Raw genomic sequence first — 57,671 nt, 5'->3', positions numbered from 1 at the left:
GGTCATTGAGACCTGTGTCATAAGTTCCTCCCATTTCGTGTTTTTGCTTGCCCCGAGTTAAACACGGGAATTTTCGTTTGAGAACAGAAAATTTTGTTTGTTTTTCTTAAGGTTCACGCAACCAACCCCGACCATGTAGCGTACCAAGGCGTTACGGCAATTTGTTGGTGGATTACTTCCTTCTTTGGGCCCGAGGCTGCGGTCTGGTCGGTATCTCCTTTAGCAAACCACCCACGCCCATGCCCGCGATATCGATGGCGGTCGTTTCGATTCCGCACGCGACACGGGACAAAACCCAATCCGCGCCGTTCAAAGCCGGAGACCGCGCGCAGCCCGGCAAACCGATCACAGGGCGATCCGCAAGCTGGCCCAGAAACAACAGGTTCCCCGGGTCAACCGGCATGCCGAACCGATCCACGCGACCTCCGGCCAGACGGACCGCAGCGGGCGCGACATCGTTGACATCCGATGTTGCAGAGCCGGTTAAGATCATCGTCAGATCGCCGCTTGTGTCCGCGACAGCAGCCGACAGTGCATCGGTTCTGTGCGGTACGATTTTGACGTCGCTCAGCTCCATACCCAGCGCCTCTACCCGGCCCCGAATGGCGGCGATTCCCTTTTCATTGGGCGGCCCGCCGGGAATGTCGGTCACGATCAGACCGGCAGTCTGGTAGACCGGGCGGACAAGGCGAACTGAATCGCGGGCAAGCTCTGCGGCGCGCTGAACGTCGTCCTTTGGGACGGCATAGGAGATCACCTTGATCGTCGCGACCATACCCCCAGCACTCATCTGTTGGTACTGGGGGACCGTCGCGACCGTGATCATCGGGTTCACCTGATTGAACCGCTCGATTGCATCCACGTCGAAAACCGAGACGCCCGGCCCGTCGGCCAGCAGGTTTACCCTGCCTGTGAACGCTTCGGTCACGCGCAGATTGGCTGATGCGGCGTCGGGTGTCAGTGCTTCGGCCAGCAGGCGCGCGGCCTCATCCTCATGGCAATCGCCGGGTTCCAGCCGCGCCACTGTGACCTCGGCAATACCGGCATCTGAAAGATGCGCCACATGTTCAGGCGAAAGAGTCAGCCCCTTGCGCAGTTTCTTCCCACCCGCCGTCACCGAATGCGCGAGGATCGCGCCACCGGCATCTGCGACCGGCACCGGACCGAACTTCATGCCTTACCCCGCAGCACTGCCGTCATCTGCGCCAGAATGGCCACTGCAATCTCGGACGGGTCAGCGGCCCCGATGTCCAACCCGATGGGACCATGAATGCGCGCGATTTGGGCGTCACTGAACCCGGCGGATTTCATCCGATCCACACGCTTGGCATGGGTTCGGGTCGACCCCAGCGCGCCGATGTAGAACACGCCTGCCCCCAAAGCCGCCTGCAACGCAGGGTCGTCGAGCTTGGGATCGTGGGTCAGCAAGACCAGCGCCGTTCGCGTGTCCAAACCCAGGCGGGCAACGGCCTCATCCGGCCAGTCGGTCAGGATTTTCTCACCCGGAAACCGGTCATCCGACGCGAATGCTTCGCGCGGGTCCACGATGGCGGGATCATATCCGGCGATCCGCGCCATGGGCACCAAGGCTTGCGCGATATGAACCGCGCCGACGACGATCAGTCGCAGCGGAGGGTTATGTACGGCGACAAAGGTCTGCCCATCCTCTTCAAAACCGGACCGATCCATGCGCAGCCGGTCCTTGTAGGCGTTGCGCCGCAAAGCGCGATGGCCGGTTTCGATATTTACCTCATAGGCCAGAGGCTCGCGCGCCGCCCGCGCTTTGACGAGTTCAGCCAGCATCGGTTCGGGCAGAACCATTCCCACGGGCTCAACAAGCACGCGGATCGTCCCGCCACAGGCCAAACCCACGGCAAACGCGTCTTCGTCGCTGACGCCAAACTCCAACAAGCGCGCCTCACCCTCGTCGATGGCTTCCAGCGCCTCGACAATCACCGCGCCTTCGACGCATCCGCCCGAGACGGACCCTTCGATCCGGCCATCTCCGCCAATCACCAGTTGCGCGCCCACACGCCGTGGCGCACTGCCCCAGGTTTCAACCACGGTGGCAAGGGCAGCATCGCGCCCGGCGCGATACCAGTTCAACGCCGTTTCCGGACTGTTATCGAATCGTTCCATTGAACTCTCCCCGAGTCTTCCGATCCAACATAGGCAGGATTAACGCAATGAAAAGCGGACCAAGGTCCAGGCCGGGCAAACAAGGCCAGTGAATTCGGCGGCAAACGGCCCTTTTCACATTCACATACGCAAAGGATTGATTGTCACCTCACCCGGTTCTAGCCTGCGCTGGCAGCCGGATGATTACCGGACGCGCGCAAAGATCCCCCTTAATCGGAGACAAGACATTGAAACGCATTCTGACACTGGGAACGGCGATTGGCCTTGTGGCCTCGACCACCGCATGGGCTGACACATTCGAACGTTATGGTGAGGTCGAAGGCTGGAAAGTGTTCATCGACAACGAAAAGAAATCCTGCCTTATCGAGGCGGTGGACGATTCTGAAAACGTGGTGCAGATGGGCCTGACCGAAGATCGCGGCGTTGGCTATGTCGGCGTGTTCACCAAGGCCGAAACCAACATCAAGCGCGGCGAGAAAGAGGCCGTGGCGATCCTGCTGGGCGACAACATCTACGTCGGTGAGGCAACGGGGATGAAGGGCAACATAACCAAGGGCTATTCCGGCGGCTATGTGCTGTCAGATGACCCTCAGTTCGCGGATGACATTGCCAACAAGAAGGTGATGATCGTGTTTCCCGAGAAAGAGTTTGCGTTCACCGTTGATCTGACGGGTACCAAGAAAGCCATGGCCATGGCGCGTGAGTGCAACGAAAAGCAGCTTGGCTGAAGTTCAGGCAGAAAGCGCGGAGATCAGCCGCGCTTTCTCGCCCACGTCGTCGGTCCGCGAGATTACGGTCGCGAGATCTTCGAGCGATGCGATCGAGTGACCGGCGCGGAAGCTATCCACATGGGGCAGCATCGCCATCACGCCCTGCGCCTTTGGCGCGAAACCGTCCCAGCGCAGCAAGGGGTTGAGCCAGATCAGTCGGCGAGACGACAGGTGCAGGCGCTCCATTGCCTTCGCCAGCGCCTCCGGCTCGCCCCGGTCCAGACCGTCTGAGATCAACAAGACGACCGCGCCCTGCCCCATGACGCGCCGCGACCAGTCGCGGTTGAAGGCGTGCAGGCATTCGCCGATGCGGGTGCCGCCTTCCCAATCCTGCGCCTCGGCCCCGGCGGCGGCCAGCGCGGCATCCACGTCGCGCTGTTGCAGGTGGCGGGTGATGTTTGTCAGGCGGGTGCCGAAGGTAAAGGCGTGCACCTTGGCCCAGCCCGCGCCCTTGGCATTCGAGACCGTATGCAGGAAATGCAGGATCAGGCGGCTGTACTGGCTCATCGACCCCGAGATGTCGCAGAGCACAACCAGATTGGGCCAGCGCGGTTTCGGCTTTTGCCGGGCGATGCCCCGCAATTCCCCGCCCTGTCGCATGGCGGATCGCAGGGTGCGGTCACGGTCAATGCGATGGCCCAGATGGCTAGCTTGTCCCCGGCGCGAGTCGATGGGTTTCACCGGCAGGCTCAGACGCGCCAGCAGGCGCTTGGCCTGGGCGATTTCTGCTGTGCTCATTTGTTCGAAATCCAGACTGCGCAACCGTTCTTCCGACGAGGCGGTTTGCGAGGCGTCGATGTCCAGTTCGGTGCCGCCTTCGTCTTCCGAGGCTTCGGGCAAGTCGCGCTCGACCCCGTCGAGCAGCGCCTCGGCGGCACGTTTCTCGCCCGCGTCGGCTTTGCGTTCCTCCTGCACGCCGCGGATGGCGGGCAGCATCATGGACATCATGTGTTCCAGATAACGCGGATCGCGCCAATACAGGCGAAAGACTTGCGCGAATACCGTGCGATGTTCGGGGCGGTTCACGAAACAGGCGTGCAGCGTCCAGTAGAAATCGCGCTTTTTGGTGAAGCCTGCGGCCTGAACGGCACGGATGGCGTCGACAACACGGCCCGTGCCGATGGGCAGTCCGGCCTTGCGCAGGGCCCGTGCGAAATGGGTGATGTTCTGCGCCAGTTTGGGGTTGTCGGGGATATCGAGCGGGAGTTGTTCTGCCATCACCCGTCATGGGGGCTCTGCCCCCATACCCCCGAAGTATTTTTGAACAGAAGAAGCATCAGGCGGGTTCAAGGTCGGCTTTGGCCTGATCGAGAATGCGTTTGGCCTCGGAGCCTTGCAGTTTCTGGATGTCGTCCTGGTATTTCAGGATTGCGCCCAGCGTGTCGCCGATCACCTCGGGGCTGAGGTTGATCACGTCGAGCGCCAGAAGGCATTTGGCCCAGTCGATGGTTTCGGCGACGCCGGGTTTTTTGAACAGGTCCTCGGTGCGCAGGCGCTGGACGAAGGCCACAACCTCGCGGCTGAGCGCTTCAGCGGCTTCGGGGGCGCGGGCGTGGAGGATTTCGATCTCGCGGTCGAAATCGGGGTAGTCGACCCAATGGTAAAGGCAGCGGCGTTTGAGGGCGTCGTGCACCTCGCGCGTGCGGTTGGAGGTGACGATGACGACGGGCGGTTTCGGGGCTTTGACGGTACCCAGTTCGGGGATTGTGACCTGAAAATCGCTGAGGGCTTCGAGCAGGAAGGCCTCGAACGGTTCGTCGGTGCGGTCCAGTTCGTCGATCAGCAGCACAGGCGCGCCGTTTTCGTCGGGGCGCATGGCCTGTAGCAGCGGGCGTTCGATAAGGTAGTCGTCCGAGAAGAGTTCGGATTGCAGCGCCCCCCGGTCTGCCCCGCCTGACGCTTCGGCGGTGCGGATGGCCACCATCTGCGCCGGGAAGTTCCATTCATAGACCGCCGAGGATGCATCCAACCCCTCATAACATTGCAGGCGGATCAGGCGGCGGTTCAGGCCGGCGGCCAATGCCTTGGCGATCTCGGTCTTGCCAACGCCTGCCTCGCCTTCCAGAAACAGCGGCCGACCGAGTTTGAGCGACAGGAACACGACCGTCGCCAGCGCCCGCCCGCAGACATAGCCCTGCGTGCCCAGCATGGTTTGAACGGCGTCGATGGTGTTTGGTTGCGTCATAGTGCTCTCCTTCGGCACAACAGGTCACGATGGCACGTGCGCGTCAAGACCGGGGCCTTTGCGGGGACTTACGACGTTCCGACTGGTTGACAAGGGATGGCGGAGGATTCAGGGCCTTTCGTCACTGACCGCGCTGTGCTAGCCGGAGGCCATGACCGATACCCTCACGATCCGCCGCCCCGACGACTGGCACCTGCATCTGCGCGACGGCGCGATGTTGCAGGCCGTCCTGCCCGAAACCGCGCGCCATTTTGCCCGCGCGATCATCATGCCGAACCTTGTGCCCCCCGTCGTGACGGGCGCGCAGGCCGCGGCCTATCGCGAGCGTATCTTGGCCGCGCTGCCCGACGGAATGACGTTCGAGCCGCTGATGACCCTGTATCTGACTGAAGACACCGGCCCCGGTGACATGGCCGCCACCCATGCCAGCGGTCTGGTCAAGGCGGTCAAGCTGTATCCGGCTGGGGCCACCACGAACTCGGCCTCGGGCGTGCGGGATTTCGAAAAGGTGCGGCCGGTGCTTGAGAAGATGGCTGAGATCGGATTGCCGCTATGTGTACATGGTGAGGTCACGGATGCGGATATCGACATTTTCGACCGCGAGGCGGTGTTCATCGACCGCGTGCTGGACCCGATCCGCAAGGCCACGCCGGGACTACGGGTGGTGATGGAGCACATCACGACCCGCGACGGCGTTGATTACGTCAAGGCAAACGAAACCGATTTGGGTGCGACGATCACGGCGCATCACCTGATCATCAACCGCAACCACATTCTGGTCGGCGGGATCAAACCGCACTACTACTGCCTGCCGGTCGCCAAGCGGGAAGAGCATCGGCTTGCGCTGCTGGCCGCTGCGACCTCGGGCGATGCGCGCTATTTCCTTGGCACCGACAGCGCGCCGCACACGGATGACAATAAGGAAATGGCTTGTGGGTGTGCCGGGTGTTTTACGGCGACCAACACCATGTCACTGCTGGCCGAGATGTTCGACCGTGAGGGCGCGCTGGACAAGTTGGAAGGCTTTTCCTCGCTGAACGGTCCGGCGTTTTATCGCCTGCCGGTGAATGAAGGCACACTGACCCTGACCAAGGGCGATCCGGTCGCATATCCGGCCAAGATCGAGACCAAGGACGGGCCGGTCACAGTATTTGATCCGGGCTTCCCGCTGCACTGGCGTGTGTCTTAACCCGACAGCATTTTGGCCAGATCGCGGGCGCGGCCTCCGGTGCGGAGCATCGACCAGATCGCGTCAGCTTCATTGCCTCCGATCAGCTTGGCGGCCTTGCCACGCACGCGATCCTCGCGATCCGCAAGCGACATGGGGGCCAGCAGGTCATGGGTCGCCTCAAGGCGCGCGCCGTCGCGGCGTAGCAGGGACACGTGCGCCTGCGTCTCAGACAGGCTTTCGTCCGCCTCAACCGTTATGCGGTCCCGCAGGGACTGAATGCGCGGGTTGGCGCAGTTTTTTTCCGAATAGCTGCTTGGTAAGGCGGTATCGAACCCCAAAGCCTGCATGGCGATCACCGTGCGGTACGAGAATTTGGCCCCCAGCCCGGTGGTCGGAGACATCTGATTGCAGACGCTCATCCAGCGCGGATGGGTTTTGATCTTGATCTCGGCCACTTCGGGTTCTGCGATATCCAGTTCCCGCGCGGCCTCCAGCGCCGCATGCAATCCGTGGCAGCAGGCGTGGAATTTATGGCTAACGGATTCGAACAGCCAGTCCTCGCCCAGCCCATCCAGCGCGGCATCTACATCTTGGGCCCCCTTATGGGTGGCCCCAAAGCCATACTGCCCCTCAAGCGCATCGGCGTTTGGTTCGAAACCGCGCTGAATCAACGCGGCGGCCTCGACCCCGGCGGATGCGGCGAGACCGGCGTTGTAGGGTTTTCCCATCGTGCCGAATTGGGCCTTCAAACCCGCCGCGCGCGTAGCGGTTAGGCCCAGAACCTGCCGCATCTGATCAGCGTTGAACCCAAGTATTCGCCCCACGGCAACCGCCGAGCCAAAAGCCCCTGCGGTGGCAGTCTGGTGAAAACCGGCCTGATAGTGGCCACGTCCGAGCCACAGACCGATGCGGATCGAGACCTCCATCCCGACCAAAGCCGCCTCAAGGAAATCGACGAGGATCCGGTCGTCCCATTCGCTGACGGCCAGCGTGGCGGGTAAAACGGCGACCGACGGGTGGCCGATATGGGCAAAGTGGGTGTCGTCATAATCCAGCGCGTGCGATACTGTGCCATTCACCAGCGCCGCCGTGCGCAAAGGCGCGGCCCCGTGCCCGAACAGATGCGCCTGCGGGGTTCCGCCTTCGTCCAGTACCATCTGACGCACGGTGATTGAGACGGGTTCAGCTTCCCCGGCCCGCCCCACGGCGATCCAGTCCAGCGCGGACAGGGATGTCACGACCCGCGCCTGAGCAGAGGTCGAAACAGGACCCGCAGCAAAGGCGGCCAAAGATGTGGTCAAATCACTCATAAGGCGCAGTCTAGCGCGCGCCAAAAGCTGGTAAAGACTTAGCTGTAAAGATCGGCGGCCCGGGCTTCGAACGCGCGGACGATCCGTTGCATGGCCTCGTTGAAGACAACGCCGATGATGCCCTGCAGAATGGCGTTTTTAAATTCGAAATCCACGTGGAACGAGATGTTGCAACCGCCATCCGGCGCGTCCTCGAACTGCCAGTCGGATTTCATGTATTTGAACGGGCCGTCCAGATACTCGGTGTCGATTTTCTTTTGGCCGGGGAACAGAGTCACCCGGCTGCCGAAGCGCTCGCGGAAGACTTTGAAGGAAATGACCAGATCGGCCTCCATCACCTGCGCGTCGCCCGCGTCATAAGTTCGGCGAATGCGGGCAGCCGCGCACCAGGGCAGGAACTGTGGGTATTTCGCCACGTCGGCCACCAATTCATACATCTGCTGGGCGGTGTATGGCAGGTGGCGTGTTTCCGAATGGATAGGCATGGCGATCAGGCATTTACAGGTGACAATGGCGCGTCATGTCGTATGTTGCGCGCCAAAGATCAAGGGGGCTGTGATGAGTGACCGCGCATATGTGATAGATGAGATGATCTCGGCCAAGGCTATCGCCGCCCGGATCGAGGAGTTGTGCCGGGAAATCACGGGTGAGTTCGGCGGCACCGACAAGCTGGTTGTCGTCGGTCTGTTGCGGGGCAGCTTTGTCTTTATCGCCGATCTGGTGCGCGAGTTGGACCTGCCGATCGAGGTGGATTTTCTTGAGGCGTCCTCTTACGGCGATTCGATGGAGAGCAGCCGGGAAGTGCGTATTCTCAAGGACTTGCGCGGCGCAATTGAAGGGCGAGATGTGCTGGTTGTCGAGGATATTGTCGATACTGGCCACACGCTGAACCACGTCACGAACCTGCTGCGCAGCCGCAAACCGGCCCGTCTGAAATCCATCGCTCTGCTGGATAAACCCAGCCGTCGCGAGGTCGATTTCCGCTCGGACTGGATCGGGTTTGAGATTCCGGATGAATTTGTCGTGGGGTACGGCATCGACTACGCGCAGCGCAATCGCAACCTGCCCTTCATCGGCAAGGTCAGGTTTACCGAGGCGTAAATGGACCTGCGCCACCTGCTCCGCATGTCCCGATGGGCCCGGAACCCGCCCTCGGAAAGACGGGTGCTGTTGGTGATTTGCGCGATAGTGATCTGCCTGATGATCGCCGGGGTCGAATACATGGGATGGTGGCCGGACTGGGCGACCGGAGAAGAAATCCGCGCACCGCGCTGATTTTGCTAACCTAAAACCTGTCGGATGGCGGACAGAAACACCCCGGTCCCGATGGGAATAAGCGCGTCGGGGAAGTCGTAATCCGGGTTGTGCAATTGCGGATGGTCGCGCCCCGCCCCTAGCCAGAACATCGCCGTTTTGGCGCCCTTGCCGAATTGCCCGAAATCCTCAGAGAACCTTTGCGGGTCCGAGGTCAGGATGCAGGGAACGTCTCGGTCGGCGCAGGCGTCAGCCAGAATGCTCACAGCGTCGGGGTGATTGGTGCAGGCCTCGAACACATCGTCATAGGTGATGTCGAAAGTCAGCGCCTCGTCCCTGGTCACCTTGGCTACCAGCGCTTCGGCATCGGCAATCAGTGCGGTCATGCGGGCGTCCGACACGGTGCGCAGCGTGACCCAGAGTTCGGCATGTCCAGGAGCGATGCCAAAGGTCCGCTCGCCCAAACCGGCATGGGTCACGGTGGTCAGGGCATAGTCTTCATCCAGCGGCCCGCCTTGCCCCAAATCGCCAAGAGCGAGAATGAGTTGCGACAGCGCCCCCGCCGGAGACACCCCATCCTGCGGCGCCGCCGCGTGGGAGGTCTTGCCCGTTAACCCAATCCGCATCCCGCGCGACGCGCAGTTGGTTGCCCCTTGGCACAGTTCCACCGTACCCAGTTCCGACCCCGGCAAATTGTGCAGCGAGAACACGTAGTCCGGGGCAATCTGGATAAATTTCGGATCGGCGCGAAAGGCGATGGCCCCTTTCCCGGTTTCTTCAGCAGGTTGAAAGATCAGGACTACGCGCCCGGTTTTGGGGCGGGCCTTGCTCAAGGCCTCGGCCACGCCCAGCACGATCGTCATATGGCCGTCATGGCCGCATAGATGCCCTTTGCCGGGATCACGGGACACATAAGGCGCGTCCGAAATCTCCTGAATCGGCAACCCGTCCAATTCACACCGAATAGCCACGCTCGGGCCGCTTTGCCCGCTGTCGAAAACCGCAGCTACGCCATGCCCGCCGATTCCGGTCAGAACCAGATCGGCACCGGCGCGCTGCAAAAGACCGGCAACACGCGCGGCGGTTTGTTCTTCAAAACCAGAAAGTTCGGGCTGCTGGTGCAGTTCGTGGCGCAGGCCGGTCAGTCGAGCAATCGCGTTAGGCGTCACGCCTGCCCCAGCTTCTCTTGCCGTGCAGCGCGCAGCCGGGCGAAGTCATCGCCTGCATGGTAAGACGACCGCGTCAGAGGCGTGGCCGAAACCATCAGGAAGCCTTTGCCATAAGCGGCCTTTTCGTACGACGCAAACTCTTCGGGCGTCACGAAACGGTCAACGCCATGGTGCTTGGGCGTCGGCTGCAGGTATTGGCCGATCGTCAAAAAGTCGATATCGGCGGCGCGCATGTCGTCCATCACCTGGCGGACCTGCTGTTCATCCTCTCCCAGACCGACCATGATCCCGGATTTGGTGAAGATCGACGGGTCCTGTTCCTTGACCCGCTGCAACAGGCGCAGCGAGTGGAAATACCGCGCGCCGGGGCGAACTTGGGGGTACAGGCCCGGGATGGTTTCAAGGTTGTGGTTGAACACGTCCGGCTTCGCCTCGACCACCGTTTCCAGAACTGAAGGATCGCATTTCAGGAAATCCGGCGTGAGGATTTCGATTGTCGTTTTGGGTGAACGGTGCCGGATCGCGCGGATGGTCTGGGCGAAGTGATCCGCGCCGCCATCCTCAAGATCGTCGCGATCGACCGAGGTGATCACCACATGGTTAAGGCCCAGCTTCTCAACCGCATGGGCAACCCGGCCCGGTTCGAACACATCCAGCGCATCGGGGCGGCCTGTGGCGATGTTGCAGAAGGTGCAGCCGCGCGTACAGATCTCACCCATGATCATCATGGTGGCGTGGCCCTGGCTCCAACACTCGCCCACATTGGGGCATCCCGCCTCTTCGCAGACCGTCACCAGATTGTTGTCTCGCATGATCCGGCGCGTGTCGGCATAACCTTTGCCGCCGGGGGCCTTGACCCGAATCCAGTTCGGCTTTTTCGGCTGCGCATTGTCCGGGCGATGCGCTTTTTCCGGGTGGCGTTGCTCGGGAATCTTGAGGTCTCGCACGGGCAATTTTCCTGACTTTGGGTCAACTTTGGGTTCCCTTAACATAAACACATCGCTCCACGTACACCAGTGACGCATAGCCGCTATGCAGAGAGACCGTGCAGGCGCGGCGTAATCATCGCAAAAAATTTTAATTTTAATAATTTTCTTAATTGCTTGAGTAAAAGAAAAGAAATTGTGCGGGTGCAGCATATCTGCGATTGAAGGCGTTTTATTGCTGTTTTAAGTCACGTCCAAACACCACTGAATCACAGGAGCTTTTACATGAAATCCGGCACCAAACTGCCTGACGTGACCTTCCACACCCGCGTGCGCGATAACGCGATCGAGGGGCCCAACCCCTTCCGCTGGGAAGACAAGACAACCGCCGATTATTTTGCCGGCAAGCGCGTGATCCTGTTCTCGCTGCCGGGTGCGTTCACGCCCACATGCTCGACCTACCAACTGCCGGGATTTGAAAATGGGTATGCCGATTTCACCGCCAAGGGCATTGATGAGATCTACTGCATGTCCGTCAATGACAGCTTCGTCATGAACAAATGGGCGCAGGATCAGGGCCTGAAGAACGTCAAGGTGATCCCCGATGGGTCGGGAGAGTTCACCCGGAAGATGGGTATGCTGGTCGACAAGGACAATCTGGGTTTCGGCATGCGTTCCTGGCGGTATGCGGCCATCGTCAACAACGGCGTTGTCGAGGCGTGGTTCGAAGAGCTCGGCCTGATGGATAACTGCCCGGAGGACCCCTATGGCGTGTCCTCGCCGGAGACCCTGATGAAGCATCTGGAACAGGCGGTTGAGCCTGAACTGGCCTGAGCCTTATCGACCAAAGGCCCGCGTTCAGCGGGCCTTTTTCATGTGCGGGTGGCGGCTACGATCTCTTCGCCGACATCCCGGATCACCTGCGCCAACCGATCTGTCCATTCGTCGTCCCCAGTTGACGCCCGACGCACAAGACCAACCGTCCGCGCGGGCTGAGGCGCACCGAACCGCAGCAGCTTCAAGCCCGAAACAGCCTCGGATTCCGACCGCGCCGCCAGTTCGGGCATCAGGGTCAGGCCGAACCCCTCGGCGACAAGGCGAGACAAGGTGGCCAGCGAGGATGCGCCCATATTGATCTGCCCGCTGCTGCGATCTTGCCCGCAGACCTCAAGCGCCTGATCGGTCAGGCAGTGGCCGTCTTCCAGTAGCATCAGTTGCGCTGATTTCAGGTCTAAGGGCCGCAAAACATCCGGGCTGCTGGTCAGTTTCTTCAGACGCGCTGCGCTGCCCGCGATCAGGAAGTGGTCCTGAAACAGCGGGATTTCGCGAAACTCTGACCCACCGGCAGGCAGAGCCAATACGGCGGCATCAATCTCACCGGCCTGCAGCAGCGACAGCAGGGTTTCAGTCCGCGCTTCGCGGATTTGGACCCGCAGTGACACGTCCCCTGCCCGCAATCCGGCAAGAACGCCGGGCAGCAGGTAAGGCGCGATTGTCGGTATGATCCCGATCGACAGGGATCGGTGACCGCCGGAATGATCCCGCGCGAACTGATCCAGCCGGTCGGCGGCCCCCAGCACATTCCGCGCATGATCTAGAACATCGCGCCCCAGCGGGGTCAGCAGGATGTCCCGGGCCTGGCGTTCGAACAGAACGCCGCCCAGAACTTCTTCCAACGTTTTGATCTGAACTGACAGAGCCGGTTGTGAGACATGGCAGGCCTGCGCCGCGCGTCCAAAGTTGCGGTGTTCGGCAACGGCTCGGAAATACTGCAATTGGCGGAGTGTGAAATTCATAACCGTTGATTATCACTTCCAGCGCCAATCGCAAGTTAACGTAATCGCCGGATCAACCGATCATGCGATCCATCTCAGTCTGTTCCTGATAGTGGCGCTTGAGGCGCTGCAAGGCGATGCGCAACACAATCTTGCCCGACCGCGCTGACCATCCCATGCGTTTTTCCGCAAGCTCCAGCCCCTCGAGGTAGCAACAACACCGCAGGGCCACATCGCTCAACCCCGGTCCGAGGTCGGATAAGGCGCGCGACACCCGATCCCGCGCGTTCGAGGACCCGCGCCCGCCATGCGATTCACTGTCGAAATGGCCGCGCCCACCCGCGGTCAGAAACCTGTCCCAGTTCTGCGCGACCTGCGGGCCAATCTGCGCAAGCTCAAAATCTTCGCGCAGGCGCTCACCGGCGCTGACCAAAGTTTCATCCAGAAACGGCCTCCCATCCCGATCCCGCCTGCGCGCCAAAGCGATCAGAGGGCTTTCCGCTGCGCTATACCGAATACGCCGCGCGCGATCGTTCTGGGGCGCTGACCCTTGCGGCTGGAACGGCGTCTGGGCGTCCGCCATGCCGAATTCGTTCCGGTTGCGCGCTTTGTTTTCCGCCTTGGCCACCAACTGGCTCAGCGCCGTCCGGCCCGAAGATGAAATCCTGTACCGGGAAATGCGCCCCGGATTGTCGCAGGAAATCCAGTCCTGCAGCGCCAAAGCCTGCGCGATGTGACAATCGACAACGGCGGTTTTTGTGGCCCAGGCCTTGCCCGTGTCGCGCACGACTACGGCCTTGTCCATATCCTCGGCCACAGCCAGAACCGACCCGGTCTCGCACAGACGGCGCAGAACCCGCAGCGCTTCGCGGTCAAATTGTTCCTCTACGTCCTCGGGCTGGCAGGAATAGTCCGCCTGCTTTTCTGCCAGCGAAAAATGCGTTTCGGCCAGCGATTGCAAAGCGGCATCCACAAGCGGGTCGTCACGCCGCATTTCGATACGACGAATTTGTCTGAGGATGGTGGATGCATGGCACCCCGCCGATCTTGCGATATCGCGGATCGACCGACCGGCCTCGGTATGCGCGAGATACCTTTGCGCGCCTTCTGGAACCCACGCCGGAATGGTGAAAGCCATGTTATTTTCCATATTTATTTGCCCTCGTCGACAAAACAGACTGCCTCTTTTCGCCCTCGGAATTTGGGTTAACCAAATCTAACTAGAGTTGCTTTCGTTACTCGTTCGTTAACCCCGAAGCGCTGAAGCCAGATTTGATTCAAAAAGATAAACAGTCATGAAACCATCGTTCGGCACGAAGCATAATGGCGCAACACCCGCTTAGGTTGTGCAACAAGCAGGCTGTCAATCAAACGAATACAGGACACCTGAAATGCAAGACCTGATGACCATGCTCACAACGCTCCGCCGCCCCCGTCTGTTGGCACGCGCGGCAAAATTCGGAGCGCAAGACTATAATCGGGATCGGCATTTGCAGCGTATTCTAGGATACGGCGCGCTACCCGGTACCGGGGCAGCATTGGTCCAGTTGCTAGAGCTTGAGCGAGAGGTGAATGACCTGAGAAAAGAAGAAGATGCCGCCTATTCACTGGTGCGGCATCTGGATTTGCTGATCGCATTGTTGGGCGAGGCGCAATTGTATCAGGCCAGCCGCGCCGCGCAGTATCAATAGTTAGGTAAACGCATCCGGCATCGAGGCCTTCTTCTCGGCGATATACGCCTCGAGCGCGGCGTTGATTTCGGGGTCGAGCTGGGGCTGCTGGTAGTTGGCCAGCAGATGCTCGACCCGCGAGGATGCCAGCGCACGCGTATCGCGCGAGCCTTCCTCCTGCCAGGTTTCGAACGGTTTGTAGTCCAGCAAGTCGGTTTTCCAGAACGCTTCCTTGAAGTTCGCCTGCGTATGGGCGCAGCCAAGATAGTGACCACCCGGCCCGACCTCGCGGATCGCATCCATGGCCTGCGCATTCTCATCATGCGCCACGCCTTTGGCCAGACCGTGCAGAATTCCAAGCTGGTCGGCATCCATGACGAACTTTTCGAAATCGGCCACCAGACCTCCTTCGAGCCAGCCGCAGGAATGCAGCATGAAGTTCACGCCCGCCATCAGGCCCATGTTCAGCGAGTTCGCGGTTTCATAGGCCGCCTGAGCGTCCGGCAGCTTCGAACCGCAGAACGATCCAGCAGATCGGAACGGCAGGTTCAGACGCCGCGCAAGCTGGCCTGCGCCGTAAGTGATATGCGACGCCTCTGGCGTTCCGAATGTCGGTGCCCCTGAGTTCATGTCGATCGAGGTCACAAACGCTCCGAAGATTGCCGGTGCACCCGGGCGAATGATCTGGCTGTACGCCACACCTGCCAGAACCTCGGCCAAAACTTGTGTCAGGGTCCCGGCAACCGAAACCGGTGCCATCGCACCGCCCACAATAAACGGCGAGATGATGCAGGCCTGATTGTTGCGCGCGTATACCTCAAGCGAGCCCATCATTACGTCGTCGAAGGTCAGCGGCGAGTTGATGTTAGTGAGCGAGGTCATCACCGTATTGTTCTGAACGAACTCTTTGCCAAACAGAATCTCGCACATCTCAACCGAATCCTGCGCCCGGCTGGGATCGGTGACCGAGCCCATGAACGGCTTGTCCGACAGCGTCATATGCGCCTTTAGCATATCCAGATGGCGCTTGTTCACCGGAATATCGGTCGGTTCACATACGGTCCCACCCGAATGGTGCAGCCATTTCGACATGTAGGCCAGTTTCACGAACTTGTTGAAATCGTCCATGGTCGCGTAGCGGCGTCCACCTTGCGCATCGCGCACGAACGGAGGGCCGTAGACAGGGGCCAGAACCAGATTGCGCCCACCGATTTCAACCGATTTCTCGGGGTTGCGCGCATGTTGCGTAAACTGGCTGGGGGCCGTTTTGATCAGCTCTCGCGCCAGACCGCGCGGGATGCGCACACGCTCACCATCGATGTCCGCGCCCGCGTCGCGCCAACGTTCCAGCGCGGCCGGATTGTCAACGAAGTTGACGCCGATCTCTTCCAGAACGGTTTCCGCGTTGTGTTCGATGATCTCTAGCGCTTCTTCGTTGAGGATCTCGAAGTTCGGAATATTCCGCTGAATGTACTTTGCGGTTTCGATGCGGACTGCCGTGCGCTCGGCCCGGCGGGCGGCGCCACCGCCGCCTCTCGCCCTGCGCCGGGTGTTTGCCTCTGCCATGAGAAAATCCCGTCTGAGTGTTTAGGTTGAGCGTTGTGTTACAAGATTGCGCAATCCTAACGCATCTGGATTACGGCGCTCTAGTGGTAAAAGCGACACGAGGCCAACGTATCGGCGCTTATTTTTCCTTTCCGCAGAAATCGGTCCTTTTCGGCGTAACGACATCTGCGTGGCGCTTAATGTAAATCTCTTTTCCGGCCCGCGCATGGCCTCGGCAAACCGGCGCCATCCACTTATCGTAGTCCGTTCGCCCGTCTGTGGATCGCATAGCAACCGCAAGGCTTGCACTTTTCCCACATTCCATCGCGACGCATCTTTGACGACCGCTGCCGCTGACATTTCTGTAGTGCTGAAAAAAACTTGGACACCCGCATTTGGGTTTGCCCGACAGTGCGATCACCTTCATCCGAAAATAATTTTGACGGTTCAGCCGGTATGTCGCAGTCTTGCATTCCTCGCGCGCTTTGTCGTCAACAGCCCAACGATCCTTGGCAATGAAAAACGCCGCCTTGAACCGGGGGTTGTTGTGTTTTTCGCACATCGGAATGATGAAGGACTGCCCGTAGGGTTTGGGAATGAACTCTCCCTTCTTATTCTTCTTCGCCTCGTCGATTTTCACGAACCGAACGTGGGCCCCATGCTTTCCCGGCTTAGAGCAGCCCATGTAAAAGCAGGCCGGGTCGCGCTTTTCATTTCCAGTGTAGATTTTCCAGTGGTTCAGCCATGATCCGCAGCCGCATTTGGGTCGCTTTGACGACCCTTCGTGGTTCTGCACAGGATGCCGGTCTTTGTAGACCTTCTGAGTTCCGCCAAGGCCATAGCCGGTATGTTCGGGCATAACGCGCTACCTAAATATCAACTAAACACTGCCCACAGTGTAACAAATTCTACAGGTCTATGCATCTTCGGCAAAACCCTTGCGCTGGTGTGGCAGGCGTCTTAAAGCGACCGCATGACCCAAGACACCCACGACCGCCTTCTGATCATCGACTTCGGCAGCCAGGTGACGCAGCTAATCGCACGCCGCCTGCGCGAACTGAACGTCTATTGCGAAATTCACCCCTATCAGAATGTCACGATGGATTTCGTGCGAGAGATGTCTCCGCGCGCCGTGATCTTCTCGGGTGGTCCCGACAGCGTGACGCGCGAGGGTTCGCCGCGCGCGCCGCAAGGAATTTTCGACCTCGGCATACCGATCCTGGGCATCTGTTATGGCCAGCAGGTGATGATGCACCAACTGGGCGGCAAGGTCGAAAGTGGCCACGGCACCGCCGAGTTCGGACGCGCCTTTGTTACCCCGAACGGCAAACTAGATATTCTGGACGGCTGGTTCGCAGAGGGCGACGAACAGGTCTGGATGAGCCACGGCGATCACGTCAGTAAAATCGCTCCGGGCTTTGAGGTGTACGGCACCTCACCCAACGCGCCCTATGCGATCACGGCGGACCCGAACCGGCATTTCTATGCGGTGCAGTTTCACCCAGAGGTGCATCACACCCCCAAGGGCGCGAAACTGTATGAAAACTTCGTAAAGCTCGCAGGGTTCAGCGGCGACTGGACCATGGGTGCCTATCGCGAAGAGATGATCCGCAAGATCCGCGAACAGGTCGGCGACAAAAAGGTGATCTGCGGGTTGTCCGGCGGTGTCGACAGCTCGGTCGCCGCGATCCTGATTCACGAGGCCATCGGCGATCAGTTGACCTGCGTCTTTGTCGATCACGGTCTGCTGCGCAAGAACGAAGCCACCGAAGTCGTTGGCATGTTCCGCGACAACTACAACATCCAACTGATCCACGCGGATGAAAGCGAACTGTTCCTCGGCGAGTTGGACGGCCAAAGCGATCCCGAGACCAAGCGAAAGATCATCGGCAAGCTGTTCATTGACGTGTTCCAGAAACACGCCGACACCATCGAAGGGGCCGAGTTCCTGGCGCAGGGCACGCTCTACCCCGATGTGATCGAGTCGGTTTCCTTCTCAGGCGGTCCTTCGGTGACGATCAAATCGCACCACAATGTCGGTGGCCTACCGGAAAAGATGGGCCTGAAACTCGTCGAACCCCTGCGCGAGTTGTTCAAGGATGAGGTCCGCGCACTGGGCCGCGAACTGGGTCTGCCCCAAAGCTTCATCGGCCGCCACCCCTTCCCCGGCCCCGGTCTGGCGATCCGCTGCCCCGGCGAAATCACCCGCGAAAAGCTGGAAATTCTGCGCGAGGCAGACGCGATCTATATCGACCAGATTCGCAAACACGGCCTCTATGACGATATCTGGCAGGCTTTTGTGGCGATTCTGCCGGTCCGAACTGTCGGTGTGATGGGCGATGGGCGGACTTACGACTATGCCTGCGCCCTGCGTGCCGTGACGTCAGTTGATGGCATGACCGCCGACTATTACCCGTTCAGCCATGAATTCCTTGGCGAAACGTCCACCCGGATCATTAACGAGGTCAAAGGCATCAACCGATGCACCTATGACATCACCTCAAAACCACCGGGCACGATTGAGTGGGAATGACAGGAAAGCCGGTTCACGACCGGCTTTTTATATTTATCAATGAGATAAACCAACCCACGAGGCGCACTTGAACGGCAACCAGTCTCATGTCTTCAAGGCAGCCGTTTGGATGACCGGCGCGATTGCGTCGTTTTCATCCATGGCAGTCGCAGGGCGAGAACTGAGCCTGAATCACGACACGTTCGAGATCATGATGTACCGCAGTTTTGTGGGCGTTCTGATTGTGTCTCTGGTGCTCACCGCATCCGGAAAATGGCATCAGGTTTCCACCGAACGGATGGGCTTGCACGTGGTTCGAAACGTGGTGCATTTCGCCGGGCAGAACCTGTGGTTCTACGCCGTTGCCGTCATCCCGCTTGCGCAGGTCTTTGCGCTGGAATTCACCAACCCGATCTGGGTGATCCTGCTTTCTCCGCTGTTTCTGAAAGAACGCCTGACGGCCCTACGCGTTACGGCTGCCCTGATCGGTTTCCTCGGCATCCTGATCGTCACCCGTCCAGGGACCGTGCCCCTGAACCTTGGCGTCGCAACCGCTGCGGCATCCGCGATTTTCTTCGCATTAACAACAATTACGACGAAGCAACTCACCCAAACCGCAAGCACCGGCTGCATCCTTTTCTGGCTGACGGTGATCCAGGCTATTCTCGGCGTCGCCGCAGCCGGAATTGACGGCCGGATCGCCTTGCCGAGCCCTCAGACCGCGCCCTACTTGCTGCTTGTCGGGCTGGCGGGGCTGCTGGCGCACTACTGTATCACCAACGCGCTGGCGATCGCGCCTGCCACCGTTGTTGTCCCATTCGATTTCGCGAGGCTACCAACAATCGCGGTTGTCGGCATGCTGCTGTACGGTGAACCAATCGACAACTGGACGCTTCTTGGGGCCGCCGTGATCTTTGCAGGTATCTTTTTGAACGTCTGGTCCGAAAATCGTAACAGTTTGGCAACAGTCCCCCGCGATACTCATCACAAGTAACGCACGGTCACTGGTTGACGATAAAGTAAACGCGAAGAAAGTATCGAGCACCACAATTCAGCAGGGCAACGCGGACACACTCAATCCACCACCATCCGCACCTGCGAAGGACAACGAGGGAGGAATAAATGAAAAGAGCGCTACTTTCAGCGTGCGCACTTTGTGTGGGGTCAACTGCGGCGCAGGCAGGCGGCCTGGATCGAACAGGTCAGCCCATCACTCTGATCTTTGAAGAGGGTAACTACGCCGAGTTTTCGATATCGCGGACAAACCCGGACGTCACAGGCGATGACCTGACGAATCAGAACCCGTTCGGCACACCCTCGGGCAACATTGCTGGCGACTTCAACCAGGTTGGGGCTGGCGTGAAGTACGATATCAATGAGCAGCTTTCCGTGTCGTTCCTCTATGATCAGCCTTTTGGATCGGACATCCGTTACCCGCTTCCATCCGGCAATCCGACGCAACCCGGCTCGCTTCTTCTGGGCGGGACCGAGGCGTTTGCGGATTCAGACAGTTACACCGGCATCCTCCGCTACAAATTCAACGACAACTGGAGCGTTCACGGCGGACTTCGCTATCAGCGCCTTGACGGTAATATCCGGCTGCAAGGCTTGGCCTATGGACCCTTTGACAGCTATGAAATCGACGTGGCACGCGATGGAGCTTTCGGCTGGGTCGTCGGTGCTGCCTACGAGATTCCCGACATCGCATTGCGTGTGGCGCTAACCTATCAGTCGGAAATCGAACACGACTTCTCCACGACGGAAAACTCGCCCCTGTTCCCGGCAACCATTAATGGCACGCAGGAGGTAAAAACTCCTGAGTCGGTCAATCTGGATTTCCAATCCGGCGTTGCAAAGAACACACTTCTGTTCGGTAATATCCGCTGGGCCAATCATAGCGTCACTCAGCTGAGCACCACTGCTGTTGGACCACTTCCCAGCGTTGAGCTGATCGATCTGACCAACACCATCACCTTCAACCTTGGTGTTGCGCACCGGCTGAACGAAAACTGGGCTGCTTCTGTCGCTTTGGGCTATGAACAGGAAGACGGAGACGACCTTGTTTCGCCACTGGCCCCGACCAACGGTTTCAAGAGCATTAGCGTTGGCCTGCAATACACCCACGAAAACATCAGAATCAGTGGCGGCGTTCGTTACACTGATCTGGGTGATGCGTTTGCCGAAACCGGCACACCAGATGTTGCGCGAGCCGACTTCCGGGACAACGACGCTGTAAGTTTTGGCCTTCGGGTTGGCTTCAGCTTCTGAACAAAAACAATAACCTGATCTGGAAATCTAAGCCCGCCGGCTCTCGGCGGGTTTTTTTTGAATTCGCACGATCCGGGTCGCGTATGACCCGCAAAATGCGTCAATTGGGTTCATGACAGTTCAAAAAACACTCTCCCCCCGCGCATGGTCCGAGCTTTTGCTGCTTGGCCTGATCTGGGGTGCCTCGTTTGTGGCGATCCGGATCGCGCTTGATAGCATTCCGGTCATGACATCCGTTTTGCACCGCACCTTTTGGGCGATGCTGGCTCTTTGGCTGGTCGTTTGGGCGAGACGGTTGGAAATTCCACGAGACCCACGAATTTGGGCTGCTTTCCTAGTGATGGGACTTTTGAACAACGTCATCCCGTTCTCACTGATGGCATGGGGTCAGTTGTACATCGATACAGGGCTGACTGCGATCCTGAACGCTGCGACGGCTGTGTTTGGCGTTCTGGTGGCCGCCCTGTTTTTCAAAGACGAACGCCTGACCAAACCGCGTCTTTTTGGGGTCGCCTTGGGGTTTCTGGGGGTCTCCATTGCAATTGGCCTCGGAAACTTCGCCAGTTTCAACCTGCAAAGCACCGCTCAACTAGCCATTTTAGCCGGTACGATCTCTTACGCCTTCGCAGCCGCCTGGGCGCGGGCCACCTTGTCCGAACTTCCCCCGCAGGTTGCTGCCGCTGGCATGCTGACCGGGTCCACACTTTTGACCCTCCCCATAGCCCTGATGGTGGACGGAGTGCCCAGCTTTAACCTGCCAGTCGAGACGTGGCTCGCAATTGGCTACTATGCAATCGTCGCAACCGCCGGGGCCTATCTGCTGTACTACCGGGTGTTGGCGATGGCTGGCAGCGGCAACTTGATGCTGGTGACGCTTGTTATCCCGCCCATTGCCATCGTTCTTGGCGCCCTTCTGCGGGATGAAGCGCTGAAACCCAGCGCCTATCTCGGATTTGCCGTCCTCGCGATTGGCCTGCTGATCCTGAACCGATCCGGCAGACGCGATTGACGCCGCCCCCTGCCCGATTTAGCAAAGGCAAAAAAGGGACAGCGGACCATGATCTACAGCTCAGCTCAGGACTGGCGCGATGCGGCGCGGAAGAAGGTGCTGTTTTTCGGCATGTCGGGTCTGGGCAAAACCTATGTGTCGAACATCCTGCGGGACTCGGGCAACTGGTTTCACTACTCGATCGACTACCGCATCGGCACCCGCTATATGGGCGAATACATCACCGACAACGCCAAGGCAGAGGCGATGAAGGTTCCGTTTCTGCGCGAGTTGCTGCTGTCGGATTCGATCTATATCGGCTCTAATATCTCGTTCAACAACCTGACACCTGTGGCAGCGTATCTTGGAAAGCCCGGCGACCCTGCGAAGGGCGGTCTTGAGATGCCCGAGTATCGCCGCCGACAGGAACAGTTCCGTCTGGCCGAGATTAACGCCTTGCTGGATACCGGCTATTTCATCGACCGCGCGCAACGCCTGTACCAGTACCCTCATTTCATTTGCGACACCGGCGGTTCGATTTGTGAGTGGGTGGATCCCGACGATCCCAAAGACAAAATCCTGTCCAACCTGTCGGAACAAACGCTTATGATCTGGCTTCAGGGGGACGAGGATCACACCTCGGAATTGATCCGGCGGTTCGACAAGGCTCCTAAGCCGATGTCCTATCAGGCCGAATTCTTGACCCACGTGTGGACAGAATACCTGGACCAGCATGGTTGCGCCGAAGCCGACGTCGACCCTAACGCCTTTATTCGCTGGACCTACGCGCAGGCACTGGCCCATCGCAAACCCAGATACGAGGCGATGGCGCGAAACTGGGGCGTCACGATCACAGCGAAAGACATCGGAAAGGTCCGGGACGCGGGCGATTTCGATGAGTTGATCGAACGCACCCTTGAGACCCGCCGCAATTGCGCCTAACTGTCAGTTTTCCCTGAACTCTTCAAAAGCTTGAACCCATGCCTATCAAGATCCCCTCAGACCTGCCCGCCTTTGACGTCCTGACCAACGAGGGCGTCATGGTCATGGCTGAGGATCAGGCTATGCGGCAGGACATCCGCCCCCTGCGGATCGGGTTGCTGAATCTGATGCCCAAGAAGATTCAGACCGAAAACCAGTTCGCGCGCCTGATCGGAGCGACGCCGCTGCAGATCGATCTGACTCTGATCCGCATGACCGAGCATCGGACGCGCAATACCGCCGCCGAGCATATGGCCGAGTTTTATCGTCCCTTCCAAGAGGTAAAGGACGAAAAGTTTGACGGGCTGATCATCACCGGTGCCCCAATCGAACATCTGGAATTCCCCGATGTCACCTATTGGAACGAAATGACCGAGGTTTTTGACTGGACCCAGACCAACGTTCATTCCACCTTTGGGGTGTGCTGGGGCGGGATGGCGATGATCAACCATTTCCACGGCGTCAAGAAGCACATGCTAGAGGGCAAGGCATTCGGGTGTTTCCGGCATCGGAACCTCAAACCCGCCTCGCCGTTTCTGCGTGGGTTCTCGGACGATTGCGTCATTCCCGTCAGCCGGTGGACCGAGATGAAACAGCATGAGATCGACGCCGCGACCGGCCTGACCACCTTGCTGGGCAGTGACGATGTAGGCCCCTGTCTGGTCGAGGACCAAAGCCACCGCGCGCTCTATATCTTTAATCACTTCGAATATGACAGTGACACGCTGAAACAGGAGTATGACCGGGACGTTGAAAATGGTACTCCGATCAATGTGCCGATGAATTACTACCCTGACGATGATCCGTCTCAGTCGCCACAAAACCGGTGGCGCAGTCACGCGCATCTGCTGTACGGCAACTGGATCAGTGAAATCTATGGAACGACCCCTTACGACATCACCCGAATTGGCATGGATACAACCGACCTGAGGGCCTGACAAAATGATGCGCGCCGGTGTCATACTGCTGATCCTTTTAGTTGTGCTCTGGGGCATATCGCTCTGGCGTGCGGCGCGTCTGGAGGCCCGGGCCGAGGCCGCCTTTCCGCCCGAGGGCCAAATCCTCGACGTGGATGGCATAGCGGTTCATGCCGTTGTCATGGGTGAAGGGCCGGATGTGGTGCTGATCCACGGCTCCAGCGGGAACACTCGCGACATGACCTTCGCGCTTGCGCCGATACTGGCCAAGAACTATCGGGTCATCGTGTTCGACCGGCCCGGCCTTGGATATTCGGCCAGTTTCAACCCGGACGGTGAGACGATCATCGAACAGGCGGACATCCTGCAGCGGGCTGCCGCCCAGTTGGGGGCCGAAAAGCCCATTGTCGCGGGGCAAAGCTATGGCGGCTCGGTGTCGCTGGCCTGGGCGGTCACGCGGCCTGACAACATCTCGGCCCTGGTTCTGATCGCAGCGGCGGCGATCCCGTGGGAGACTCCGCTGGACGGGTTCAACCGGATGGCGTCGACCTCGGCTGGAAATGCGCTCGCCTTGCCGATTGTGGCGTCCTATGTCCCCGATTGGTTTGTCGACAAGGCGCTGGATAACGTGTTTGCCCCGCAAAAAACGCCCGAGGGCTATGCCGAACACTTTGGACCGGAACTGACCATGCGCACAGCATCGATGCACGCGAATGCCAAGCAACGGGCTAACCTGCTGGACGAAGTGGCCGCGTTGCAGCCGCGTTACGGTGAGATTTCGGTTCCGACCGAAATCGTTCATGGCACCGCCGACGACACCGTCAGCCTAGACTGGCATTCAACGCGGCTGATTGAGCAGATCCCCGGCGCGGAACTGATTGAACTGCCGGGCATCGGCCATATGCCGCAGGTCGTTGCCGCGCCCGAGGTTGCTGCCGCCGTCGACCGGGCCGCTAAACGCGCGGGTTTGCGTTAACCTTCCGCTTAATCCATAGTAAATTATGGATTTTATCGCGAGGTAGAACATGGCCCGGTCCGAAAAAGGTTCCATCCAAAAGCACTTTGACAAGGACGCCCCCAAAAGCGTGCGCGAGGAAATCAAAAACGCGAAAAAGGGGGATATCCTGAACCCGACCTACCCATACTCGGAAAAGATGAAGACCAAAGAGTATGAACAACAGATCGAGGCGCTGCAGATCGAACTGGTCAAGATGCAGGCATGGGTCAAGGAAACGGGCCAACGGGTCGCCATCCTGTTCGAAGGCCGCGATGCGGCCGGCAAGGGCGGCACGATCAAGCGGTTCCGGGAAAACCTGAACCCACGCGGCGCGCGGAACGTGGCGCTCAGCAAACCGTCGGACGCAGAGCGCTCGCAATGGTATTTCCAGCGCTACATCCAGTACCTGCCATCGGCGGGCGAGATCGTGTTCTTCGACCGTAGCTGGTACAACCGGGGCGTGGTGGAAAACGTCTTCGGCTTCTGCACAACCGAAGAACGCGAGCGATTTTTCCGACAGGTCATCCCGCTAGAGACCGGTCTGACCAATGACGGCATCCGGCTGTTCAAATTCTGGCTCAATGTCGGGCGTGCAGAACAGCTCAACCGGTTTCTGGCGCGGGAAACGGACCCTTTGAAACAGTGGAAATTAAGCCCCATCGATGTTGCCGGGCTGAACAAATGGGACGAATACACCCAGTCGATTTCCGAGACCTTAACCCGCTCGCACACGGAAAGCTGCCCCTGGACCATCGTGCGCTCCGACGACAAGAAACGCGCCCGTATCGCCGCGATCCGCACCGTTCTGCACGGGTTGGACTACGACGAAAAAGACAAAAAAGCGCTGGGCGACATTGATCAGACCATCTGCGGCGGGCCGGAGATTTGGGATTCCTGACCGCTGCAACGGGTCATTTGACACACCGAAGCCGCATTTCTGCCACCGGGAAGCCCTTGATCTGAACTAAGCCTCATCCTCAAAAAGCAAACATGCAGACAGGTGCTTTTGATGATCGAGGAAGTTATTGCCGCCCTACGGCACCCTTTCGAGTTGTTCTTTGATCCAACGAACCGCTTGTCGTTGCTGCACTTGGCGACCGCACTTGCAGCGGCGATTTTCGTTTTTTACCGCACACGCAAGATGCGCGACGGAAAAAGCCTGCTGAACTGGTTGTTGCCATGGGATGTTCTGTCGCACAAATCCGCCAAGGCAGACTATGTTATGTTCTTCGTGAACAAATCGCTGGTTGCCGCCATCTATGCCTCGATCCTTGTGCAGGTGCCATTCTGGTACAACATGGTCGAAAAGGTCATGGGCCCCGCCCCCGCAGCCCCGGCCGAAACGTCCTGGACCGTTTCCGCGATATACACCATTATCGCCGTTCTGGCCTTTGACGGCGCCTTATGGTTGGGGCACTACATCTTCCACAAAGTCCCGTTTTTGTGGGAGTTCCACAAGGTCCACCACTCAGCCGAGGTCATGACTCCCCTTACCGCGTCCCGCATGCACCCGGTGGAAGAGGTGTTTGCGTCATTGTTGAGCGGGCTTGTGGTCGGCGTTACCGTGGCCCTGCTTGACCAGTATTTCGGGGCTGGTGCCAGTGGCTTTACCCTGTTTGGGCTGAATATCATCGTGTTTGTCTTTTTCATCGCCGCCTTCAACCTGCGGCACAGCCATGTGTGGCTGCAATATCCCAACTGGGTGCAGCACATCTTTGTCAGCCCTGCGCAGCACCAGATCCACCACTCCAAGGCGCGGCGGCACTGGGACAAGAACATGGGTTTCATTTTTGCCTTCTGGGACTGGACCGCTGGCACGCTGTATTCCCCCAAGACCAATGAAAACGTGGAATATGGTCTGGGCAATGGCGAGGATGGTACGTGGAATAGCCCCATGGCCCTGTATTTCCGCCCCTTCAAAAACGCCTATGCGCTTTTCAAGAAGGACCCGCGGGGTGCTTTTATAAGCTCAGCAGAGCAAACCGACGTTGTTTCAGAGGGCACGCCGCCGAAACCAGCGGAAAGCAACTGACCCATCCGTCAGGAAAATACCGCGCAACCGTTGGACGAAGGCGGTCTGATACTCTATCTCTTTGGTCTCAATACTCTTTAGCGCAAAGGTGCCTGAGGCCGGGATGACGAAACGCGGGTATCACCACGGAAACCTGAAACAAGCCCTGATCGAGGCCGCGTTGTCGCTGGTCGAAGAAAAGGGCCCGACCGGCTTCACCCTGTCCGAAGCCGCCAAAACCGCCGGTGTCACCCCCGCTGCCGTCTATCGCCACTATCACGGGCGCGAGGACCTGATCGCCGAGGCCGCCCGTCAGGGGTTCGAGATGTTCGCCGACCTGATGCAATACGCCTATGACAAAGGCCAGCCCTCGGCCCTAGCTGCGTTCGAGGCAACCGGGCGCGCCTATTTGGCCTTCGCGCGCAAGAACCCGGGCCATTACATCGCGATGTTCGAAAGTGGCATCTCACTGAACCGCACCCCCGAACTGTCGATGGCCGCGAACCGTGCCAAAAGCGTGCTGGAAAAGGCCGCCGCCGACCTGTCACAACACATCCCCCCCGAAAAGCGTCCGCCTGCGTCGATGTTCAGCGCGCATATCTGGGCGATGAGCCATGGGGTTGTCGAACTGTTCGCCCGCAATACGGGCGCGACCTCGCCCTTCCCGCCCGAAGACCTGCTGGAAAGCGGAATTGGCATTTACCTTAGAGGGCTGGGTCTGGTTCCGCAGGACGACTGACCGGCGCTAGAGAAACCGGTTGCCCGTCGGAACGCTCAGACCCGAGGTGACGTTGATCAGGTTCATCTCGCCCATGCCCTTGATATCGACTGGGCCAATATCGGACACTTGGAACTCGTCGATCAGAGCATATTTCATCTCTTCCGGGGCGACGATGTGCATCGGGTTGGCAAAGACCTGCAGGCGCGAGGCGATATTCACCGCCGGGCCGAACACGTCGTAGACGTATTTCTGAATTCCAACGACCGACCCTACAGCCGCGCCCATGCCAAGCCCGACCCGGGCCTGCCATTTGTGCGGATGGCTTTCGTTGCGCCGCTCGAGGTAGCGCAGAAACCGCACCGCGCAATGGGCCACCGCCGTAGCGTGGTCCGGTGTGGCATCCGGCATACCCGAGACCGCAAGGTACGCGTCGCCAATGGTCTTGATCCGCTCACATCCGAACTGCTCCACAATACGGTCGAAGGCAGTGAAAATGTCGTTCAACTCGCTCAGCGTAACGGTCGGGTCCGTCTTGGCGGCAAAGTCGGTGAAGCCGACGAAATCCAGCATGACAACGGAAACCTGATCATAGAGCTGCGGAGTGACGACACCGAAGGTCTTGAATTCTTCGTACACCGCCCTCGGCATGAGATTCAGCAGCAGCCGCTCGACCCGTTCCTTTTCGCGCTCCAACTCTCGGGTGTTCCGTTCCACCATGGTCGAGTAGCTGTCGATCATGCTCTCCAACTCGCGGATGCGGGTGATGTTCTGGCATTCGATGATAAGAACCTGCTCGGACAGGCCGTTTGCCAGCGACACGGCAACCGCAAAAACCAGCGTCCGGCGCTTGGGTTTGATCTGCAGCTCCACCGAGTAGCGCAGGCCGGATTGCTTCACATCCTCCAGCTCTCTTGCGTCGAGATCCGGCAGGAGATCCCGTAAAGTCTGTCCCTCGGTCGGGGTTCCGAACCATTCCGCGAACGGACCGTTGTGGAATACAAACTGCAGATCAGACGCCCGCACCACAGCTACGCCGACACCAATCGCGCGCAGCAACTGTTCATTTATGGCGGCAATGCTCATGCGGCGGTCTTTGCAACGATGATCAACCGTTTCGATTCAATCGCACGAAGCGCCAGCTTAACGTCTTCGTCAGACATCCCATGATCGGCCAAAGCTTGACCGAACAATTCGGCCATTTCATCGAAGTGATCGTGCGAGATGTTCAGGTGCCTATGCACGGCTTCGATCCGGTCATCACTGAAAGACGCAGGCCCGCCGACCAGTGAGGACACGAACTTGGTCTGGTGATCGATAAGACGCGGCATATCTATTTCTTCGAAATAGACCCCGATCTCATCAGAATCCAACGCCATTTCGTAGAATGACATCACAACGCGGCTGATCGTTTTGAAGCCGCCATATTTATCGTAAATCGTCTGTGACACACCAAAACCCGGGTATAACCTTTGAATAACACCACAACACTATATCAACTTGATATTTTTGTTAACGCTAATAAGTCCCGGGCGAAAATTTGTGGGAAACAGCAGAAAAACTCAGGCTTTGCCTAGAAAAATGGCACCCTTACACCTGCAAATCATCTGCACAGGGAACGTGGCCCACATACCCGCCCTGCTCTAGCAGCTTGGTCTGACCGCCCATTCGCCAACGCAGCTTTTGCTGCGCCGACTGCAACTCGCGCCGGGCTCGGAACCAAAGCGGACCTTTGTCCAGCCCCGTGTTGGTCGCAACGTCTGTCTCACGCTCGCCGCTTTTGACCAGATCGGCCGCGCCATCCTGTTGCTTGGACAAAACCATCTGCACGCAGACCGCTGGAAAGACCTGATACATGCGCCAATCAGGGCGTGGGATCGTTACAAAATCGTCGATGTGATCCGAGTATTGCCGAGACCAGTCCAGCAGCTTGCGGCAGCCATCCTTGGACAGGATGTAAGCCCCGGCGCTTGGAACCATTTCCAGCACTTCCCGAACCGGAACGCCCGAGATGTCCTGCACGGGGCCAAATCTGCGGGATTTCGGCGCGTAGTCGAGTTTGACATAGTCGTAACCGGACCCGTCCTGGAGCAAAGCCTGAATGACTTCTCCGGCGCGGGCGGACATTTCGGCATCGTCTTCGAAAACCGCAGCGGCTTGCAAATCATTGTCCAGAGCAAGCTGCCAGACGGCGCGATGACTTTCGAAACAGGCAACCTCAGAGGTGACAAGGCCCCAGCGGCTGCCGGTTCCGGGAACATATCGGTTCTGATCAAGGGCACCGGGCTTGCGCCCATCAATGGCGCTGAATCGGGTGGCACCGGACAGGCCGATCTTGGCAAACTCGGCTTCCATGAAGTCCTTTCGTTCCGGAACGCGGTCCAGATTGATGTAGAAGACCCCGGTACCCGGTTTCAGTTCGTGCTGGCCCAAATTCAGTCCTTTCCTGAAGCTCGGCCAGATAGGCGAAGCGGTAGCCCGAAATCAACCCCGTGCGGTTGGCAGATCAGCCAGCCAACCGAGCGCGCCGCCGGGCGATGGATTGGCGAAACGCCCAATCGCTGATCAGCGTCAACGGCAGCAAAACCCGCTCGCCCAACCCGTCGATGACGACTAGACGACCGTCGCGTTCCTGGGCGCGCACAATGTTTTCGAACCCCATGTCGCCAACCACAATCCGACCGCGTTCGAGATCATCCAGAAGCTCAATCACCTCGTCCCGCAAGCGCTTTCTCTTCGCCGGATCATTTGCGGCGGCCTTCATCTCGGCATGAACGGACGGTGCAAGATTGCCGTCCGGACCCGTCATTTTCTCGACGACCAGCGCGGGCCCGAGTGAGGTCGGCTCGTACCCCATGAAGCGGGCCAGTCGTTCGATCTCGGGGCATCCACGGTGAAGGGCCGCCAGATATTCGTTTGCTTCGCGCTGCCACTGACGCAGATTGCCGTAACGCCGCTCGGAATACCGGCGGATGAAATGGTCGCGCTTGGGCTCGTCGCATCGCACTTTCAACAGCGCGCCCTCAAGTTCGGGGTGTTGAAAAATCTTGTAGTTTTGACTTTCACGCAGCGGCGTAAGGCCTTCTAATTCTATCATTTTCCAAATTTTATCCTTGCTGCGGAAGCGCAGAACTTCATATCGGCCTTTAATATAAAGCCGTCATAAGAATGTTACAATGCGATCGGAGCGCGCCGCTTTACACGATAACGACACTTGCTTTCATCGCCCTGTACAAACGAAAAGCCAACAGGACTACGAGCCTGCGGTCACTCGAGACCGCTTTCCAGCACTCGAAAGTCATTCTCAAGCCAGCGGTATCTGGAATTGATTGGATCGCAATAGTTCTGCTTGATCAGCTTGCTCAGCGCCTTGTGAATAAGCCTGGATGTCGAGGCTGGGTAGACGTCGGTCGTAAACAGCGAGAGCGTGCGCACAAAATTGCGCCCCGGAAAGGGTAGCGCTTTGACGCTGTCGTGAAACCTCCGCGCGCGCCCGAAGCTGGCGACAGTGGTGACCGCCCAGCCTCCGCCCTCGGCGACCAGTCCGACGATTGATTGATTGCATTCCAGTTCGAACCGGTTTGGCAGGCTGAACTTGCTGCGGGTCAGTTGGACCTCGATCTGCTTTCCAATCGTATAGTCGCGGGAATACCGCAGGAAAGGCAGATCGGCGTCCGATTTCAGGACGTCCTCGACCGTACCGCTATAGGCTTCAGGCAGGATGACGATAAAGGGGTCGCGCAGCAACGGGTATTCGACCAATCCATCCGTCTTGTCCGCAGGGCGCGTTGCCACCCCGGCATCCAGTTTGTGTTCCTGCAGTTTCGCAATGATCTCGTGGCTGGGGCGTGTGAAATGGCGGAAATTGCAGCGCGGCAGCGCGTGCGCCAGAAAGCGGAACAGCTCGGGCGCCACCTGATTGTCGAAGTCATCGATCAGCGCCAGCCGCAACACCGTTGCGTGCTTCCAGTTGCCGGACCGTATTTCCGCTTCGCCCCGTTTCAAAACGGTCAGGCCCTCGCGTACATAGCGCGAGAACACCTCTCCGGCCGGGGTCAGCCCCATGGGTCTGCGGCCGTGATCCACCAGTTCCACACCCAACGCGGTTTCCAGACTGCGCAGGTGGTTGGACACGGTGCTGATGGACAGACCGGTTTCAGCGGCGACCTTTTGAATGGACCCCGATTTGGCGATCAACTGAAAAACTTCCAGCCAGCGAAGGCTCAGAGATTTCGACACGTGCGCTGTTTCCTCTGCTTCCGTTCTTTCGAAAAAATCGAAACAGAGAATCGCCGTTTCGGCAAGCCTTAGCTGCGCACCCGGGTCATTTGTGGGTCATATGGCGATGCCGCGATCATCGTGGCACCGGTTAGCGCCCCACACATGTCGATCTGCATTTCCGTGCCTGGCTGGGCCAAGTCCGCATCTACAAAGGCATAAGCGAGGTTCATCCCGATTCTGTGCCCCCAATCGCCGGAGGTGACCGTTCCAATCACCTTATCCCCGATCATGACCGACGCGCCGGGATGCGCCGGGGCAGTTTGGTTGTCTACTTGCAGCGTCACCAACCGTTTCCGCGACCCGGTCTGTTGTCTGTCCAGCAGGGCTTGCCGCCCGACAAAGTCGCCTTTGTCCAGCTTCACGAACCTGTCCAGTCCTGTCTCATAGGGGTCGAACTCGGTGATCAGGTCTGCCTTCCAATGCAGATAGCCCTTTTCAATTCTCATCGACTCAACCGCCCGCGCCCCGAACAGTTTCAAATCGGTGGATGCACCTGCCTTCCGAAGGGCAAGATACGCCGCATAGAGCGATGCATTCGGGACATGGATTTCATAGGCCAACTCGCCGGAAAAGCTAACCCCCATGACTGTGGCCGGAGCGATTCCCACAAAACACTCGCGGACACTCAGCCACGGGAATGCCTCAGCCGACCAGTCGCCCCGCGCGCACGCCGTCAGGACGTTCCGCGCGTTGGGGCCTGCGAGAACAAGGATCGTTTGATCATCTGTCAGGCTTCGTAGATGCACGTCTTCGTCAGGCTGTAAGTGCTGCGTCAGCCAGTCCATGTCATGATATTCGCTGGCCGCCGCCGATCCGTACCAAACCCGTTCTGGCCCCCGGTCGCTGGCTGGCAGGTTGGCGATGGTCGCTTCGGCCTTGACCATGCCCTGATGGTTCAGCATGTAGCCCAGTCCGACACGCCCCGCGCGCGTCGAGACGTTTCCGCAAAACATGCGATCCAGAAACTTTTGACGATCCGCGCCGGTGATTTCGATCCGGTTGAACCCGTTGACCTCGGCCAGTCCCACATTGGTCTGCACATTGCGGACCTCAGCCGCCACAAGATCAAAAGCTTCGTCAAAATCGAAACTCAGGGACGGAGTGAAATCTGGGGTGGGCTTGATGTACTCGACCCGCTCCCACCCATTGACCACCGTGAATTCGGCACCTTCGGCTGCCAGAACCGGGGTCAGAGGTGTGGTTTTTGCCGGTCGGCCAGCGGGGCGGTGTTCATGCGGGAAGTGAAACCGGAATTCGTTCCGGTAATCTTCTATAGCCTTCAGCGCCGTCAGTTCCACGTTGGCGTGCCGGGTGAAGCGGCGTGGGTCGAGGCACCAAGTGTCGTAACACGCCTCGCCATGCACGATCTGCTGGGCCAGCAACCATCCATGGCCCCCTCCCTCGCCCAGGCCAGCGCGCAACCCGATGATACAAAACGCGTTTCGCTTGCCCGGGATCGGCCCCACCAAGGGCGCGCCGTCGATTGTGTAGGTGATCGGGCCATTGACGATGGTGTGAATACCGACCTCCATCAGAGCAGGCATCCGCGCGAAGGCCCCTTCCAACACGTCCGTTACGCGATCCAGATCATCCGGGCACAGTGCGTTCACAAAATTCGGGTCAATCCCGTCCATGCCCCAGGTCTTGCAATCCTGTTCATAGAACCCGACCAGCAGCCCGTTCTTTTCCTGACGGCAGTAATAATCGCTGATCGGGCAGCGCAGCAGCGGCATACGGTGACCGGCCTCGCGAATAGCTGGAATCTCTTCGGTCAGGAAATACTGGTGCTCCATCGAGGCAACCGGATGGTGCACGCCCATCATCGCGCCGACCTCATTGACGCGATAACCGCAGGCATTCACGACGATGTCGCAGTCAATGTCGCCATGTTCGGTCTGTACGGTCCACGTGTCATCACCGTGCTGCACCAGACCTGTAACGGGTGTGTTGCGATACACCTCGGCCCCGGCTTTCCGCGCTCGCCGTGCCAGTGACTGACACAGTTGGGCCGGGTCAATGTCCCCATCCAGCGGGTCCCACAAACCGCCGATCAGGTTGTCGGTGGAGATTAACGGATGACGGCGGGCACACTCCTCGGCATCTATCACCTCAAAATGCACGTCCATGCCCCGCGCCATCGAGGCGAAGTGGCGATAACCCTGCATCTGCGCCTCGGTATTCGCCAGACGGATGCCTCCATCACCGTGGTGATAGTTGATGGGGTAATCCGGGTCGTCGGCCAGTTCCTTGTACAGCTGGATTGAATGCGTTTTCAGCCCAACCATCGTCTGGTTCATGCCGAAATTCGTGACCTGTGCTGCTGAATGCCACGTCGTACCAGACGTCAGTTCGTTCCGCTCCACCAGAACAACGTCAGACCAGCCCTCCTGCGTCAGATGGTACAGGGTCGAACACCCGGCGATACCCCCACCGATGACAACGACCTTGGTACGTGATTTCATCAGCCCGGCTCCTTTATCCCTATTCAATTCTTGAAAAAAAAAGGGCCGCCCCAGCAACGCGGGTTTTGCGGGTTTGGAAAAATCGAATCTCTGGTTTCAGAAATCGAAAACCGTATTTGCGCTTTTGCCCGTTTGGATTGTTGACATTTAACATCGCACAAAACCCATGCCGGAGAGCCCGAAGATGTCATCAGAAGGCAGCAGAAGAAGCGGCCGCCGCGCCCGTATCGCGCAGCGCGCGGCCAAGCCGGAATTTGATCCCTGCCCTCCGGGCCAGCGCGGAGGGGCCTTCCGCCCTTTGGCCGAAGCTGAGATCGCCCTGATCCACGACACCGCGCTGAGGCTGCTGGAAACGCTGGGCATGGGAAACGTGCCAGAGCGCTTGCGCCGAGACCTGCTGGCGGGTGGAGCGCACGCAGGCGAACAGGACCGACTGCTGTTCCCGCGCGACATGGTCGAAAGCGCCATTGCGTCAGCGGCCAAGAGCTTTGTGTTTCATGGACGGGATGAAAGCCGTTCGATCGAAGTGGGCGGGGATCGCGTGTTCTTCGGAACCGGCGGCGCGGCAGTTCAGACGCTGGACATCGAGACGGGCCTCTACCGACCCGCCACGTTGGCCGACCTCCATGACTTCACGCGCCTTCAGGATGTTTTGGACAACGTCAGCTGGTTCACCCGGTGTTGCGTCGCGACCGATGTGCCGGACGTTTTCGATCTGGACCTGAACACGGTTTATGCGCTGGTCAGGAACACGACAAAGCCCATTGCAACCTCGTTCACGCTGGCCGAACACGTCGCCCCGATTGTCGAGATGCTGGACATCGTCGCAGGCGGTCCGGGCGCATTTTCCCAACGCCCGTTTTTGAAAGCACATATCAGCCCGGTGATCTCACCCTTGCGCTATGGCGAGGACGCGGTGGATGTCGTTTACGAATGCGTCCGGCATAACATCCCGATGTCCTGCATCACGGCAGCGCAGGCCGGGGCGACAGCACCTGCGACTCTGGCCGGGTTCCTTGCGCAATCCCTGGCGGAAACACTGGCCAGCCTCGTGATGGTCAACACAATCCAACCGGGCTTTCCGATGATCTTTTCCAACTGGCCCTTCATCGTTGACCTCAGAACCGGAGCCTTCGCGGGTGGTAGCGGAGAGACCGCGATCCTGAATGCCGCCTCGGCGCAGATTATCAACTGGCTGGGATTACCCTCGGGCGTTGCCGCGTCGATGACGGATGCCAAGGCAATCGACGCGCAGTACGGGGCTGAGAAAGGGATGACCTCGCTGGCCGCCGCCTTGGCCGGAGGTAATCTGATCTACGAAAGCTCGGGCATGACGGCATCTCTACTGGGCGCGAGTTTCGAGGCTTTCGTGCTGGACAATGAGATGCATTCGCACACCTATCGCGCCCTGCGCGGCATTGAAGTGACCGAGGAGAACCTTGGCTTCGACGCGATTTGCCAATCCGTACTGGGCGACGGTCATTTCCTTGGCAGTTCCCACACTTACGCCGCGATGGAGCGGGACTACTTTTACCCCTCGCTCGCTGATCGCAAAGAACCCCGAACATGGGAACAGGATGGTGCCAAAGACGCCTGGACCACGGCCCGCGACCGTGTGCAAGAGATTTTGGCCACACATCGCCCCGAATACCTGACGCCCGAGCAGGACGCGGAAATCCGTAAGAGGTTCCGGATTTTGGCCTGACAGAATTGCGAAGCTTCTACTTGCAAGCGTGCAAGTAGAGGATAGGCTCAGCACCAAATATGACGGAGAGGGACAGATGGCAGACGATTTCTTTCAACCGGTTTCGGCCATGGAACTGGCCCGTTTTGCAGGTGTTCCAACCTTCATGCGCCTGCCCCAATTGTCGTCGGACCACGTCCGGTTTGGCGATGTCGATATTGGACTGATCGGCCTGCCCTGGGATGGAGGCACGACGAACCGCCCCGGCGCGCGGCATGGGCCGCGACAACTGCGCGATTACTCCACAATGATCCGCGCCATGAATCCAGCCTCGGGCGTGAAACCGTTTTCGCTGGTTAACTGCGCCGATCTAGGGGATGTTGCGCCCAATCCGGTTGATATCGGCGATACTCTGCAGCGAATAACCACGTTTTACGGCGATTTAGTGCAACGCAACATTGTACCGTTAACCGCCGGGGGCGACCATCTGACAACGCTGCCGGTCCTGCGCGCGCTCGCCGCTGATGGCCCGCTGGGCCTTATCCAATTCGACAGCCACACCGATCTGAACGACAGCTATTTCGGAGGTCACAAATTCACCCACGGCACCCCTTTCCGCCGCGCGGTCGAGGAAGGGCTGGTTGATCCCAAACGCTTCGTTCAGGTCGGTATCCGGGGCACCGCATATGGCACCGAAGATATTGAATGGGGCGAAGCGCAGGGCATCCGCATCATCCATATCGAAGAACTGTTTGACCGTGGTATCAACGATGTAATGACCGAAGTTCGCCAGATCGTCGGCTCGGGTCCCACCTATTGCACTTACGACATCGACTTTGTCGATCCAACCTTTGCGCCCGGAACTGGCACGCCTGAAATCGGCGGCCCCAACAGCTATCAGGCGCAGCAGGTCATTCGCAAAATGTCCGGGTTGAACCTTGTCGGCGCGGATCTGGTCGAGGTCGCCCCGCCTTTCGACCCGGCAGGTGGAACCGCCTGGCTGGGCATTTCACTGATGTTCGAACTGCTCTGCGTGCTGGCCGAGGCCGTCGAAGCGCGCCGGGCTACTTAGCGGCCACGTTCTCGGCAATCATCGATATCATCTCGAACATAACCGCAGCCGCCGTCAGTGCGGTGATGTTGTTCGGGCTGTCCTTGGTGGGCATCATGCAGACAACGTCCCCGCCCACGATGTTCAGGCCGCGAGCCGCGCGCAGGATGCCCACCGCTTCGTCAATATCGAAGCCCTTTTCGCCGGGTTCCAGATTGGACACCGCAGGCGCAACCGTGGGGTCGAGGCAATCCAGATCAAAGGTGATATAGACCGGGCGATCCCCCAGAACATCCCGCGTCTGGTCGATCACATCCTCTAGCCCACGCTGGCGAAATTCGCGCATCGTGACGATGTTGTAGCCAAAATCGTATGAGGGCTGCAGCCAGTCCAGACTACGCGGGTGTCCCCTGAGCCCGATTTGCATGGAACGAGTCGGGTCCACCTGACCCTGATCCGCCAGATAGGCCCCCCAATGGGCTGCGGATTTCTTGGCCCCTAGAAAGTGATCGACCTTGGTGAACACATCCGTATGGGCATCAAGATGCAAAAAGCTGACCGGTTCGCCGCCTGCTAGTTTTCCACGTCCTAAGGCCTGAACGATCCCGCCGGTGATTGAATGATCGCCTCCAATCGAAACCGGACGCGCGCCAGCCGCGTCGATGTCTTTGTAGAACTCGGTGATGCGTTCGATGCAGTCTTCATTGTCATTGGCACGGGGAAACGGCACGTCGCCCACATCGGCAATCTTTGCGCTGTTCCACGGGTCGAGTTCAAACACCGAATGGACCCGCCGCTGCACCGCCGAGACATGGCGCAAGGCCCTTGGCCCCAGATGTTGGTCGCGTTCGGTTGTGCCGTTGCCAGTGGAATGCGGAACACCGACTAGCGCGATATCCTGACCTTGCGGCCCTGTATTCGGGCAGCGGAACAAGGTGGGCACGCCCCACCAATACAGGTTGTCCATCATGGACTGCTCGTAACGATCCGTCATGCCCCCTGCCCCTTCAACGAAAAACGCCCCCGGCAGGACCGGAGGCGTTGATGCCATTAAACTTTCTCGTCTTCTCGCCGGAAGGCCCCCTGAACGATGCGGTCTATAACCATCGCACAGAACAGGATGGCGAACCCACCCAACAGGCCCGGACCCTTGGCAGCGTATTGCAGCGCCTCAAGGATTTCCTTGCCCAGCCCGCCGCCCCCGATGAGCGAGATGATCACCACCATCGACAGACACATCAGGATCGTCTGGTTCACCCCGGTCATGATCGACGGCAAGGCCAGCGGGATTTCAACGTCCTTCAGCAATTGCCATTTCGAGGCACCAAAGGCCACGGCAGCCTCTTTGATACTGTCAGGAACACCCTTCATCCCCAAAGCCGTCAGGCGGATCACCGGCGGCATCCCGAAGATGATCGTCGCGAGAATCCCCGGCGGGTTGCCCGTGCCGAAAAAGGCGATGATCGGGATCAGGTACACAAAGGCCGGCAACGTCTGCATCAGGTCCAGAACCGGTTCCGCCGCTCGATAGGCGCGCTGGGATTTGCCGAACCAGATGCCCAGCGGAATGCCAAAGACCACGCACAGCAGCACCGCTGCCCCCACCAGCGCGACTGTCTCCATCGCCACGTCCCAATAGCCAAGCAGCGCGATATAGGCCAACGAGGACGCGGTGAAGATCGCGACCCGAGGTCCCGCGGCACGCCATGCGGTGACACAGATCACCAGCATGACAACCGGCCAGGGTGAGCCGATCAGCGCAATCGTCAGCGCATCCAGGACCGAGCGGACACCCGCAACGATCCCATCAAAGATGTCGCCACCTGCCAGTGCGGCGGCGTCAATCTGCGCCTCCATCCACGACGCGAGAGTGGAGTACAAAGTTCCACCACCGTCGCCCAGGAAAATCTCGGACACCTCTTTTTCGGGAAATGCGTCCAACAATGGAAGTGAGGCGTTTACGGTGAATTTGTACACGATCAACGGACCGATCGCGGCGATCAGAACAGCGCCCAGCACAATGTTGCGGGTGGAGCGACCACTTTCGACGCGCGCCGGGTCAACTCGCCATTTCGAGTACTGCTTTTCATAGACCCGGTCCGCGTAAAAGCCCTGTACCAGCTTGAACACAACCAGCATCAACAGGCCGGTGATCAGAATTCCGGATGCCTCGGACTGCGCGGCTAATGCCCTTTCCAGACTGGTGTCCGCCGCCTTTTGGATATTCTCGGCCATCCGCGTAAAGCGGTCGATATCGGATTGCTCGGTGGCCGCAGCAGCGCGATTCAGGAACTCTTGCGCCCGTTCCTGCTGAGTGGCCGCCCGATCTGCGAATTCGGCACCCGGGTTGCCCCATAAGCCGCGCCCGATCTGGACCCAGGCGATGATTTCAAGGATCAGAAACGTCCAGAACATCCCCCAAACAGCGCGGGACGCAGACCAGAACGGTCCCAGGACTGCCGCCCACATATTGAACGTGTTCGGAACCGCACTGGTGGCGTCGTGGATCTTGTGGAAAGAGTTGACGTAGTAGTCCCCGTTGGGGCCGGTGAATTCGTGGATCGACCGGTCCAGCGCGTCACGGTCAACTTCGATATCCGAGGCAGCAGTGACCTGGATTTCTGCGGTCATGTCAGTCATTCTTGCTTGCCTCCCTGAATTCCGCGCAGCAGGCGCGGCTTGGTCACAACGCCCACATCGGCCCCGGCATCGGTGATGACGACGGGCATGTCGGTGTTCACGGCCAAATCAATAAGCTGATCCAGATCCGCCGCCTCGTCGGCGCGCGGCGCGCCCTCCAGCGGGCCGGAATAACTGGCAACGGGCTCCATGATCGAATGCGCCTTGACGAGTTTCAGCTTCGAGATGCCCTGCACAAATTCGCGCACATAGTCGTCGGCGGGGTTCATCACGATATCCTCGGGCGTGCCGATCTGAACGATGACACCGTCCTTCATGATCGCGATCCGGTGGCCGATGCGAATGGCCTCATCCAAATCGTGGGTGATGAACAGGGTCGTTTTCTTGAGCTGCGCCACCAGTGCCTTGAACTGGTCCTGAAGCTGCAGGCGGATCAACGGGTCGAGGGCCGAGAACGGCTCGTCCATCAGCAGAACCTCGGGGTCCGAGGCTAGCGCGCGGGCGATGCCCACGCGTTGCTGCATCCCGCCGGACAGTTCCTTGGGCAAGCGATCCTCGTACCCCGTCAGGTTCACCAACCCCAATGCATGGTCCGAAACAGCCCACCGTTTGGATTTCGAAACTTTGCGGATTTCTAATGGGTAAGCCACGTTGTCGCGAACCGAGCGGTGCGGCATCAGTGCCATGTGCTGAAACACCATGCCGATTTGCTGGGCTCGAATGCGCCGCAACTCGGTCTCGGAAATCTTCGACACATCATGGCCGAGGATTTCGATCTTGCCTGCCGTCGGCTCAATCAGCCGGTTCACGTGGCGCACCAATGTCGACTTGCCCGAGCCCGAAAGGCCCATAATACAAAAGATCTCACCGCGCGAGACCTCAAAACTGGCATCCTGCACGCCCACTACGCAGCCGTATTGTTCTAAGACCTGCGGCTTGGTGAGCCCCTCTTTCAGGACCGCCTCCATCGCCTCGGGCGCGCGGTTGCCGAAGATTTTCCAGACATGTTCGAGTTTTACGACAGATTCGTCCATTTGCCCCCCAATAAGGCGCTGTTTTGCCAGGCAGATAGGAAAAGGGCCGCGGCGAGCTGTCGCCACGGCCCCGAATGCTGGGTCAGTTGGTCAGCCAGCCGATGACGGTGTCTTCGTTCTCAGACACCCATTGCCGGGCGAAATCCGCCGCTTCGACATTGTCCACGGCCAAGGCCTTACCCATCGCGCTCAGGTCGTCACCCTTCATCTGATAGTTGCGGAACAGGGCTGCCACCTCGGGATGAGCTTCTTCCAGTTCCTTGGCATAGTGAAGGTGCAACGTGGCCCCGTTCCAGGCGGTCGAAGCCTCGGACTTGGACAGCCAATCCGGGTCGTCGGTCGGCTGCACGATGGTCCAAGTAGCCGGATCATGGGCCGGCTCTTCCAGAACGGTCAGGTCCTGCGTCACGAAGATGTAATGCGGGCTGTAGCAGAATCCGATCCACGGCTCTTCCGCCTTGGTCGCATTGGCGAGATTGGCATAAGCGATGGTTTCTTCATACTCGGTCATGTCGAAGAGTTGATCATAACCATATGACTTTGCGCGAATCTTTTCGACCACGGTCGAGGCCCATCCGGGCGCACCGATCCAGACCTCGGGCGTGCCATTTCCGTCAGTATCGAAGATCGCGATCTTGTCGGGATCGCTGAGGTCGTCGATGGACTTGATGTCATGCTTCTCGGCGATGTAGGTCGGAACGCACATGCCCTGCTCGGCCTGAACCGGGTTGCCGTTCATCACGACGGTGCCGTTATCCTTGACGTAGGTGTCGTGCAGGTTCTGCTGGTTCGGCATCCAGACCTCGGGGTGGACATGCATTGATCCGCTATCCATCGCCTCGAACACAATCGGGTTTGTGCCGTTCTGAAGCTCTACATCCAGGCCCAGGTTTTCTTCGATCACAAGCTCAAGGATATGCGCCGTTGCATTGACCGAGGCCCAGTTCGGAACCCCGATTACAATGTCAGCCGCAACCGCCGGCATGGCGACCGCCATCGAAGCGCCACCCAATAGCATCGATAGTTTGTTCATTCGATTTCTCCATGTTGAACATCTTAAGCGCACCAGACAGGTCCGTTCGCCCGGTGGCGCGCTTTGGTTCTTAGTCGGCTGACACTTTTGGTTATGCTTGTGTTTCGTGTCTTGCGTTGCCAACTAAACGCTTAAATTGAAGCATGCACGAGCCGCCGCCATCAAGCGCCACGTGATTGAAACCACGTATATGCGAAATTCATGGAACGGAGTTTCGGTTTATTGGGAAATCTTGGGCTTTACCGGTCAATGCCTGTGCATGGCCGGTCGTCTTACGCTCAAGGCATCGACTTGGCGACGCCCACCGCCGCAGCAAGTTTCCTGGTCGAATACAAGAATATGGCGGAGAGACAGGGATTCGAACCCTGGAGACGGTTTCCCGCCTACACACTTTCCAGGCGTGCGCCTTCGACCACTCGGCCACCTCTCCGTGCCGGCGATATTTGGACTATCCCCTAAGGATTTGCAAGAGGGGAATGGGGCGAAATTCGACCTTTGCCTGTTGGGTCGCAAACACCCCTAAACCTCATCCCCATCGCCGTCAGGAAGGTCAGATTCTGTCATATCGACGGGCCGCGACGTAGGCGGCTTCGCCTGATCGCTTTCAGGCTCGGCGGGCGGTTCCGGGGGCGGCACCGGGCCGTGCAACACTTCAGGGTTGCGCAACCAGACGTCCCGCTGGGCGAACGGGATTTCAATGCCTTCCTCAACGAAACGCTTGTTGATTTCGTGGTTCATGTCGGACTTGACCGACAAGACCCAGTTCACATCCCGCAGGATCGCCCGGATCTCAAAATCCAGCGAATCCGCGCCAAAGCCCTGAAACACAACGCTCGGGGCCGGGTTGGCCAGCACCATCGGATGGCTGTTGGCAACCTCTCCCAGAATTTTCTCGACCCGTCGGGTGTCGGTGCCATACGCAACGCCAACCGGTACGATTACGCGCCCAATGGTGTTCCCGCGGGTGTAGTTCGTCACGACCCCACTGATCAGGTCCGAGTTCGGGACGATGACATCAGTTCTGTCAAAGGTTTCAATCCGGGTTGACCGGACCGAAATGTCGCGTACGTAACCCATCATCCCGTTCACGTCGATCCAGTCGCCTTTCGAGATCGGACGCTCGACCAGCAGGATGATGCCTGAGACAAAGTTCGACACGATAGTCTGCAGGCCAAAGCCGATACCAACGGACAGGGCACCGGCAACGATAGCCAGCGACGACAGATCGAACCCGGCCACCATGATCGCGGACAGGGCTGCAAGGAAAACCCCGACATAGCCGGTGCCCGCCACGATCGCGTTTTGCCCACCCGGGTCAATTTTGGTTTTTGGCAGCAGCGAGTTGCGCAACCCACTTTGCAGCAACCGCGTCAGCCCGTAGCCGATGGCAAATATCACCACGAAGGTGAAGAAGTTGCTGGGTGAGATGGTGACGCCGCCGATATCGAAACCCAGCAACAGCCGCGACCAGGCCTCGGACAGGTCGGTTTGCCGCGCGCCCCAATACAGAGCCAGAACGGGCAACGCCAAAATAGCCATCGCAAATCCGATTAGTACGGCAAACAGTGACTCTTTCGCCGCCTCGCCCTGCCCGCTGATCCACCCGTAGACCGCCGTCAGGAACCGCTGCACGATCACCAGCGCGGCGATCAGGACCAGAGACTTGACCGCTGGGTAGACGATGGCTTCGGCGGCGTTCGTATAGCCGACGACGGCCAAAATCGGGCTGACAATGCCAAGCAGGAACAAGGCGCGGCGCAGGAACTCGATCAACTGGCCCAGCCCCGCGCCGCGCGCTGTGGCGGGCTCATCGGTATCGGCTGGAGCCTCGGAACTGCGGACCTTGCGGACCCGCAGCAGGACCAGCGCGGTGGCAACAGTGACCGGGAATCCCACAACCGCGCGTGTTGCATCCGAGATGTTTTCGATCTGCTCGAACAGGTTCACCAGTTCATGCAGGATCAGCAGTGCCGCCAGCAGGTCAAGGTAGACCCGTATCTCGGCCACGCGTTTGGCGCTCAGCCGTTTGAACCCCTGCGCCTGTTGCAGCACATAGACCTGCCGACCGATCCAGTCGTAGTAGAGGATGATCGCCGCCCAATACGGCACTTTTTCCATCAGCAGCGTGCCGCGAAAACCCGGCACACCGGTCATGACGATGGCTTCAACAATCAGCCAGACGCCAAGCCAGGGCAGGAGGATGCGCAGCAACGATGTCAGGAAAGTCCACACCCCGCTGCCCTGCCCGCCCAGTTGACGCAGGTAGTTCCCGGCAAGTTCAGACCACGTTTTGCCGTAGGACAGCAAAACTCCGGCGACGAGGACCAGCAGGAAGATGCCCAAGCCCTGATTGCGCAACTTTTCATGCACCACATCGGTCTGAAAATTTCTCAGCGCCTCATTGAACAAGCTGCGTCCGGCTTCGGTCACATCCACCCAGGCTGGCCCCCAGTAGACCGGATTTACCGGAGACGGCCCGCGTTCCAGCAGTTCCTTCTTCTGGCGGTTTCTCAGCAGCTTGTCGATCTCGGTGATCAGGCCATTGGCGCGGCTGAACGCCTCTTCCGAGATAATCTGCGGCACCTGCAGGGCGTTTAATTGCCTTTCCAGATGCGCGCGCAAGGCGGCGATGTCTTCGGGTTCTTCAACATCCCCCTCGGGTTCAGGACCAAGCGCCTTTAGCTGCGCTTCGAGCGTCTGAATCCGTTCGGTATTTGCTCCGCGCGCGCTGTTGAAATCATCGCGGTACTCATGGATTTCCGCGCGCAGGTTTTCCAGCGACGCATTTGACGCCCTATCCGCCTCAATAACAGATTCCGCACGATCCGCCGTCTTGACCCAGCCCTGATAGTATTCGCTCTGCTCATCGTTCAACTGGGCCGCAACGGGGCCGCCCAGAACAAGCAGGCAGGTCAGGACAAGCGCAAGAAACCAGCGAACCGGCCGCAGCATCATACGTCCTCGAATACGCCGGGAATGCTGCGTGGGGCTTCGGTCATCCAGTCGGGAACCGGCAACTCTTTTTCACGCAGGAATTCCGGGTTGAACAGCTTGGACTGGTAGCGCGTGCCGTAGTCGCACAGGATGGTCACGATGGTATGACCCGGCCCCAGATCCTTGGCCAGACGCACCGCGCCCGCCATGTTGATCGCTGTCGAGCCACCCATGACAAGCCCTTCTTCGCGCAAAAGGTCAAAGATATAAGGCAGCGCCTCGTTATCCGTCATCTGATAGGCGTAATCCGGTTTGAACCCTTCAAGGTTCTTGGTGATGCGCACCTGACCGATCCCTTCAGCGATCGAGCCGCCCTCCATCGCGATCTCACCGGTGGTGTAATAGGAATAAAGCCCCGCCCCCATCGGATCGACCAGACCGATCTTCACGCCCTTGGGCTGCAGTGCATCAGCCACACCGGCCAGCGTCCCGCCCGAACCCACGGCACAGACAAAGCCGTCTACCTTACCGCCGGTCTGTTCCCAGATTTCCGGGCCGGTGGTTTCCACATGCGCCTGCCGGTTGGCCACGTTGTCAAACTGGTTGGCCCAGATTGCGCCATTGGGCTCGGTTTGCGCCAGTTCCTCGGCCAGGCGGCGTGAGTAGTGCACAAAGTTGTTCGGGTTGCGGTAGGGCGCAGCGGGAACCTGCACCAGTTGCGCCCCGGCAAGGCGCAACATATCCTTTTTCTCCTCCGATTGGGTTTCAGGGATCACGATCACGGTCTTGAACCCCATCGAGGCCCCAACCAGCGCCAGACCGATGCCGGTGTTGCCCGCCGTCCCTTCAACAATCGTGCCGCCCGGTTTCAGATCACCGCGCGCAACCGCATCCCGAATGATGTAGAGCGCGGCGCGATCCTTCACGGACTGACCGGGGTTCATGAACTCGGCCTTGCCGAGAATTTCGCATCCCGTTTCTTCACTGATGCGGCGCAGCCGGATCAACGGTGTTTTCCCTACTGCGTCGGCAAGGTCTCGTGAAATGCGCATGGCACCCTCATGTCATTTGGTATCAGGGAAGATTTACAGCCGCGATCAGACAACCACAAGCGCGATAGTCAGGCGCGCAGACGGTCGCGGTTGCGGGCCAGCCAGTGCGACAGGTTCAGCAACTGTAAATCCTTGAAAACATGTCGGTCCACCATGTCGATGAATTCATCGTAAGGCAAAACCCGGCTGCGAATATCTTCGCCCTCAGCCTCCACCCCACTGGCATCCACCGTTTTGGTCAGATCGGCCAGCCCGACATAGAAATACAGGTAGCCCGTGGACGAACCGCTCGAGGAATAGGCCCCGCCCGCATATTCCAGCGCGTCGACCTTGACGCCCGCCTCCTCCATCATCTCGCGATGGGCGGCCTGTTCGGGGGTTTCGCCGGGGTCGATCATCCCGGCAACAGCCTCCCACAGCCAAGGCTCGGGATCGTCAATCAGATAGACCGGAGGTCTGAATTGTTCCACCAGCAGAACCAGATCGCGCAACGGGTCGTAGGGCAGGACAGCCACGGCAGCACCCTGCATCAGGCTGGCGCGCCTCAGAACCGGGCCCATCGTTCCGTCGTGCTGGCGGTGCTGCAGGTCAATCTCCTCCATCCCGAAGTAGTCGACATAGGCGCGCTTGTGGCGATGTACGATCACGTCCTTGGCGGGGTCCCGAGGGTCGCCGGTTCCACGCTGCCGTGCCATCAGCTTGGCCCATGCGCGAGTCTGGATGGCCCGCACGCTGCGCGCCATATCCTTGGGAGCGACGCGCCCGAAATAGGCCATCTCTTCCTCGGCGGCCAGAACGGTGAGCTCTCCCCGCGCGCCCACCCAATCCTGCAGCGACCAGAAATCACCTGCGGTCCACGCGCCGGGTGACGGAAAGAACACCTGCGCCTCGGCCCTGGTGCCATCGTCCAAATCCACCTGGAGCGCTTGCAGGTCATAGTCGAACCCGCCTTCGTAATAGGCCAATCTTTGAATATCATCTGCGGTCAAGCCACGAACGTAGAGCCCCGGCGCAGTGCCGCCCGGTTTCTTGCAGATCATCGGGAAATCCTGCCCCACCACCGCGCGCACCGCGTGCTCAGGAAGCTGAGCCGAAATTGTCTGCAGCGCGGACGCCTCGCGCCCCAGGACACGTTCAAGAAGCGGTACGTGCCGCAGCGTGCCGTAGAAGAACAAATCTGACACCGAAGGATACTCTCTGGTTGGAGGGGTCGTTTAACGCCAGCGGCGACTTGCTTCTTCGGTCGTAAGCCCTGCGACCAGGGCCCCGATGGCCAGCGTCGTCAGAATTTCGGGAACCATCAATTGCTGGCCGAACTCGATGCCTATGACGAATATGGCTTTCAAAGCCTCGAACGGGCCGTCATAGCGGTGACGCATCGCAAGGCGGAACATCTCGTTACAACCCTGCACGAACAGGCCCCAGAACACCAGCGAGGCGACGCCCGTCAGCCCGTTGTTTACAGCCGAAGTCCAGCCCCTGCCCGCGCGCTTGCCCATGATCTTCCAGCCGCAGATCCAGCCCAACGCGATGTTGACGTAGACGAAATAGCCGTAGTCTTTGCCCTCTTCCGCGTTGTCCATGATCATGCCGGACACCAGAAAGGCCACCACTACCAGACAAACAGCGGCAACTAGTCGAGGGGCATTGGGCATTCCGGGGTCCGTTCTTTAACTGGGTTTTGCTATTGTGATCTGTGTCACATCGCAATTACCGGTGTCAAAGGCTGCGCCGCATGCGGTCAAATAATAATTCCACATGCGGCGAAAACGCTCATCAAACCCCAATTCCGAAATCTGATCCCATTTGTCATTAAACGTGTCGTACCAGCGACGCAGCGTCAGGTCATAGCTTTGGCCGAACTCCTTGGATCGCACCACGCTCAGCCCGGCCTGATTGATTTCCTGTTTCAGGATCGTAGGCGACGGTAGCATGCCCCCCGGAAAGATGTATTTCTGAATGAAATCAACACCATTCCTGTAAAAATCCCACCGGTGGTCACCGACAGTGATGATCTGCAGCGTGGCCTGAGCGCCCGGCTTTAGCCGATCCCGCACGGTTTCGAAATAGACCGGCCAGTATTTCTGCCCAACCGCCTCGAACATCTCGATCGAGGCGATGCCGTCATATTCACCCCGCTCATCGCGGTAATCCTGAAGCTTGAACTCAACGAGATCGGAAAGTCCTGCGTTTTCAATGCGCTTTTCGGAGAACTTCAACTGTTCCTTGCTAATGGTCAGCCCCGTGACCCGTAAGCCACGCTCTTTGGCGGCGTATTCGGCGAAACCGCCCCAGCCACAGCCTATTTCTAGGATGTGATCACCGGGCTTTGCGCCCATCTCATCCACCAGACTAGCATACTTGGCGGTCTGCGCTTTCTCAAGGCTCTCCTGCCCCGTGTCGAACAAGGCGCTGGAATAGGTCATCGTGTCATCCAGCCACATACCGTAGAACTCATTGCCCAGATCATAGTGGTACGAAATGTTCTTCTTTGCCTGAGTGCGGTTGTTGCGATGCAGCCAGAACCGCAGCCTTTCATAGGCCTGCACGAGAAACCGCCCGGTGAACCCGTCGTAAACCGTTTCCGTGCCCCGATGCACCAGATCCATGAACGAGCGCAGGTCAGGCGTGCTCCAATGGCCATCCAGATAAGCGTCTGAAAACCCCAGTTCACCCTCGCGGATCAAGCGGGCGAACACGTCGCCATCATGGATGTCGACCTGCGCGACCGGGCCCGGCTTGCCGCCTTCCATCCGAAACGTGCGGCCATCGGGCAGCGTGATGTCCAGCCGCCCGGACTCCATCTTGTCCAGCATTCTGAACACCTGCGCGAAATATCTGGGCAGGTTTTTCTGCCCCTCGGTCGTGGTCAGGATCATCCGCTCTCCCCTCTGCGGTCTTTAGCAAAAGCTAGGACGGGATTCCGTTTATGGCAAGTTTTCAATTCGTTACCGGCTTTTTCGGCCTTCATACGCCGCCAGAGCCCGCCTACGCCCCTCGGCCAGATCAACAACGGGCGGCGGATAGTCGGCACCGGGTTGCAGTCCCCATGATACCGGCACCGCGTCGAAGTAAGATAACGCCGTATCGGTCGGATCAGAGCGTCCTTCGGCGATCCAGCGCCGCAGATACCCTCCGTTGGGGTCAAAACGTTCCTGCTGGGTCTGCGGATTGAAAATCCGAAAGAAGGGCGAGGCATCGGGGCCGGACCCGGCCACCCATTGCCAGCCCATTGCATTTGCCGCCGGGTCCCAGTCGATCAGGCAATCCTCGAACCACTGCATCCCGATTTTCCAATGGGTCATCAGGTGTTTGGTCAGGTAGCTTGCGACGATCATGCGGGCGCGGTTGTGCATCCGGCCCGTGACGTACATTTCACGCAGACCTGCGTCGACAACGGGAATGCCGGTTTGAGCCCGTTGCCATGCAGTGACGTGCGGATGCCTCGTGTCCTCGCTCCACGGAAACGAGTCCCATTCCGGCTTCCAGTTTTTGGTCAGCATGTGTGGCGTGTGATACATCAGGTGATAGGCAAACTCGCGCCACACCAGTTGCCGCAGATACGCTCCGGTCCCCGGCGCGCCCATCATGGCCGCGCGCTGGACGCTGTGCCAGACGCTGCGAGGGCCGATTTCACCTAGCGACAGGTATTCCGACAGCTTCGAAGTGCCACCAAGGTCCAGCCTGTCGCGGTCGTCGGAGTAGGCGCTGATGTGGGTCAGGAATTCATGCAGATGGTCATGGGCCGCCTGTTCACCGGGTTGAACATGGGCGCGCACGACATGCGCGCCACGCCGCATTGCCGCCCCCATTGCCCAATCGTCAAGCCGGTCGGACGCGGACCATGCCTCGGGCGCTGGCAACCGGGGCGGAGGCGCAATGGGGGCCGGAACATCCCTGCCCTGCACCGCCCGCCACATCGGCGTGAATACGCGAAAGGGTTGGCCGGTTTTGGTGGCGACGGTCCAAGGATCGAACAACAGATGGCCGGGGAATGACTTTGCATTCACCCCGGCCTGAGACAAAGAAGATTTGACCTCGGTATCCCGCGCGATTGCATCAGGGTCATAGGCGCGGGTCCAATAGACATCTTTGGCCCCGGTTTCGGCAATCAAACGCTGCAATTGGTCCAAGGCCTCGCCCCGGCGCAGGATCAGGCGGCTTCCCAGTTGTTTCAGCGAGGCCGAGAAAACCTCGAGCCCCAGTCCCAGTCGCCATTTCGGGGCCGCGCCCAAATGCTGAGCGAGATCGTCGAGAATGAAAACCGGAATGATCGGACGACCGGTTTCCACAGCCGACTGCAACGCAGGGTGATCCGAGACACGCAGATCGCGCCGAAACCACAATATGATCGGAGATTGCATGTTCATCCCTGCCCGCCTTTTTTCGGTTTACGCGACAGGCTGAAGCCCGGATCACAAAACGCGGTCAAGGGCTTCCAAAAGCTGATCAATCTCGTGCCGAGCGGTGTAGTGCGTGAAGCTGACCCGCAGCACGCCCTGCGCAGGATCGACCCCCATCGCCTGCAACGGGCGCACGGCGTAGAAGTCCCCGCCACCGGCCATGATATTGTGCCTTGCCAATTCGGCGGCAACAGGTTCCGCCGGGCGATTCAGCGCAACCGAAACCGTCGGTGCCCGCCGGGTGGCGTCAGCCGTTCCGATCAGCCGAACCGCGTTTCTGTCCTTCAACGCATCCAGCACGGGTTGCAGCAATTCAACTTCATGCAGTCGCATCAGATCGTGAACAAAGGCCCCCTGTGCGGCAGGGCTACTGTCCGGGCCGCCGTGATGCGAACTCAAAGCCTCGATGTAATCCGCCATCCCCGCGCTTGCCGCGATCTGGGCGTGGTCCGGGCCCGCCGGAGTGAACCTCTTGTAAAGCACATCGCCGTTGAAGTGGTGGGCCTGGTTTGGCAGCAACTCTCCGACCGTGCGCCGGATGACCATTAAGCCCTGATGCGGGCCATAGGTTTTGTAGGCCGAGAACAGATAGATATCCGGCCCCAGATCGCCTACATTCGGGAACCCGTGCGGGGCATAAGACACGCCATCAACGCAGACAAACGCGCCTGCGGCATGGGCGATCGCCGTGATCTCGGTCACCGGATTGATCTCACCAATGACGTTCGAGCAATGCGGGAAACAGACCAGACGCACTTTTTCATCCAACAGGTCCTCAAGGTCTTGTGGGTTCAGCGCGCCGGTCTCAGGGTCGATCTGCCATTCCCGCACTTCAATGCCATCATCCGCCAATCGCCGCCACGGACCGGAATTGGCCTCGTGATCCTGATTGGTCACGACAATTGCCTCACCGGGGCTGAGCCATTGCCGGAAAGCCTGCGCCAGAACATAGGTGTTTTGCGTGGTCGAGGGGCCAAAGCTCAGTTCATCCGTATCCACGCCCAAAATGGCGGCCAGGCGGGCTCGGGCTTCGTCCATCTCTTCGCCCGCTAGACGGCTTACCTCAAACGGGTGATAGGGTTGTACCTTGCGCTGGGTGTAGAACCGGGTCAGCCGGTCGATCACCGGCTTACAGGTATACGAGCCACCTGCGTTTTCGAAAAACGCCTGCCCCTGCAGGCTGGGCTCCGAAAAGGCCGGGAATTGAGCCCGAACGAAATCGATATCCAGAGTGCTCATGGCCACTCACTCCTCAGTCACACCGCTCGCATTACAGAGATGCTCCGGTATGTTTCCAGGCATCCCAGACATCACGGCAGTTCTTTCAGCCTTGAACTTTGGTGTACGTCCCCTCACCCGCCAGAATGCCCCGGAACCCACCCGGTTCATCCAGCCCGAACACGATCAGCGGCAGGTTGTTGTCACGCGCAAGTGCGATGGCCGAGGCATCCATGACACGCAACCGCTTGGCCAGAACATCGTCATAAGAAACAGTGTCATAGCGCACGGCGTCGGCGTGAACCTTGGGGTCCTTGTCATACACTCCGTCCACGCCATTCTTGCCCATGAAAATCGCCTCACAGGCCATTTCATTCGCGCGCAGGGTCGCGGCGGTGTCGGTGGTGAAATACGGGTTGCCGGTTCCGGCGGCAAAGATGCAAACCCGCTTCTTTTCAAGGTGACGCACGGCGCGGCGGCGGATGTAGGGCTCACACACTTCGTCCATGCGAATGGCCGAGATGACACGAGTGAACACACCGACCTCCTCAAGCGCGGACTGCATCCCCAGCGCGTTCATGACCGTGGCCAGCATCCCCATATAGTCCGCCGTCGTCCGCTCCATCCCCTGTGCCGAGCCGCTGAGACCGCGAAAGATGTTCCCGCCGCCGATGACCATGCAAATCTCGACGCCCAGATCGTGAACCGACTTCACCTCCTGCGCGATGCGCTGAACCGTGGGCGGATGCAGGCCGAATCCCTGATCGCCCATCAACGCCTCGCCCGAGATCTTCAACATGACACGTTTATATTTTGTTTTTGGGGGTTCGACGGGCTGGGTAAGGGTCATATTGCGCTCCGGGCTGGCACGGGTTTATTTGCGGCGCAAAATGAAGCAAAACCACCGCAGGTTCAATGCGGATACTGAGCAACAAGGCAACCCGGAATGGCCAATCGCCCTGCCGTGAATATTTGGGACACGCTTCCGCCCATACCGCAGGGCAAACCGGTGCTGATCGCGGGGCCGACGGCCTCGGGCAAATCCGCGCTCGCGCTGGAGATTGCCGACAGGTTCGGCGGCGTGATTGTCAACGCTGACGCCAGTCAGGTTTACGACTGCTGGCGGATCATTTCGGCACGCCCGTCGCCAGAGGAAGAAGCCCGCGCGCCGCACCGGCTGTACGGGCATGTCGCATTTGATCAGGAATATTCCACCGGCCATTGGCTGCGCGAGGTGGTGCCTCTGCTATTTGCGGATCAACGACCGATTATCGTCGGCGGTACGGGGTTGTACTTCACCGCTCTGACGGAAGGCATGGCCAAGATCCCCACCACGCCGCCGGAAACCCGCGCGACGGCCGATCAGATGACGACTGAAGCCTTGATCGCGGGCGTGGATGCGGAAACGCTTGGCCGGATCGACACCAACAATCGCGCCCGAGTCCAGCGCGCGTGGGAGGTTCAGCACGCCACCGGACGCAGCCTTGCGTCCTGGCAGTCCGACACACCGCCCCCGGTACTGGCTTTGCAAGACACGGTTCCCATTGTCTTTGACGTTGAAAAAGACTGGCTTTTGAACCGCATAGAACGCCGCTTTGACCTGATGCTGGACATGGGGGCGCTGGACGAGGTTGCGGCAATGCGGGACCGGTATGACCCATCCTTGCCAGCCTGCAAAGCCATCGGCGTGCCGGAGCTGATGGCCTATCTGGACGGGAAAATGACGCTGGAACAGGCGCGCGAAAGAGCCACAATCTCGACCCGTCAATTCGCAAAGCGCCAACGCACATGGTTCCGCGCCCGGATGAAAAACTGGAATCACGTTGATTTCTCAAAGTGATACTCCGCACAGTTGATTCTTTTCTAAGCGGCATTTGAACAGCGCTGATACACCGGCAATCCGCGTGAATTTCACGCCCCTGATCGTCGGGTCAGAGCGTTTCGAGCGTTCCAAACCGAGCGGCAATCGCCCGTCTGGAACAGGCAAACGCAGTGTGTGGATGTCGTTTTTCGCCCACGAATGACGATTTCGAACATTGACCTATAGGGAATTCTGGTGCCGAATGTCGCCATGGGGATGTTGAGAATCCAAAAAAGAAAACCCATCGACCTACCATTCGGCGCTCACCACGCCGGGTAGTTCAGAACTTCATGACAAAAAAATAGCGTCACAGGGAGAGACCTAAATGAAAAATCAGACTTTGACCGGAGCGCCGGTTCATTGGGCTGCTGAAATGCACGTCAAGGAATATCGCGAAGGCAATCTGAACCGCCGTGAATTCCTGGCTCGCGTAACCGCGCTGGGCGTCGCCGTACCGGCGGCCTACAGCATGATCGGTCTGCAATCACCGGCAGCCGCGGCCGAACCGCAGCGTGGCGGCACCATCCGCTATCAGATGGAAGTACGTGCACTGAAAGACCCGCGCACCTTTGACTGGACCCAGATCGCGACCTTCACCGCTGGTTGGCTGGAATATCTTGTTGAATACAACAACGATGGCTCCTTCAAGCCGATGCTGCTGGAAAGCTGGGAGGCTAACGATGACGCCACCGAATACACTCTGAACGTCCGCAAAGGCGTGAAGTGGAACAATGGTGACGATTTCACCGCCGAAGACGTTGCGCGCAACATTACCGGATGGTGCGATTCGTCGGTCGAAGGGAACTCAATGGCGTCGCGCATGGCGTCGCTGGTTGACGAGAGCACTCAGAAAGCCGCCGATGGTGCCATCACCGTTGTCGACCACCACACCGTAAAACTGAAGTGCAACGCGCCGGACATCACGATTATTCCCGGTATGGCCGACTATCCTGCAGCCATCGTACACAGCAGCCACGACCCGGCAAACATGCTGGCCAACCCGATTGGCACCGGCTTCATGCTGCCCGAAAGCCACGAAGTGGGTGTCAGAGGCGTTCTGGTCCGCAATGAAGGCTTCGACTGGTGGGGCTATGAGGCTGGGAAAGGCGGCTATGTCGACCGGATCGAATTCATTGACTACGGTACCGACCCCGCAGCCTTCCTGGCCGCGTATGAGGCTGAAGAGATCGACATGAACTGGGAGTCGGTCGGTGAATTCGTCGACATCTTTGATGGCATCGGCCTGGTTCGCTCGGAAATCCCGTCCGGCTTTACCATCGTCATCCGCCCGAACCAGTTGGCTGAAGACGCAGACGGCAACAAAATCTATGGCGACAAACGCGTGCGTCAGGCGCTTGCAATGGCCGTGGATAACGCGGTCTGCCTGGAACTTGGCATGTCCGGCTATGGTATCGCAGCCGAAAACAGCCACGTTGGCCCGATGCACCCCGAATATGACTCGTCGGTAACGCGTATCCCCTATGATCCTGCAGCGGCCAAGGCCCTGATGGACGAAGCGGGCATGGGCGATTACGAACACGAAGTGCAGTCGATCGACGATGACTGGCGTCGGAACACCACCGCCGCTGTTGTCGCCCAGTTGAACGACGCGGGCATCAAGGCCAAGCACACCGTTCTGCCTGGTTCAACTTTCTGGAACGACTGGACCAAATACGCCTATTCGTCGACCAACTGGAACCACCGCCCACTTGGCACGCAGATCCTGGCGCTGGCCTACAAGTCGGGTGTGGCGTGGAACGAATCCGGTTTTGCCAACGAAGAGTTCGACACCCTGCTGGCCGAGGCGAACTCGATCGCCGATGTTGATCAGCGCCGCGAGGTGATGGCAAAGCTGCAGGCGATCATGATTGAAGAGGGCGTTGTTATCCAACCCTACTGGCGGACGGCAATGCGCCACCACCGCGACAATCTGGTAGGTGTTGAAAAGCACATCGCGGACCTGCCGCAAATCTACAAGTTCGGCATCGTTTCCTAAGCCGACGACATACAGGGCCGCGCCACTCTGGCGCGGCCCTTTCGTCATGAAAGCGGCGATAAAAAACAGCGATGCGTGAACCCATTAAGGAATTCACGCTGGCCGACCAACAGGGGCTAACATGGGACTTTTTATTCTTAGGCGCGTCGGCATTATGCTTTTGACAGCATTGTGTCTGACATTCCTGGTCTTCTTTCTGACCAACCTTTACCCGAACCTCGAAAAACTTGCGAAAACACAAGGTAACTTCCGCATGTCGGATGAGCAGGTCGCAAGCTTCCTTGAGAAAGGCGGGTATCTGCAGCCAGTGCCGATCAAATACGGCGAATGGCTGGGCGTTCTGCCATCGTACCGGCATACGAACGAAGACGGCACCGTTCAGGGCAGATGTATTCTGCCGGGCCAGTCCGCCGAAGAGGCACCGAATTTCTGCGGTATCCTGCAGGGGTACTGGGGATATTCCACGGTCTTCAAAGAAGAAGTCTCAACCGTTGTTGGCACCCGGCTGGCCCTGACGGGTCGGCTGATGTTCTGGGTGATGCTGCTGATGGTCCCGTCGGCCCTGATCCTTGGCATTCTGGCTGGGATGAAGGAAGGCTCGGCCACCGACCGGACGCTGTCGACCTTTGCGATCACGACGACGGCGACGCCAGAATACGTTTCAGGCGTGATCTTCATCGCGATCTTTACCTCGTCCGCGGTCGGATTGAAGTGGTTTAAGGGCACCGCCACGCAGGCGATGGAGAACCCGACGTTTGAGAACTTCTTTCTGCCGGTGCTCACCATTGCGCTGTACGGTATGGGCTATATCGCCCGCATGACCCGCGCCTCGATGACCGAGGTGATGACGGCGCAGTATATCCGCACCGCGCGCCTTAAGGGTGTCTCGTTCCCGAACATCGTTATGAAACACGCGCTGCGCAATGCGCTGATCGCGCCGTTCACTGTCATCATGTTGCAGTTCCCATGGCTGCTGAATGGTGTGGTGATCGTCGAGACCCTGTTCAACTACAAGGGCTTTGGCTGGGCGCTGGTACAGGCGGCCGGCAACAATGACATCCAGCTCTTGCTGGCGATCTCGGTCGTGTCGGTCTTTGTGGTGCTGGTGACGCAGCTGATCTCGGATATCGGCTATGTCTACCTCAACCCGCGCATTCGCATCGCTTAAGGAGGGCTAGATTATGGAACCACTTACCTGGACCGGCTCTATCGCCTTCCTCAACCCGATCTTCGCGCTTGCGCTGGGTCTGATGGCCCTGTCCATCATCGTCTGGATGCTGGCTAGCATGGTGCTGCCCGAGGACCAGATGACGGTCAATCCGGACGGCACGCTGACCTCGAACTCGAGCGCCCGGAACATGATACAGTTCGCGCTGCGCTACAGCTTCCTGGCCAGTGTCGGGCTTGCGCTTGCCTATATCGTCCTTGGCATCTTGATGGGCACGAGCGCCGGGATCATCGGCGCGATTTCCCAGCAATTCCTGCCGGTTTGGCTGTCGCTGATCATCCTTTACGCCATGTCGATCGCGTTCAAACGCAGGCTGGGCTTGTATGGCAAGCTGTTTGACAGCCCCATCGGCATGATCGGCTTTGGCCTTGTGATGTTCTGGGTTTTCACCGGGATTTTCGGCGCGCTTGATCTGATCGTGACCCATGACTCGCTATCTCAGGTCTCGGGCATGAAGAACAAGGTGCCGGGCACGCCCCTGCCCAATCTGGAAGAGGGTCAGTACGCCTGGTATCTTCTGGGCGGTGACAATCTGGCCCGCGACGTCTTTAGCCGCATGGTCAAAGGCGCGTGGATCGTTGTTCAGATCGCCCCGCTGGCGACGATGTTTGCCTTTATGGTCGGCATCACGCTGGGCCTGCCTGCTGGTTACTATGGCGGGCGGCTGGATACGCTGCTGTCTTTCCTGGCGAACCTGATCCTGGCCTTCCCTGTGATCCTGCTGTTCTACCTGCTGGTCACCCCCGAGATCGTTGCGACCGGTGTCCCGAACTATATGGCCGCCGTGCTGTTCGTATTCCCGATCATCTTCCTGGGCGTCCTGCTGAACTCGCGCTTTTACACGCGGCCGAGTTTCCGGACGCCGTTGTTGATCGGAGTTCTGGGTGTTGCGCTGTGGCTCTACCTGTCGCTGATTTCGACCAAGGGCTACATCATCAACACCGACAGCTACAGCATTTGGGGCCTGCCGACCTATCTTGATCTGTTCGACATTCCGGGCGGTATTCTGGTGGTGTTTGTCTCGGTGGTCTTCGTGAACTCGCCCACGGTGTTCCGCATCGTGCGCGGGCTGGCGCTGGACATCAAAACTCGCGATTACGTGGCTGCGGCCCAGACACGTGGTGAGGGTCCGTGGTACATCATGCTGTGGGAAATCCTGCCCAACGCGCGTGGCCCGCTGATCGTCGATTTCTGTCTGCGCATCGGCTACACCACCATCCTTTTGGGGACTTTGGGCTTCTTTGGGCTGGGCCTTCCGCCGGAAAGCCCGGATTGGGGATCGACGATTAACGAGGGGCGTAAGCTTCTATCGATCTACCTGCACCCTGCCCTTCCGCCCGCGCTTGCCTTGCTGTCGCTGGTTCTTGGGTTGAACCTGTTGGCCGATGGTCTGCGCGAAGAGAGTCTGAAGGACTGATTGTGATCGAGGCCGGGGGCTCTGCTCCCGGACCCCCGCGATATTTTTAGCCAGATGAAGGCGATCCCCCG

The 57,671-nt window shown here is 59.0% G+C and carries 53 protein-coding genes and 1 tRNA gene (1 of these 54 running past the window's edge); 22 read left to right on the top strand and 32 right to left on the bottom strand.

Features of this window, described 5'->3' with window-relative positions; translation table 11 throughout:
- The 3 genes from ACR0JN_RS14340 to ACR0JN_RS14330 form a co-directional block, all read right to left on the bottom strand.
- A protein-coding gene (locus ACR0JN_RS14340; RefSeq protein ID WP_480817026.1) for a (2Fe-2S)-binding protein crosses the window boundary here: on the bottom strand, window positions 1–21 show its beginning. The gene continues 465 nt to the left of window position 1, outside the view; only the first 21 of its 486 coding nucleotides appear in the window; it begins with the start codon at window positions 19–21; the stop codon falls past the left edge of the window.
- Window positions 22–172: 151 nt separating this feature from the next.
- Entirely contained in the window at window positions 173–1,174 is a 1,002-nt protein-coding gene (locus tag ACR0JN_RS14335) for a molybdopterin-binding protein (RefSeq protein ID WP_480817027.1), read from the bottom strand.
- Complete coding sequence (locus tag ACR0JN_RS14330) at window positions 1,171–2,139, bottom strand: XdhC family protein (RefSeq protein ID WP_480817028.1); 969 nt, start codon at window positions 2,137–2,139, stop codon at window positions 1,171–1,173. The genes ACR0JN_RS14335 and ACR0JN_RS14330 overlap by 4 nt, the downstream gene beginning before the upstream one ends.
- Window positions 2,140–2,366: 227 nt before the next feature.
- Here ACR0JN_RS14330 and ACR0JN_RS14325 point away from each other — a divergent pair, with 227 nt between their 5' ends.
- Complete coding sequence (locus ACR0JN_RS14325; RefSeq protein WP_480817029.1) at window positions 2,367–2,867, top strand: hypothetical protein; 501 nt, start codon at window positions 2,367–2,369, stop codon at window positions 2,865–2,867.
- Between the two features lie 3 nt (window positions 2,868–2,870).
- Here the strand turns inward: ACR0JN_RS14325 and ACR0JN_RS14320 are convergent, their stop codons facing one another.
- Together ACR0JN_RS14320 and ACR0JN_RS14315 are read right to left on the bottom strand one after the other, a co-directional pair.
- Window positions 2,871–4,127, bottom strand: coding sequence for a vWA domain-containing protein (locus tag ACR0JN_RS14320; RefSeq protein ID WP_480886511.1), 1,257 nt, complete (start codon window positions 4,125–4,127; stop codon window positions 2,871–2,873).
- Window positions 4,128–4,185: 58 nt separating this feature from the next.
- Complete coding sequence (locus ACR0JN_RS14315; RefSeq protein WP_480886509.1) at window positions 4,186–5,094, bottom strand: AAA family ATPase; 909 nt, start codon at window positions 5,092–5,094, stop codon at window positions 4,186–4,188.
- A gap of 151 nt (window positions 5,095–5,245) precedes the next feature.
- On the opposite strand from ACR0JN_RS14315, the gene pyrC reads away from it, so the two are divergent.
- Window positions 5,246–6,283, top strand: a complete 1,038-nt coding sequence (pyrC, locus tag ACR0JN_RS14310; protein WP_480886506.1) for a dihydroorotase — start codon at window positions 5,246–5,248, stop codon at window positions 6,281–6,283.
- Here pyrC and ACR0JN_RS14305 read toward each other — a convergent pair.
- Together ACR0JN_RS14305 and ACR0JN_RS14300 are read right to left on the bottom strand one after the other, a co-directional pair.
- Entirely contained in the window at window positions 6,280–7,575 is a 1,296-nt protein-coding gene (locus ACR0JN_RS14305; RefSeq protein ID WP_480817033.1) for an MmgE/PrpD family protein, read from the bottom strand. The genes pyrC and ACR0JN_RS14305 overlap by 4 nt on opposite strands.
- Before the next feature lie 38 nt (window positions 7,576–7,613).
- Window positions 7,614–8,060: a type II toxin-antitoxin system RatA family toxin gene (locus ACR0JN_RS14300; RefSeq protein WP_480817034.1), complete on the bottom strand. Its 447-nt coding sequence runs from the start codon at window positions 8,058–8,060 to the stop codon at window positions 7,614–7,616.
- A 73-nt stretch (window positions 8,061–8,133) separates the two neighbouring features.
- On the opposite strand from ACR0JN_RS14300, the gene hpt reads away from it, so the two are divergent.
- Both hpt and ACR0JN_RS14290 read left to right on the top strand, forming a co-directional pair.
- Window positions 8,134–8,676: a hypoxanthine phosphoribosyltransferase gene (gene hpt, locus ACR0JN_RS14295; protein WP_480886505.1), complete on the top strand. Its 543-nt coding sequence runs from the start codon at window positions 8,134–8,136 to the stop codon at window positions 8,674–8,676.
- Window positions 8,677–8,850: a hypothetical protein gene (locus ACR0JN_RS14290; RefSeq protein WP_480886504.1), complete on the top strand. Its 174-nt coding sequence runs from the start codon at window positions 8,677–8,679 to the stop codon at window positions 8,848–8,850.
- 5 nt (window positions 8,851–8,855) lie between these two features.
- Here ACR0JN_RS14290 and ACR0JN_RS14285 read toward each other — a convergent pair whose 3' ends face one another.
- Window positions 8,856–9,998 carry an amidohydrolase gene (locus ACR0JN_RS14285; protein WP_480886502.1) on the bottom strand — a complete coding sequence of 381 codons (1,143 nt, stop codon included), beginning with the start codon at window positions 9,996–9,998 and terminating at the stop codon, window positions 8,856–8,858.
- Window positions 9,995–10,945 (bottom strand): lipoyl synthase, encoded by a 951-nt coding sequence (gene lipA / locus ACR0JN_RS14280; protein WP_480817038.1) that lies wholly within the window; start codon window positions 10,943–10,945, stop codon window positions 9,995–9,997. The genes ACR0JN_RS14285 and lipA overlap by 4 nt, the downstream gene beginning before the upstream one ends.
- 264 nt (window positions 10,946–11,209) lie before the next feature.
- On the opposite strand from lipA, the gene ACR0JN_RS14275 reads away from it, so the two are divergent.
- The gene (locus ACR0JN_RS14275) at window positions 11,210–11,758 is read left to right on the top strand and encodes a redoxin family protein (RefSeq protein ID WP_480886500.1); all 549 of its coding nucleotides are present in this window, start codon (window positions 11,210–11,212) and stop codon (window positions 11,756–11,758) included.
- A 38-nt stretch (window positions 11,759–11,796) separates the two neighbouring features.
- Here the strand turns inward: ACR0JN_RS14275 and ACR0JN_RS14270 are convergent, their stop codons facing one another.
- Both ACR0JN_RS14270 and ACR0JN_RS14265 read right to left on the bottom strand, forming a co-directional pair.
- A complete protein-coding gene (locus ACR0JN_RS14270; protein WP_480886498.1) occupies window positions 11,797–12,720 on the bottom strand; it encodes a LysR substrate-binding domain-containing protein in 924 nt (307 codons plus the stop codon).
- Between the two features lie 52 nt (window positions 12,721–12,772).
- Complete coding sequence (locus ACR0JN_RS14265; RefSeq protein WP_480886496.1) at window positions 12,773–13,849, bottom strand: DUF6456 domain-containing protein; 1,077 nt, start codon at window positions 13,847–13,849, stop codon at window positions 12,773–12,775.
- A 241-nt stretch (window positions 13,850–14,090) separates the two neighbouring features.
- Here ACR0JN_RS14265 and ACR0JN_RS14260 point away from each other — a divergent pair, with 241 nt between their 5' ends.
- Window positions 14,091–14,390 carry a DUF6477 family protein gene (locus ACR0JN_RS14260; protein WP_480886495.1) on the top strand — a complete coding sequence of 100 codons (300 nt, stop codon included), beginning with the start codon at window positions 14,091–14,093 and terminating at the stop codon, window positions 14,388–14,390.
- Here ACR0JN_RS14260 and ACR0JN_RS14255 read toward each other — a convergent pair whose 3' ends face one another.
- Window positions 14,391–15,935, bottom strand: a complete 1,545-nt coding sequence (locus tag ACR0JN_RS14255; RefSeq protein ID WP_480817043.1) for a trimethylamine methyltransferase family protein — start codon at window positions 15,933–15,935, stop codon at window positions 14,391–14,393.
- A gap of 118 nt (window positions 15,936–16,053) precedes the next feature.
- On the bottom strand, window positions 16,054–16,773 hold the full coding sequence (locus ACR0JN_RS14250; RefSeq protein WP_480886494.1) for a hypothetical protein: 720 nt from the start codon (window positions 16,771–16,773) through the stop codon (window positions 16,054–16,056).
- Between the two features lie 114 nt (window positions 16,774–16,887).
- Here ACR0JN_RS14250 and guaA point away from each other — a divergent pair, with 114 nt between their 5' ends.
- The 10 genes from guaA to ACR0JN_RS14200 all read left to right on the top strand — a co-directional run bounded on the left by guaA (window position 16,888) and on the right by ACR0JN_RS14200 (window position 27,327).
- Window positions 16,888–18,447, top strand: a complete 1,560-nt coding sequence (guaA, locus tag ACR0JN_RS14245; RefSeq protein WP_480886493.1) for a glutamine-hydrolyzing GMP synthase — start codon at window positions 16,888–16,890, stop codon at window positions 18,445–18,447.
- Window positions 18,448–18,556: 109 nt separating this feature from the next.
- Window positions 18,557–19,420, top strand: a complete 864-nt coding sequence (locus ACR0JN_RS14240) for a DMT family transporter (protein WP_480886919.1) — start codon at window positions 18,557–18,559, stop codon at window positions 19,418–19,420.
- A 128-nt stretch (window positions 19,421–19,548) separates the two neighbouring features.
- Window positions 19,549–20,694 (top strand): OmpP1/FadL family transporter, encoded by a 1,146-nt coding sequence (locus tag ACR0JN_RS14235; protein ID WP_480817046.1) that lies wholly within the window; start codon window positions 19,549–19,551, stop codon window positions 20,692–20,694.
- A 112-nt stretch (window positions 20,695–20,806) separates the two neighbouring features.
- Window positions 20,807–21,703: a DMT family transporter gene (locus tag ACR0JN_RS14230; RefSeq protein WP_480817047.1), complete on the top strand. Its 897-nt coding sequence runs from the start codon at window positions 20,807–20,809 to the stop codon at window positions 21,701–21,703.
- A 48-nt stretch (window positions 21,704–21,751) separates the two neighbouring features.
- The gene (locus tag ACR0JN_RS14225) at window positions 21,752–22,624 is read left to right on the top strand and encodes an ATPase (protein ID WP_480817048.1); all 873 of its coding nucleotides are present in this window, start codon (window positions 21,752–21,754) and stop codon (window positions 22,622–22,624) included.
- Between the two features lie 38 nt (window positions 22,625–22,662).
- Window positions 22,663–23,601: a homoserine O-acetyltransferase MetA gene (metA, locus tag ACR0JN_RS14220; RefSeq protein ID WP_480886491.1), complete on the top strand. Its 939-nt coding sequence runs from the start codon at window positions 22,663–22,665 to the stop codon at window positions 23,599–23,601.
- Between the two features lie 4 nt (window positions 23,602–23,605).
- Window positions 23,606–24,556 (top strand): alpha/beta fold hydrolase, encoded by a 951-nt coding sequence (locus ACR0JN_RS14215; RefSeq protein WP_480886490.1) that lies wholly within the window; start codon window positions 23,606–23,608, stop codon window positions 24,554–24,556.
- 49 nt (window positions 24,557–24,605) lie between these two features.
- Entirely contained in the window at window positions 24,606–25,475 is an 870-nt protein-coding gene (ppk2, locus tag ACR0JN_RS14210; protein WP_480886489.1) for a polyphosphate kinase 2, read from the top strand.
- A 111-nt stretch (window positions 25,476–25,586) separates the two neighbouring features.
- Window positions 25,587–26,609, top strand: a complete 1,023-nt coding sequence (locus tag ACR0JN_RS14205) for a sterol desaturase family protein (RefSeq protein WP_480886487.1) — start codon at window positions 25,587–25,589, stop codon at window positions 26,607–26,609.
- Between the two features lie 103 nt (window positions 26,610–26,712).
- Entirely contained in the window at window positions 26,713–27,327 is a 615-nt protein-coding gene (locus ACR0JN_RS14200; protein WP_480817053.1) for a TetR/AcrR family transcriptional regulator, read from the top strand.
- A 6-nt stretch (window positions 27,328–27,333) separates the two neighbouring features.
- Here ACR0JN_RS14200 and ACR0JN_RS14195 read toward each other — a convergent pair whose 3' ends face one another.
- The 6 genes from ACR0JN_RS14195 to ACR0JN_RS14170 form a co-directional block, all read right to left on the bottom strand.
- The gene (locus ACR0JN_RS14195; protein WP_480817054.1) at window positions 27,334–28,392 is read right to left on the bottom strand and encodes an adenylate/guanylate cyclase domain-containing protein; all 1,059 of its coding nucleotides are present in this window, start codon (window positions 28,390–28,392) and stop codon (window positions 27,334–27,336) included.
- Window positions 28,389–28,757, bottom strand: a complete 369-nt coding sequence (locus ACR0JN_RS14190; RefSeq protein WP_480817055.1) for a group I truncated hemoglobin — start codon at window positions 28,755–28,757, stop codon at window positions 28,389–28,391. The genes ACR0JN_RS14195 and ACR0JN_RS14190 overlap by 4 nt, the downstream gene beginning before the upstream one ends.
- A 139-nt stretch (window positions 28,758–28,896) precedes the next feature.
- Entirely contained in the window at window positions 28,897–29,739 is an 843-nt protein-coding gene (locus ACR0JN_RS14185) for a glycosyltransferase family 25 protein (protein ID WP_480886483.1), read from the bottom strand.
- A 73-nt stretch (window positions 29,740–29,812) separates the two neighbouring features.
- Window positions 29,813–30,403 carry a YrbL family protein gene (locus tag ACR0JN_RS14180; protein WP_480886481.1) on the bottom strand — a complete coding sequence of 197 codons (591 nt, stop codon included), beginning with the start codon at window positions 30,401–30,403 and terminating at the stop codon, window positions 29,813–29,815.
- Between the two features lie 170 nt (window positions 30,404–30,573).
- Complete coding sequence (locus tag ACR0JN_RS14175) at window positions 30,574–31,545, bottom strand: LysR family transcriptional regulator (RefSeq protein WP_480886479.1); 972 nt, start codon at window positions 31,543–31,545, stop codon at window positions 30,574–30,576.
- Between the two features lie 68 nt (window positions 31,546–31,613).
- The gene (locus ACR0JN_RS14170; RefSeq protein WP_480886477.1) at window positions 31,614–34,049 is read right to left on the bottom strand and encodes a GcvT family protein; all 2,436 of its coding nucleotides are present in this window, start codon (window positions 34,047–34,049) and stop codon (window positions 31,614–31,616) included.
- A gap of 184 nt (window positions 34,050–34,233) precedes the next feature.
- Between ACR0JN_RS14170 and ACR0JN_RS14165 the strand changes: the two genes are divergently transcribed.
- Entirely contained in the window at window positions 34,234–35,754 is a 1,521-nt protein-coding gene (locus ACR0JN_RS14165) for a trimethylamine methyltransferase family protein (RefSeq protein ID WP_480886474.1), read from the top strand.
- Window positions 35,755–35,830: 76 nt separating this feature from the next.
- Window positions 35,831–36,805: an agmatinase gene (locus ACR0JN_RS14160; protein ID WP_480886472.1), complete on the top strand. Its 975-nt coding sequence runs from the start codon at window positions 35,831–35,833 to the stop codon at window positions 36,803–36,805.
- Here ACR0JN_RS14160 and ACR0JN_RS14155 read toward each other — a convergent pair.
- The 13 genes from ACR0JN_RS14155 to pyrH form a co-directional block, all read right to left on the bottom strand.
- Window positions 36,798–37,778: an arginase family protein gene (locus ACR0JN_RS14155; RefSeq protein ID WP_480886918.1), complete on the bottom strand. Its 981-nt coding sequence runs from the start codon at window positions 37,776–37,778 to the stop codon at window positions 36,798–36,800. The genes ACR0JN_RS14160 and ACR0JN_RS14155 overlap by 8 nt on opposite strands.
- Window positions 37,779–37,834: 56 nt before the next feature.
- Complete coding sequence (locus ACR0JN_RS14150) at window positions 37,835–39,424, bottom strand: ABC transporter permease (protein WP_480886470.1); 1,590 nt, start codon at window positions 39,422–39,424, stop codon at window positions 37,835–37,837.
- Entirely contained in the window at window positions 39,421–40,458 is a 1,038-nt protein-coding gene (locus tag ACR0JN_RS14145) for a quaternary amine ABC transporter ATP-binding protein (RefSeq protein WP_480817064.1), read from the bottom strand. The genes ACR0JN_RS14150 and ACR0JN_RS14145 overlap by 4 nt, the downstream gene beginning before the upstream one ends.
- An 82-nt stretch (window positions 40,459–40,540) precedes the next feature.
- Complete coding sequence (locus tag ACR0JN_RS14140) at window positions 40,541–41,491, bottom strand: ABC transporter substrate-binding protein (protein WP_480817065.1); 951 nt, start codon at window positions 41,489–41,491, stop codon at window positions 40,541–40,543.
- 340 nt (window positions 41,492–41,831) lie between these two features.
- Window positions 41,832–41,921 (bottom strand) — tRNA-Ser (locus tag ACR0JN_RS14135).
- 89 nt (window positions 41,922–42,010) lie between these two features.
- A complete protein-coding gene (locus tag ACR0JN_RS14130) occupies window positions 42,011–44,443 on the bottom strand; it encodes a DUF3772 domain-containing protein (protein WP_480886468.1) in 2,433 nt (810 codons plus the stop codon).
- Window positions 44,443–45,477, bottom strand: coding sequence for a cysteine synthase A (locus tag ACR0JN_RS14125; RefSeq protein WP_480886466.1), 1,035 nt, complete (start codon window positions 45,475–45,477; stop codon window positions 44,443–44,445). The genes ACR0JN_RS14130 and ACR0JN_RS14125 overlap by 1 nt, the downstream gene beginning before the upstream one ends.
- A 68-nt stretch (window positions 45,478–45,545) precedes the next feature.
- On the bottom strand, window positions 45,546–46,661 hold the full coding sequence (locus ACR0JN_RS14120) for an NUDIX domain-containing protein (RefSeq protein ID WP_480886465.1): 1,116 nt from the start codon (window positions 46,659–46,661) through the stop codon (window positions 45,546–45,548).
- Between the two features lie 30 nt (window positions 46,662–46,691).
- Window positions 46,692–47,132, bottom strand: coding sequence for a TrgA family protein (locus ACR0JN_RS14115; protein ID WP_480817069.1), 441 nt, complete (start codon window positions 47,130–47,132; stop codon window positions 46,692–46,694).
- A 15-nt stretch (window positions 47,133–47,147) separates the two neighbouring features.
- A complete protein-coding gene (locus ACR0JN_RS14110; protein WP_480886462.1) occupies window positions 47,148–48,356 on the bottom strand; it encodes a class I SAM-dependent methyltransferase in 1,209 nt (402 codons plus the stop codon).
- Between the two features lie 69 nt (window positions 48,357–48,425).
- Window positions 48,426–49,847, bottom strand: coding sequence for a cryptochrome/photolyase family protein (locus tag ACR0JN_RS14105; RefSeq protein ID WP_480886459.1), 1,422 nt, complete (start codon window positions 49,845–49,847; stop codon window positions 48,426–48,428).
- A gap of 45 nt (window positions 49,848–49,892) precedes the next feature.
- Window positions 49,893–51,119 (bottom strand): aminotransferase class V-fold PLP-dependent enzyme, encoded by a 1,227-nt coding sequence (locus ACR0JN_RS14100; RefSeq protein WP_480886458.1) that lies wholly within the window; start codon window positions 51,117–51,119, stop codon window positions 49,893–49,895.
- A gap of 85 nt (window positions 51,120–51,204) precedes the next feature.
- Window positions 51,205–51,948, bottom strand: a complete 744-nt coding sequence (gene pyrH, locus ACR0JN_RS14095; RefSeq protein ID WP_480817073.1) for a UMP kinase — start codon at window positions 51,946–51,948, stop codon at window positions 51,205–51,207.
- 96 nt (window positions 51,949–52,044) lie between these two features.
- Here pyrH and miaA point away from each other — a divergent pair, with 96 nt between their 5' ends.
- From miaA to ACR0JN_RS14075, 4 genes are all read left to right on the top strand, one after another.
- Window positions 52,045–52,938: a tRNA (adenosine(37)-N6)-dimethylallyltransferase MiaA gene (gene miaA / locus ACR0JN_RS14090; RefSeq protein WP_480886457.1), complete on the top strand. Its 894-nt coding sequence runs from the start codon at window positions 52,045–52,047 to the stop codon at window positions 52,936–52,938.
- A gap of 346 nt (window positions 52,939–53,284) precedes the next feature.
- Window positions 53,285–54,955, top strand: coding sequence for an ABC transporter substrate-binding protein (locus tag ACR0JN_RS14085; RefSeq protein WP_480817075.1), 1,671 nt, complete (start codon window positions 53,285–53,287; stop codon window positions 54,953–54,955).
- Between the two features lie 121 nt (window positions 54,956–55,076).
- Window positions 55,077–56,123, top strand: coding sequence for an ABC transporter permease (locus ACR0JN_RS14080; protein WP_480817076.1), 1,047 nt, complete (start codon window positions 55,077–55,079; stop codon window positions 56,121–56,123).
- A 13-nt stretch (window positions 56,124–56,136) separates the two neighbouring features.
- Window positions 56,137–57,600: an ABC transporter permease gene (locus ACR0JN_RS14075; RefSeq protein ID WP_480886455.1), complete on the top strand. Its 1,464-nt coding sequence runs from the start codon at window positions 56,137–56,139 to the stop codon at window positions 57,598–57,600.
- Window positions 57,601–57,671 lie beyond the last annotated feature (71 nt).

Source organism: Ruegeria sp. G12 (assembly GCF_056533565.1).
The sequence above is the reverse complement of the archived record's forward strand: the minus strand, read 5'-3'. Positions and strand labels throughout refer to the sequence as shown.

Excerpts from the sequence above, each read along its gene's own strand:
- ACR0JN_RS14335 (WP_480817027.1), bottom strand. The coding sequence starts at position 1,174 with ATGAAGTTCGGTCCGGTGCCGGTCGCAGATGCCGGTGGCGCGATCCTC.
- ACR0JN_RS14330 (WP_480817028.1), bottom strand. The coding sequence starts at position 2,139 with ATGGAACGATTCGATAACAGTCCGGAAACGGCGTTGAACTGGTATCGC.
- ACR0JN_RS14320 (WP_480886511.1), bottom strand. The coding sequence starts at position 4,127 with ATGGCAGAACAACTCCCGCTCGATATCCCCGACAACCCCAAACTGGCG.
- ACR0JN_RS14315 (WP_480886509.1), bottom strand. The coding sequence starts at position 5,094 with ATGACGCAACCAAACACCATCGACGCCGTTCAAACCATGCTGGGCACG.
- pyrC (WP_480886506.1), top strand. The coding sequence starts at position 5,246 with ATGACCGATACCCTCACGATCCGCCGCCCCGACGACTGGCACCTGCAT.
- ACR0JN_RS14305 (WP_480817033.1), bottom strand. The coding sequence starts at position 7,575 with ATGAGTGATTTGACCACATCTTTGGCCGCCTTTGCTGCGGGTCCTGTT.
- ACR0JN_RS14300 (WP_480817034.1), bottom strand. The coding sequence starts at position 8,060 with ATGCCTATCCATTCGGAAACACGCCACCTGCCATACACCGCCCAGCAG.
- hpt (WP_480886505.1), top strand. The coding sequence starts at position 8,134 with ATGAGTGACCGCGCATATGTGATAGATGAGATGATCTCGGCCAAGGCT.
- ACR0JN_RS14290 (WP_480886504.1), top strand. The coding sequence starts at position 8,677 with ATGGACCTGCGCCACCTGCTCCGCATGTCCCGATGGGCCCGGAACCCG.
- ACR0JN_RS14275 (WP_480886500.1), top strand. The coding sequence starts at position 11,210 with ATGAAATCCGGCACCAAACTGCCTGACGTGACCTTCCACACCCGCGTG.
- ACR0JN_RS14270 (WP_480886498.1), bottom strand. The coding sequence starts at position 12,720 with ATGAATTTCACACTCCGCCAATTGCAGTATTTCCGAGCCGTTGCCGAA.
- ACR0JN_RS14265 (WP_480886496.1), bottom strand. The coding sequence starts at position 13,849 with ATGGAAAATAACATGGCTTTCACCATTCCGGCGTGGGTTCCAGAAGGC.
- ACR0JN_RS14260 (WP_480886495.1), top strand. The coding sequence starts at position 14,091 with ATGCAAGACCTGATGACCATGCTCACAACGCTCCGCCGCCCCCGTCTG.
- ACR0JN_RS14255 (WP_480817043.1), bottom strand. The coding sequence starts at position 15,935 with ATGGCAGAGGCAAACACCCGGCGCAGGGCGAGAGGCGGCGGTGGCGCC.
- ACR0JN_RS14250 (WP_480886494.1), bottom strand. The coding sequence starts at position 16,773 with ATGCCCGAACATACCGGCTATGGCCTTGGCGGAACTCAGAAGGTCTAC.
- guaA (WP_480886493.1), top strand. The coding sequence starts at position 16,888 with ATGACCCAAGACACCCACGACCGCCTTCTGATCATCGACTTCGGCAGC.
- ACR0JN_RS14240 (WP_480886919.1), top strand. The coding sequence starts at position 18,557 with ATGACCGGCGCGATTGCGTCGTTTTCATCCATGGCAGTCGCAGGGCGA.
- ACR0JN_RS14235 (WP_480817046.1), top strand. The coding sequence starts at position 19,549 with ATGAAAAGAGCGCTACTTTCAGCGTGCGCACTTTGTGTGGGGTCAACT.
- ACR0JN_RS14230 (WP_480817047.1), top strand. The coding sequence starts at position 20,807 with ATGACAGTTCAAAAAACACTCTCCCCCCGCGCATGGTCCGAGCTTTTG.
- ACR0JN_RS14225 (WP_480817048.1), top strand. The coding sequence starts at position 21,752 with ATGATCTACAGCTCAGCTCAGGACTGGCGCGATGCGGCGCGGAAGAAG.
- metA (WP_480886491.1), top strand. The coding sequence starts at position 22,663 with ATGCCTATCAAGATCCCCTCAGACCTGCCCGCCTTTGACGTCCTGACC.
- ACR0JN_RS14215 (WP_480886490.1), top strand. The coding sequence starts at position 23,606 with ATGATGCGCGCCGGTGTCATACTGCTGATCCTTTTAGTTGTGCTCTGG.
- ppk2 (WP_480886489.1), top strand. The coding sequence starts at position 24,606 with ATGGCCCGGTCCGAAAAAGGTTCCATCCAAAAGCACTTTGACAAGGAC.
- ACR0JN_RS14205 (WP_480886487.1), top strand. The coding sequence starts at position 25,587 with ATGATCGAGGAAGTTATTGCCGCCCTACGGCACCCTTTCGAGTTGTTC.
- ACR0JN_RS14200 (WP_480817053.1), top strand. The coding sequence starts at position 26,713 with ATGACGAAACGCGGGTATCACCACGGAAACCTGAAACAAGCCCTGATC.
- ACR0JN_RS14195 (WP_480817054.1), bottom strand. The coding sequence starts at position 28,392 with ATGAGCATTGCCGCCATAAATGAACAGTTGCTGCGCGCGATTGGTGTC.
- ACR0JN_RS14180 (WP_480886481.1), bottom strand. The coding sequence starts at position 30,403 with ATGATAGAATTAGAAGGCCTTACGCCGCTGCGTGAAAGTCAAAACTAC.
- ACR0JN_RS14170 (WP_480886477.1), bottom strand. The coding sequence starts at position 34,049 with ATGAAATCACGTACCAAGGTCGTTGTCATCGGTGGGGGTATCGCCGGG.
- ACR0JN_RS14165 (WP_480886474.1), top strand. The coding sequence starts at position 34,234 with ATGTCATCAGAAGGCAGCAGAAGAAGCGGCCGCCGCGCCCGTATCGCG.
- ACR0JN_RS14160 (WP_480886472.1), top strand. The coding sequence starts at position 35,831 with ATGGCAGACGATTTCTTTCAACCGGTTTCGGCCATGGAACTGGCCCGT.
- ACR0JN_RS14155 (WP_480886918.1), bottom strand. The coding sequence starts at position 37,778 with ATGACGGATCGTTACGAGCAGTCCATGATGGACAACCTGTATTGGTGG.
- ACR0JN_RS14150 (WP_480886470.1), bottom strand. The coding sequence starts at position 39,424 with ATGACTGACATGACCGCAGAAATCCAGGTCACTGCTGCCTCGGATATC.
- ACR0JN_RS14145 (WP_480817064.1), bottom strand. The coding sequence starts at position 40,458 with ATGGACGAATCTGTCGTAAAACTCGAACATGTCTGGAAAATCTTCGGC.
- ACR0JN_RS14140 (WP_480817065.1), bottom strand. The coding sequence starts at position 41,491 with ATGAACAAACTATCGATGCTATTGGGTGGCGCTTCGATGGCGGTCGCC.
- ACR0JN_RS14130 (WP_480886468.1), bottom strand. The coding sequence starts at position 44,443 with ATGCTGCGGCCGGTTCGCTGGTTTCTTGCGCTTGTCCTGACCTGCCTG.
- ACR0JN_RS14125 (WP_480886466.1), bottom strand. The coding sequence starts at position 45,477 with ATGCGCATTTCACGAGACCTTGCCGACGCAGTAGGGAAAACACCGTTG.
- ACR0JN_RS14115 (WP_480817069.1), bottom strand. The coding sequence starts at position 47,132 with ATGCCCAATGCCCCTCGACTAGTTGCCGCTGTTTGTCTGGTAGTGGTG.
- ACR0JN_RS14110 (WP_480886462.1), bottom strand. The coding sequence starts at position 48,356 with ATGATCCTGACCACGACCGAGGGGCAGAAAAACCTGCCCAGATATTTC.
- ACR0JN_RS14105 (WP_480886459.1), bottom strand. The coding sequence starts at position 49,847 with ATGAACATGCAATCTCCGATCATATTGTGGTTTCGGCGCGATCTGCGT.
- ACR0JN_RS14100 (WP_480886458.1), bottom strand. The coding sequence starts at position 51,119 with ATGAGCACTCTGGATATCGATTTCGTTCGGGCTCAATTCCCGGCCTTT.
- pyrH (WP_480817073.1), bottom strand. The coding sequence starts at position 51,948 with ATGACCCTTACCCAGCCCGTCGAACCCCCAAAAACAAAATATAAACGT.
- miaA (WP_480886457.1), top strand. The coding sequence starts at position 52,045 with ATGGCCAATCGCCCTGCCGTGAATATTTGGGACACGCTTCCGCCCATA.
- ACR0JN_RS14085 (WP_480817075.1), top strand. The coding sequence starts at position 53,285 with ATGAAAAATCAGACTTTGACCGGAGCGCCGGTTCATTGGGCTGCTGAA.
- ACR0JN_RS14080 (WP_480817076.1), top strand. The coding sequence starts at position 55,077 with ATGGGACTTTTTATTCTTAGGCGCGTCGGCATTATGCTTTTGACAGCA.
- ACR0JN_RS14075 (WP_480886455.1), top strand. The coding sequence starts at position 56,137 with ATGGAACCACTTACCTGGACCGGCTCTATCGCCTTCCTCAACCCGATC.